General features: G+C 49.1%; 46 protein-coding genes and 2 pseudogenes. 42 read left to right on the top strand and 6 right to left on the bottom strand.

Going from position 1 to position 57,671, the window contains the following annotated elements; genetic code table 11:
* Positions 1–558 precede the first annotated feature (558 nt).
* Entirely contained in the window at positions 559–2,091 is a 1,533-nt protein-coding gene (locus tag ACTOY7_RS09960; protein ID WP_004082587.1) for a response regulator, read from the bottom strand.
* Positions 2,066–3,853 (bottom strand): sensor histidine kinase, encoded by a 1,788-nt coding sequence (locus ACTOY7_RS09965; protein ID WP_482671965.1) that lies wholly within the window; start codon positions 3,851–3,853, stop codon positions 2,066–2,068. Before ACTOY7_RS09965 ends, ACTOY7_RS09960 begins: the two co-directional genes overlap by 26 nt.
* Positions 3,854–4,394: 541 nt before the next feature.
* Here ACTOY7_RS09965 and ACTOY7_RS09970 point away from each other — a divergent pair.
* The 11 genes from ACTOY7_RS09970 (at position 4,395) to ACTOY7_RS10020 (ending at position 16,184) form a co-directional block, all read left to right on the top strand.
* Positions 4,395–5,750: an ABC transporter substrate-binding protein gene (locus tag ACTOY7_RS09970; RefSeq protein WP_300826508.1), complete on the top strand. Its 1,356-nt coding sequence runs from the start codon at positions 4,395–4,397 to the stop codon at positions 5,748–5,750.
* Between the two features lie 121 nt (positions 5,751–5,871).
* Positions 5,872–6,762, top strand: coding sequence for a carbohydrate ABC transporter permease (locus ACTOY7_RS09975; RefSeq protein WP_300826509.1), 891 nt, complete (start codon positions 5,872–5,874; stop codon positions 6,760–6,762).
* Positions 6,759–7,580 carry a carbohydrate ABC transporter permease gene (locus tag ACTOY7_RS09980; protein WP_004082580.1) on the top strand — a complete coding sequence of 274 codons (822 nt, stop codon included), beginning with the start codon at positions 6,759–6,761 and terminating at the stop codon, positions 7,578–7,580. Before ACTOY7_RS09975 ends, ACTOY7_RS09980 begins: the two co-directional genes overlap by 4 nt.
* Before the next feature lie 15 nt (positions 7,581–7,595).
* Complete coding sequence (locus ACTOY7_RS09985) at positions 7,596–9,947, top strand: glycoside hydrolase family 65 protein (RefSeq protein WP_482672162.1); 2,352 nt, start codon at positions 7,596–7,598, stop codon at positions 9,945–9,947.
* Positions 9,934–10,800: an HAD family hydrolase gene (locus ACTOY7_RS09990; RefSeq protein WP_482671790.1), complete on the top strand. Its 867-nt coding sequence runs from the start codon at positions 9,934–9,936 to the stop codon at positions 10,798–10,800. Before ACTOY7_RS09985 ends, ACTOY7_RS09990 begins: the two co-directional genes overlap by 14 nt.
* 423 nt (positions 10,801–11,223) lie before the next feature.
* Positions 11,224–11,607 (top strand): GntR family transcriptional regulator, encoded by a 384-nt coding sequence (locus ACTOY7_RS09995; protein WP_004082576.1) that lies wholly within the window; start codon positions 11,224–11,226, stop codon positions 11,605–11,607.
* Positions 11,604–12,461, top strand: a complete 858-nt coding sequence (locus ACTOY7_RS10000; protein WP_482671791.1) for an ABC transporter ATP-binding protein — start codon at positions 11,604–11,606, stop codon at positions 12,459–12,461. The genes ACTOY7_RS09995 and ACTOY7_RS10000 overlap by 4 nt, the downstream gene beginning before the upstream one ends.
* Before the next feature lies 1 nt (position 12,462).
* Entirely contained in the window at positions 12,463–13,068 is a 606-nt protein-coding gene (locus ACTOY7_RS10005; protein ID WP_482672157.1) for an ABC-2 transporter permease, read from the top strand.
* Positions 13,069–13,305: 237 nt separating this feature from the next.
* Positions 13,306–14,418 carry a Gfo/Idh/MocA family protein gene (locus ACTOY7_RS10010; protein ID WP_482672158.1) on the top strand — a complete coding sequence of 371 codons (1,113 nt, stop codon included), beginning with the start codon at positions 13,306–13,308 and terminating at the stop codon, positions 14,416–14,418.
* Between the two features lie 225 nt (positions 14,419–14,643).
* Positions 14,644–15,039, top strand: coding sequence for a C-glycoside deglycosidase beta subunit domain-containing protein (locus ACTOY7_RS10015; protein ID WP_004082572.1), 396 nt, complete (start codon positions 14,644–14,646; stop codon positions 15,037–15,039).
* An 89-nt stretch (positions 15,040–15,128) separates the two neighbouring features.
* Positions 15,129–16,184 (top strand): sugar phosphate isomerase/epimerase family protein, encoded by a 1,056-nt coding sequence (locus ACTOY7_RS10020; RefSeq protein WP_004082571.1) that lies wholly within the window; start codon positions 15,129–15,131, stop codon positions 16,182–16,184.
* 67 nt (positions 16,185–16,251) lie between these two features.
* On the opposite strand, the pseudogene ACTOY7_RS10025 reads toward ACTOY7_RS10020, so the two are convergent.
* Positions 16,252–16,374, bottom strand: a pseudogene (locus tag ACTOY7_RS10025) (DUF6194 family protein); the annotation flags it as partial.
* Between the two features lie 270 nt (positions 16,375–16,644).
* Between ACTOY7_RS10025 and ACTOY7_RS10030 the strand changes: the two are divergent.
* Both ACTOY7_RS10030 and ACTOY7_RS10035 read left to right on the top strand, forming a co-directional pair.
* Entirely contained in the window at positions 16,645–18,054 is a 1,410-nt protein-coding gene (locus ACTOY7_RS10030; RefSeq protein WP_482670793.1) for an RNA/DNA-binding domain-containing protein, read from the top strand.
* A gap of 603 nt (positions 18,055–18,657) precedes the next feature.
* The gene (locus ACTOY7_RS10035) at positions 18,658–19,572 is read left to right on the top strand and encodes an AEC family transporter (RefSeq protein ID WP_482670794.1); all 915 of its coding nucleotides are present in this window, start codon (positions 18,658–18,660) and stop codon (positions 19,570–19,572) included.
* Here ACTOY7_RS10035 and ACTOY7_RS10040 read toward each other — a convergent pair.
* Positions 19,560–20,474, bottom strand: coding sequence for a LysR family transcriptional regulator (locus ACTOY7_RS10040; RefSeq protein WP_482670795.1), 915 nt, complete (start codon positions 20,472–20,474; stop codon positions 19,560–19,562). The two genes, ACTOY7_RS10035 and ACTOY7_RS10040, sit on opposite strands and share 13 nt — an antisense overlap.
* Before the next feature lie 206 nt (positions 20,475–20,680).
* Between ACTOY7_RS10040 and ACTOY7_RS10045 the strand changes: the two genes are divergently transcribed.
* The 11 genes from ACTOY7_RS10045 to ACTOY7_RS10095 all read left to right on the top strand — a co-directional run bounded on the left by ACTOY7_RS10045 (position 20,681) and on the right by ACTOY7_RS10095 (position 34,134).
* Positions 20,681–21,352 (top strand): GDSL-type esterase/lipase family protein, encoded by a 672-nt coding sequence (locus tag ACTOY7_RS10045; protein ID WP_302135902.1) that lies wholly within the window; start codon positions 20,681–20,683, stop codon positions 21,350–21,352.
* 367 nt (positions 21,353–21,719) lie between these two features.
* On the top strand, positions 21,720–23,291 hold the full coding sequence (locus ACTOY7_RS10050; protein ID WP_305181770.1) for an ABC transporter substrate-binding protein: 1,572 nt from the start codon (positions 21,720–21,722) through the stop codon (positions 23,289–23,291).
* 11 nt (positions 23,292–23,302) lie between these two features.
* Complete coding sequence (locus ACTOY7_RS10055; RefSeq protein WP_305181771.1) at positions 23,303–24,181, top strand: alpha/beta hydrolase fold domain-containing protein; 879 nt, start codon at positions 23,303–23,305, stop codon at positions 24,179–24,181.
* A 128-nt stretch (positions 24,182–24,309) separates the two neighbouring features.
* Positions 24,310–25,152 (top strand): helix-turn-helix domain-containing protein, encoded by an 843-nt coding sequence (locus ACTOY7_RS10060; RefSeq protein ID WP_482670797.1) that lies wholly within the window; start codon positions 24,310–24,312, stop codon positions 25,150–25,152.
* A gap of 179 nt (positions 25,153–25,331) precedes the next feature.
* On the top strand, positions 25,332–26,759 hold the full coding sequence (locus ACTOY7_RS10065) for an alpha/beta hydrolase domain-containing protein (RefSeq protein WP_482670798.1): 1,428 nt from the start codon (positions 25,332–25,334) through the stop codon (positions 26,757–26,759).
* A 160-nt stretch (positions 26,760–26,919) separates the two neighbouring features.
* The gene (locus ACTOY7_RS10070; RefSeq protein ID WP_482670799.1) at positions 26,920–27,852 is read left to right on the top strand and encodes a nucleoside hydrolase; all 933 of its coding nucleotides are present in this window, start codon (positions 26,920–26,922) and stop codon (positions 27,850–27,852) included.
* Positions 27,849–28,772 carry a nucleoside hydrolase gene (locus ACTOY7_RS10075; RefSeq protein WP_482670800.1) on the top strand — a complete coding sequence of 308 codons (924 nt, stop codon included), beginning with the start codon at positions 27,849–27,851 and terminating at the stop codon, positions 28,770–28,772. Before ACTOY7_RS10070 ends, ACTOY7_RS10075 begins: the two co-directional genes overlap by 4 nt.
* A 93-nt stretch (positions 28,773–28,865) precedes the next feature.
* Positions 28,866–30,428, top strand: coding sequence for a response regulator transcription factor (locus ACTOY7_RS10080; RefSeq protein ID WP_482670801.1), 1,563 nt, complete (start codon positions 28,866–28,868; stop codon positions 30,426–30,428).
* A gap of 245 nt (positions 30,429–30,673) precedes the next feature.
* A complete protein-coding gene (locus ACTOY7_RS10085; protein WP_482670802.1) occupies positions 30,674–32,203 on the top strand; it encodes an ABC transporter substrate-binding protein in 1,530 nt (509 codons plus the stop codon).
* 82 nt (positions 32,204–32,285) lie between these two features.
* Entirely contained in the window at positions 32,286–33,230 is a 945-nt protein-coding gene (locus tag ACTOY7_RS10090; RefSeq protein ID WP_482670803.1) for an ABC transporter permease, read from the top strand.
* Positions 33,231–33,243: 13 nt separating this feature from the next.
* Positions 33,244–34,134 (top strand): carbohydrate ABC transporter permease, encoded by an 891-nt coding sequence (locus ACTOY7_RS10095; protein ID WP_482670804.1) that lies wholly within the window; start codon positions 33,244–33,246, stop codon positions 34,132–34,134.
* 31 nt (positions 34,135–34,165) lie between these two features.
* Here the strand turns inward: ACTOY7_RS10095 and ACTOY7_RS10100 are convergent, their stop codons facing one another.
* Positions 34,166–35,824 (bottom strand): sensor histidine kinase, encoded by a 1,659-nt coding sequence (locus ACTOY7_RS10100; RefSeq protein WP_125126294.1) that lies wholly within the window; start codon positions 35,822–35,824, stop codon positions 34,166–34,168.
* A gap of 323 nt (positions 35,825–36,147) precedes the next feature.
* Here ACTOY7_RS10100 and ACTOY7_RS10105 point away from each other — a divergent pair, with 323 nt between their 5' ends.
* The 7 genes from ACTOY7_RS10105 (at position 36,148) to ACTOY7_RS10135 (ending at position 43,049) form a co-directional block, all read left to right on the top strand.
* Positions 36,148–37,206: a Gfo/Idh/MocA family protein gene (locus ACTOY7_RS10105; RefSeq protein ID WP_482670805.1), complete on the top strand. Its 1,059-nt coding sequence runs from the start codon at positions 36,148–36,150 to the stop codon at positions 37,204–37,206.
* Positions 37,207–37,240: 34 nt separating this feature from the next.
* A complete protein-coding gene (locus tag ACTOY7_RS10110) occupies positions 37,241–38,359 on the top strand; it encodes a Gfo/Idh/MocA family protein (RefSeq protein ID WP_305181782.1) in 1,119 nt (372 codons plus the stop codon).
* Between the two features lie 66 nt (positions 38,360–38,425).
* The gene (locus tag ACTOY7_RS10115; RefSeq protein ID WP_305181783.1) at positions 38,426–39,340 is read left to right on the top strand and encodes a sugar phosphate isomerase/epimerase family protein; all 915 of its coding nucleotides are present in this window, start codon (positions 38,426–38,428) and stop codon (positions 39,338–39,340) included.
* A gap of 130 nt (positions 39,341–39,470) precedes the next feature.
* A complete protein-coding gene (locus tag ACTOY7_RS10120; protein WP_482670806.1) occupies positions 39,471–40,331 on the top strand; it encodes a sugar phosphate isomerase/epimerase family protein in 861 nt (286 codons plus the stop codon).
* The gene (locus ACTOY7_RS10125; protein ID WP_482670807.1) at positions 40,322–41,593 is read left to right on the top strand and encodes an MFS transporter; all 1,272 of its coding nucleotides are present in this window, start codon (positions 40,322–40,324) and stop codon (positions 41,591–41,593) included. The genes ACTOY7_RS10120 and ACTOY7_RS10125 overlap by 10 nt, the downstream gene beginning before the upstream one ends.
* A gap of 397 nt (positions 41,594–41,990) precedes the next feature.
* The gene (locus tag ACTOY7_RS10130; protein WP_482672159.1) at positions 41,991–42,452 is read left to right on the top strand and encodes a carbohydrate ABC transporter permease; all 462 of its coding nucleotides are present in this window, start codon (positions 41,991–41,993) and stop codon (positions 42,450–42,452) included.
* Positions 42,453–42,713: 261 nt separating this feature from the next.
* A complete protein-coding gene (locus tag ACTOY7_RS10135; RefSeq protein ID WP_300826503.1) occupies positions 42,714–43,049 on the top strand; it encodes a hypothetical protein in 336 nt (111 codons plus the stop codon).
* A gap of 98 nt (positions 43,050–43,147) precedes the next feature.
* On the opposite strand, the gene ACTOY7_RS10140 is transcribed toward ACTOY7_RS10135, so the two are convergent.
* Complete coding sequence (locus ACTOY7_RS10140; protein WP_482670809.1) at positions 43,148–43,966, bottom strand: helix-turn-helix transcriptional regulator; 819 nt, start codon at positions 43,964–43,966, stop codon at positions 43,148–43,150.
* A gap of 184 nt (positions 43,967–44,150) precedes the next feature.
* On the opposite strand from ACTOY7_RS10140, the gene ACTOY7_RS10145 reads away from it, so the two are divergent.
* The 11 genes and pseudogenes from ACTOY7_RS10145 to ACTOY7_RS10195 form a co-directional block, all read left to right on the top strand.
* A complete protein-coding gene (locus ACTOY7_RS10145) occupies positions 44,151–45,692 on the top strand; it encodes a DUF5597 domain-containing protein (protein WP_482670810.1) in 1,542 nt (513 codons plus the stop codon).
* A 293-nt stretch (positions 45,693–45,985) separates the two neighbouring features.
* Positions 45,986–47,431: an FAD-dependent oxidoreductase gene (locus tag ACTOY7_RS10150; protein ID WP_004082538.1), complete on the top strand. Its 1,446-nt coding sequence runs from the start codon at positions 45,986–45,988 to the stop codon at positions 47,429–47,431.
* 177 nt (positions 47,432–47,608) lie between these two features.
* Positions 47,609–48,136, top strand: a complete 528-nt coding sequence (locus ACTOY7_RS10155) for a nitroreductase (protein WP_004082536.1) — start codon at positions 47,609–47,611, stop codon at positions 48,134–48,136.
* 23 nt (positions 48,137–48,159) lie between these two features.
* The gene (locus tag ACTOY7_RS10160) at positions 48,160–48,504 is read left to right on the top strand and encodes a nuclear transport factor 2 family protein (protein ID WP_004082535.1); all 345 of its coding nucleotides are present in this window, start codon (positions 48,160–48,162) and stop codon (positions 48,502–48,504) included.
* Positions 48,505–48,613: 109 nt separating this feature from the next.
* Positions 48,614–49,780 carry an MFS transporter gene (locus ACTOY7_RS10165; RefSeq protein ID WP_482670811.1) on the top strand — a complete coding sequence of 389 codons (1,167 nt, stop codon included), beginning with the start codon at positions 48,614–48,616 and terminating at the stop codon, positions 49,778–49,780.
* A gap of 25 nt (positions 49,781–49,805) precedes the next feature.
* Positions 49,806–50,741: an ROK family glucokinase gene (locus ACTOY7_RS10170; RefSeq protein ID WP_394683732.1), complete on the top strand. Its 936-nt coding sequence runs from the start codon at positions 49,806–49,808 to the stop codon at positions 50,739–50,741.
* Positions 50,742–50,851: 110 nt separating this feature from the next.
* Positions 50,852–52,966, top strand: a complete 2,115-nt coding sequence (locus tag ACTOY7_RS10175; RefSeq protein WP_482670812.1) for an FAD-dependent oxidoreductase — start codon at positions 50,852–50,854, stop codon at positions 52,964–52,966.
* Between the two features lie 4 nt (positions 52,967–52,970).
* Positions 52,971–54,170: an NADH-ubiquinone oxidoreductase-F iron-sulfur binding region domain-containing protein gene (locus ACTOY7_RS10180; RefSeq protein WP_482670813.1), complete on the top strand. Its 1,200-nt coding sequence runs from the start codon at positions 52,971–52,973 to the stop codon at positions 54,168–54,170.
* An 88-nt stretch (positions 54,171–54,258) separates the two neighbouring features.
* Positions 54,259–54,450 (top strand): hypothetical protein, encoded by a 192-nt coding sequence (locus ACTOY7_RS10185; RefSeq protein ID WP_004082528.1) that lies wholly within the window; start codon positions 54,259–54,261, stop codon positions 54,448–54,450.
* Positions 54,451–54,525: 75 nt separating this feature from the next.
* On the top strand, positions 54,526–56,304 hold the full coding sequence (locus ACTOY7_RS10190; protein WP_482670814.1) for an AAA family ATPase: 1,779 nt from the start codon (positions 54,526–54,528) through the stop codon (positions 56,302–56,304).
* 285 nt (positions 56,305–56,589) lie between these two features.
* Positions 56,590–57,549 (top strand): annotated as a pseudogene (locus ACTOY7_RS10195) (alpha-galactosidase); the annotation flags it as partial.
* Positions 57,550–57,671: the final 122 nt, after the last annotated feature.

Raw genomic sequence — 57,671 nt, forward strand, 5'->3', positions numbered from 1 at the left:
TCTGGTTTGCTTGTGTTATACTTTTATTCATAGCATGAGCCTCCGGTTTTAATTGTTTTTTGACAACTCAATTATACCAAACCAGACGGTTTCATGCTATTTTATTGCCAGTTTTTATTGAATTTTCAAGCTGCATCTGTGCTTATTCAAATGCGAAGTTTGAGTTAATTATTTGGCTGTACATAGCGGATACCAGGGGACAAAGATTGCTGAAACAGGAGACGGGAAGATTTATCTGGGAGATATTCTTTTGAATGATTGTGAGAAAAGAATTTTGGAACTGAGAAAGCAAGTCGGAATTACTTTTGTTACGCTTTGTTCTACGGAGGAAGGATATCATTTATATAAAGTCAGAAACAGTTATGAAGATTTTGAAGAAGATATGAATACATTTGTGCAGGAAAGTGATCAGAAATGCTATAAGTTGTACAAATGTGTTGATGATATAATTGAGATATAGGGCATATGGAAAGAAGTTTGTTAAGAGGGCTTTGGCAGCCCACCGCGAGGGTCAAATCCCCCCGCAGCTTGCTGCGCTAGAATTTTGATGCCCCATCATTACTGCGGGGTATTTGACTTCAAAGCCCCCTGCCGATATTCCGTAGGGCTCACCCCCGTATATTTCTTAAAGATAGACGAAAAGTACGTGGCGTCATGGTATCCCACCAGATCCGCGACCTCATAGGCGAGGATATCCTGCCGGAGCAGATATTCCTTTGCTTTTTCAATCCGCACGTGATTGATGTATTCCGTCAGAGATTCCCCACATACCTTTTTAAACGTCCGGCTCAGGTGGGACGCGGAGATATGGAGATGGTCCGAGAGGACCTCCAGGGACAAGGGCTCTGAAAGATGGCTGTGGATGAATTTTACCGCATGGTCAAACAGCTTGTTCTGGGCGGCGGTCCCTACAAAATGATCCTTTGTATAAGCCATCAGTTCAAAGACCGTATGTTCCAGGGAAAAGATATCCGACGCCTGGGTGATCCTGGACAGGTATTCGCCGGGAGGGGCGGCATTTTCACGCTTGATGAGCACCCGGCAGCAGATGTAATACATCTGGGCGCAGATATTTTTGGCATCCGCGGAGTTGACAAAATTGGACTTAAACTTATTGAAGATCTTATGCAGAACCCCGCCGGCGTCCTCAAACAGCCAGTTGTGCAGGTGGTTCTCAAAATGGAACAGATCCAGGGAGTTTTCCGCGGTCAGGTCATAGTCCGCGTCCTCTGGCGCGTCGGAGAAGAGGGCAATATTTTTTTCATAATAAAAATGAAATGTCAGGGCGTGGATCGCCTCGGACACGGCATAGCCAAAGTCCGAAGCGCTGCTGTGGTACCGGCTGATTCCGACCGACACCTCCCGGGAATCCAGCGTCCGGGCGATCACGGTGATCTCCCGGCAATTCTCCAGAACCGCATCCGGTACAGATTCACAGCGGCCCTCCAAAAAATAGACCGCAATGATCAGGTTGTTGTAGCGGTAGCAGCAGGCGTCCTTTTTTCCGTCGAGGATAATGCTCTTTAAAAAGGCGGTGTCATTTTCCAGGGGGACCATCTGGAATGCCGCTACATAATAGTGGTCCAGACGGATTCCCAGATTCGAAAGCCGCTCCTCAAAGGAGGGGAGGAAGGCGGAGCCGGTCATTTCCAGCAATAGCTGGTCTTTCAGAAATGCCAGTTCTTCTTCGGCGATGGAGGTCTGTTTCCTGGAGGTGACGATCTGCTTCTGCGCGTCCTGGATGGCTTCCATCAGCTCTTTTTTATTGGTCGGTTTCAGGATAAAAGCGGATACGTTATATTTGATGGCTGTTTTGGCGTATTCAAAATCTGCGTATCCGGTCAGCAGGATGACTTTGATCTCTGGCTGATGCTCATAGATGAATTTTGCCACGGCCAGGCCGTCCGCCACAGGCATCTTGATATCGGTGATGACGATATCCACGGGACTGGCTTTGATAAATTCAATGGCTTCCATTCCATTTCCGGCCGTTCCGGCCACCTTACAGTCCAGAGAATCCCAGTCTATAAAATTGGCAATGCCTTTGCGCATGATGGCTTCATCGTCAACAACTAACAGTTTGAATGTCATGGTCTTCCTCCTTTGTGCGGATCGGAATCTGAAAGGAAATGGTGGTGCATTTTTCCGGGATGCTGTCGATGCGCAGGCGGGCATCCGGCCCGAAAAGCAGCTCCAGCCGTTTATCCAGGTTGCAAAGTCCTACATGGGTGTGGGCGTCCGCCCCGGAGGGCCGGATATTGCGTATATCCGGGATGGGGTCGAAGCCGATCCCGTTATCGATAATGGAAATCTCCATGAGCCGGCCGTCGGACGGGATGACCTGTACGATGAGCCGTCCCTTTCCGTCTTTTGGCTCCAGACCGTGTACGATCGCATTTTCCACCAGCGGCTGGATGCAGAACGTGGGAACCATACAGTCCATCAGCACGTCCGGAACCTGGAATACGCAGGAAATCTTGTCCTCAAAACGCATCTGCTGCAGGTAGACGTAAAACTTCACATACTCGATCTCCTGGGCAAGGCGCACATAGTCCGTTTCTTTGGACAGCGTATTTTTCTTGAGAAGCTCCCCCAGGGAAATGATCATCTGATAGATTTCCTCTTGATCGCTGATCTGTGCCTTCCATGCGATGGTGTTGAGCACGTTAAACAAAAAATGGGGGTTCATCTGCGACTGCAGCGCCCGGATTTCCGAACTTTTCAGCAGCAATTGTTTCTGAAAATTGTCGTTGTAGTAGATATCCAGCTGCTTCAGCATCTGGTTCAGGGCGTCCGCCCAGACCCGAAACTCCCGGTACATCTTCATGGGCGGCAGGCTGTCCTGCTCCCCCTTTGAGATCTGGTTGATGTGGTAGATCATCCGGTCAATGGGCCTGGTGACTGCCCGGCTGACGATCACGGCCAGGAGGAGCGCAGCCAATACCGTACATGCCAGCAGCAGGACGTAAGTCTTTAAAGTATCGTTGAGATCCTGGAACAGGATGCTTTTCGGCGCGGCCACGGCGGCGGTGAGCTGGATCTTGTCCAGCTTCTGCACGGCGGTAAAATATGCGTCGGAGCACAGCGTTAGCTCCTGGAAGGAGACAAAGGCCGTACTTCCCTGATCCAGCGCGGCCTGCAGCTCCAGGCTCTGGGGTTCCATGTCCCGGCTGGAACAGAGATTCATGTCCCGGTCATACAGGCAGATGAACCAGGAAGGAGCCAGTCCGTTTACACAGTAGGCAAGCCATTTTTCCAAGTCCACGGCGATGATGAAGGTTCCGCTGTAGCTTCCCGTATTGCCGCTGAAAAGATTTCGGATAAAATAAAGGTTTTTTCCGTCTGAGGGCAGCATCCGGCAGGTCAGCCGGTGTTCTTTTTGATCCAGATCCCGGAGGAGCTCATGGCTTCCGGAGAGGCTCCCGGCAGGGGAGGCGGAGGTGGATATGCGGAATACGTCCCCCTGCACGTTCAGGATGTAGATCCCGTTTGTAAAATTTTTTGCGGACAGGGGCGTGCTGTAATAGAGGTCCGTCATCTGTTTTTCTATATGGATCTTACGCTCCGAGCTCAGCGGCTTGTGGGCGGTATCCTCTAAAATCCCGGCAATGGAGGCGTTGGATACATAAAGGGGGATGACCGAGTCAATGGAATCCACCTGGTCGCTGATCTTCTGGTTGACCTGTCCAAACTGGCCGGTGACAGAGTGTTCATAACTGGTTGTAAGAATCCGGTCTGTCCTTATATAATAGAAGAAAAAGGAACAGAGCAGGATGAGGGTTACGATCAGGGAAACGGTAACGGTGATGAAGGAGCGCAGGGAGGGGATGTGTATCGTGTTGCTTCTGTTCATATCTGTTTTTTTCCATCCTTATCTGTATTCCATTTATTCCCGCGAAGCAACGAGCCAAGTAGCCATGCTTGCATGGATATTTGGCGACTGCCGCGAGGGTCAAATACCCCGCAGCTTGCTGCGCTAGAATTTTGATGCCCTGTCAGCTTGCTGCGGGGTCTTTGACTATCATTTGTCACCAATTTTCGCAAGAAAATTGATGACCTGCTTGCGCATCGGCGCAATTCTTATTACATATTATTATTACATAATCCGCCCCTGTCTTCAATCGGTTTTGGGGCGGAAGCAAAAAATTCCAAAGAAAGCAGCAAATAATTTAAAGCAATGCACAACGCCGGGAGGGCGGGGGCCGATGAGAGGGTGTTCCGGCTATGAAATTCAAAGAACACAGCATATCCCTTTATTCAAATCCGGGCAGCAGGCGTACTATAATAGAACCAGCTTAAGGAAAGCCGAGACGTATGGGAGATGATTCCATACAGGCAGGCGGAGGATCTGTCTGCCCTACAAACCGGCGGCAAAAAATGTAGGAGGAACGAGCATGAAAAAGAACTATTTGAAGAGGGTACTTGCATCTGCGCTTATGGGTACGATGGTATTGGGCCTGGCAGCCTGCGGAAACGGCGGGGGACAGGGGACGGAAAGCAAGACGGAATCCGGCGGAACATCGGAAGATACGGGAAAGACCGTATTGAATGTCATCAACTACCACGTAGGAACGGATTACGCGGCGGACTACTACGCCTACCTGTTCGAGGAATTTCAGAAAACCGAAGAAGGGAAGAACGTAGAGTTCAAATTTGAGGAGATTCCGACCACGGACGCTTACAACCAGAAGATCAAGCTGCTGATCTCCAGCGGGGATCTGCCGGATATCGTGTTCAACGGCGGGAACAACATCACCGAACTGGCGGCTAAGTCAGGGAAGGTGGCGGACCTGACCCAGTATTTTGAGGAAGATCCGGAGTGGAAAGCGCTGTTTGATGAAACCTCGCTGGACTTCAATACGGTAGACGGGAAGATCTATGGAGTACCGGTTTCCAAGGAAATTTCTTACATCTATTACAACAAAGAGCTTTTTGAGAAGGCGAAGGTGGAAGTGCCGGAGGTAGGGTATGAGACCTGGGACGACTTCTTTGCGGCCTGCGATCAGCTGAAAGAAGCGGGAATCACGCCGGTGGGCATGGACACCGCAGATATGGGGTGGCTTACCAATCTGTGGATGAGCGCCCTGATCGGCACAAGCGGGGAGGCCGGAAATGAATGGATGAATACCATGTATCCAGACGACTTTAATACGCCGGAGGTGGAAGCCGCGGCGGAGACGATCCAGAGGATGTTCCAGGAATACACCACAGACGATGCGGTGGGCGGGAAATACGACCCCATGGCGACCCACTTCTTCAACGGGGAGATCGCGATGATCCCCAACGGCCCCTGGATGATTCCGGATTTCTCCCAGACGGAAAAAGCGCCGGAAGGATTTTATGATAAGGTGGGTATTATGCTGATGCCGGGCCGGGGCATGGAAATGGTTCCCACACCCGGGGATATGGTAGGGGCATCGGATGAGGAGAAGATCAAAGCAGCTGTTGCGTTTTTGAAATTTGAGACCAGCCCGGAGAATCAGATCAAGGCGCTGGAAATGACAGGGCTGCAGCCGGTATCTAATGACCTGGATATCCCGGAGGACCTTACGGAGAGCGACCCGCTGATGGCGGAGGTACTGCAGATCCAGAACGAGGCCGAGGCCACCTATGGACAGAATCAGGCGTACTGGTATCAGAACACCATCGATACCTTCTCGACAGAGCTTCCGGAGCTGGCCTTCGGAAATATCACACCAGAAGAATTTTGCAGCAAACTGACGGAATCCGCGGCAAAGAATCAGGAGTAAGTCAGAGACAAACCGCAGGTCTGCAGGTAAGCAGTTCCAGTTTGCGGCCGATCAGGCCGTGAACTGCAACGGTGACGATACTTGCGGGCCTGCCCCTTTTTATACTGGGAGGATTTGTACAATGAGAATCAAAAATAAAGGCTTGTGGATCGTGCTGTTTACCATGCCCTGCATGCTGTTGTTCGCCCTGGTGTACGCGGCTCCGATCGTCACGGTGCTTTATACGTCGCTCTGTGATTATACGACCTTTTCCGGGCCGGTATTCGCGGGGGTGAAAAATTTCGTGAACATATTCGGGGACGGGGATTTTCTGGAATCCATAAAAAATACCCTGGTGTGGGTGCTTCTGCAGTCTACCTTCCATGTGTCCCTGGGGCTTGTGATGGCGCTGGTCCTCAGACGCAAGCCCAAAGGTTGGAAGGTGGTGCGCACGGCCTATATGATCCCCAATATTGTACCCACGGCCGCCACGGGGGTGATGTTTACGCTGCTTCTGAACCCCACCTTCGGGATCGTAAAGCCGTTTCTGGAAATGATCGGGGTGGAGGTGAGCCAGGTGCCGAACCTGTTCGGAAATTCCAGATACGCGTTCTGGACCGTTACCGCTACGTGGATTTTCTACGCCGGATTCAATACGATCATCTTTCTGGCAGAGATGGGGGCGGTTGACAAGGAGATCTACGAGGCCGCCACGGTGGACGGGGCCAGCCCCTGGCAGCTGGACCGGTATATCACCCTGCCCCTGATGAAAAATATCTTCGGGACCTGTGTGACCCTTGCTTCGGTGGCCATGGTATCCCAGTTCGACATCATTTACATGACCACAAAAGGGGGGCCGGGGAATACGACGTTGAATCTGCCTATCTATCTGTACAAGGCGGCAACCCTTGAGAACAACTACGGAAAGGCAAATGCGGTGGGAACCGTACAGATTGCCATCGGGCTGATCCTGGTGCTTCTGATTCAGAGGATGTTCCAGGAAAAGAGAGAACAGGGGGAGAAAAAGAGATGAAATCCATTGCGAAATTATGCAAATATGTGTTCATGGCGGTATTTACGGCCATCGCAGTCGGGCCGATCCTCTGGGCCTTTTTGAGTTCCTTCAAAACCTATGCGGAGATCAATTCCTCCGCGCTGTCCCTGCCGTCGTCCTTCAATCTGGACAATTATAAGGCGGCGTTTCAGTACGCGCCGATTGCGAAATATTTTTTCAACAGCATTGTGATCGTGGGCAGCAGCGTGCTTGTCACGGTGGCTCTGGTTGCCATGTGCGCCTACATTGTCTCCCGGTTTGATTTTAAGCTGAAAACGCTGGTGGTTCTTTTTATCTCCGCGTCTTTGATGCTTCCGGCCCAGGCGATCTCACAGCCGCTGTTTATGATTTTCCAGAAGCTGGGGATTTTTGATACCAAGCTGGGACTGGTCATCGTGTATTCCGCCATGGGGATTCCGATGTCGTTTTTCGTGATGGTCAGCTATTATAAAACCATTTCCACTGCATTGGAAGAATCCGCCTATATTGACGGCGCGTCGTTTCTGCAGACCTTTGTCCATATCATCCTGCCTCTTGCGAAGCCAGGGCTGGTGACGATCGCACTTCTGCAGTTTATCAATACTTGGAATGAGTTTTATTTTGCGCTGATGCTTACAAGCGGGGATACGGCGCGGACGGTTCCGATTGCGCTGAATTATTATATGGGAACCTTTGCCAACAATTATTCCGCATTGTTTGCGGCGGTGGTGATGACCGTGCTGCCGACGATCCTGGTGTTTATCGTCCTGCAGAGACAGGTGATGGAAAGCCTGACCGCAGGCGCAGTGAAAGGATGAGTGTGACCGGAAATGATGAATATGGAAATAAAGCCGATCTACCCTGTGGAGCCCTGGACCATTACGGAGACTTCCTTTGACCGGAAATATAATTATAGGAATGAGACGACGTTTTCCCTCTCCAACGGGTACATCGGAACCCGGGGGACGTTTGAGGAAGCCTATGATTTTGACATAGACACCGGGCTGGAAGGGAATTTTGTAAATGGATTCTATGAGAGTGAGCAGATCCGCTACGGGGAAGCGAATTTCGGATCGCCGCTGTTCAGCCAGTCCCTGCTGAACCTGCCGAATATGAAAGAGACAAGGGTGCTCCTGGAGGATGAATGGTTCACCATGGAGGAGGGGACGATAGAAAACTACTCCAGAATCCTGCATATGAAGGACGGGGTGCTGAAAAGGAGCCTGGTCTGGACTTCGCCCCGGGGAAGGAAGGCCGAGATCCGGTTCCAAAGGCTGGTGTCCTTTGAAATGAAAAATATCATGGCCATCCGCGTTCAGGTCACACCGCTGAATTTTTCCGGGAAGATCCAGTTCCGGTCAAGGCTGCAGGCGGATGTGGAAAACCATACGAGAAAGACGAATCCGATCGTGGATTACGGTCCCTTCGGCCGAAGGCTGGAACCTCTCAGGCTGGAGGGGGAAGGACACCGCCTGTATTATGAAGGGATTACGAAAAACAGCCGGCTCACCGCAGCCTGCGGGTGCAGCCACAGGGTATCCGGCAGCGGATGTGAGACGGGATGGGAGTTTTGTATAGAGGAACTGGAAGGGACGGCGGTTTTGACAGCAGAGGCGAAGGAGGGCTCCGCCGTGGTGTTGGAAAAAATGCTCTGCTATTCCACGGATCTGGATCTGCCGGCAGAGGATTTGAAGGGATATATTTTGGACCTCTTAGAAGAAGCGGAGGAGAAAACCTTCGGGGGACTGGAAAAGAGCCAGAAAGCCTATATGGGACGGTTCTGGGACACGGCGGATATCCGGATTCAGGGAAAGGACAGCGAGGCTTTGCAGCAGGGGCTTCGGTTCAACCTGTTTCATATCCTGCAGTCCGCGGGAAGGGACGGCAGGACCGGAATGGGGGCCAAGGGATTGTCGGGAGAGGGGTATGAGGGACACTATTTCTGGGATACGGAGATGTATGTGCTGCCGGTGTTTGTGTATACCGAGGCGGAGACGGCCAGGCGTCTTTTAGACTACCGGTACGGCACCCTGGAACAGGCCAGGGAAAGGGCCCGGATTCTGGGGCATGACAAAGGCGCTTTGTTCCCCTGGCGCACCATCAACGGGGAGGAGGCATCCACCTATTATCCGCTGGGAACCGCCCAATACCATATCAACGCAGATATTGCCTATGCACTGTCCCTGTACCTGCAGGTGACGGGGGATGTGGACTACCTGAAAGAAAAGGGAGCGGAAATCCTCATCGAGACCGCCAGGGTCTGGGCGGATGTGGGCAGCTTTGCGGAGTGCAAAGGGGGCAGATATTGTATCTGCAGCGTGACCGGGCCGGACGAATACAATGTGCTTGTGGACAATAATTTTTACACAAACCTGATGGCCAGGGAGAATCTCCGGGACGCGAAAGGAGCGGTGGAATATCTGGCCCGGCACGACAGGGAAGCACTTGCACGCCTGAAAAAGAAACTGGATTTTTCGGAGGAGGAATTGAAGCTCTGGCAGAAGATCATAGATCACATGTATTTTCCATATGACGAAGCCCGGCAGGTCTACCCCCTTGACGATGGATTCATGATGCGCAGGCCCTGGGACGAATCGAGGATACCTGAGGAGAAACGGGCCTGGCTGTATGAGAATTATCATCCGCTGTTTATTATGCGGCACCGGATGTCCAAGCAGGCCGACGCCATCCTGGGGATGTATCTGCACAGCCATCTTTTTACGAAGGAAGAGATCCGGCGGAACTACGACTTTTACCAGGAGGTGACTCTTCATCACTCCTCCCTGTCTACCTGTATTTTCGGGATTGTGGCATGTGACATCGGGTACTATGACGAGGCTTACCGGTATTTTTCACAGTCGGCCAGGATGGATCTGGATGATTACCATCATAATTTTTACGCGGGCATCCATGGGGCAAACATGGCGGGTACATGGCAGGCGGTTGTAAACGGGTTTGCCGGGCTGCGGTGCCAGGATTCGAGGCTTAAGTTTTCTCCGTCCCTTCCTTCGGAGTGGGAAAGCTATTCCTTTAAGCTCCGGTACAAAAGGTCTCTTTTGAGGATCGGGGTTTCCCGGGGACAGGCGGAGTTTACCCTGGAAGAGGGGGAGAAGATCACATTTTATATCGGCGGAAAGGAAATTTGCATTCAGGAGAACGGAGGGAGACACGTTGAAAAAATATAAGGCGGTCTTTTTTGACTGGGACGGTACCGCAGTGACATCCAGGACGGCGCCGGCAGAGGCGACAGTATCGGCAATGCGGCCGCTGCTGGAGAAGGGGGTGAAGCTGGCGGTGATCAGCGGGACCACCCTGGAAAATATCGCAGGCGGGCGTATAGAAGAGTATTTTACGAAAAAACAGCTTGAGAATCTATACCTGGGCCTGGGGCGGGGGGCTTATAATTATGAATTTCGGGATGGGACGCCCTATATCTTTGAAAACAAGATCCCGGATCAGAAAACGCTGCTGGATATCCACCGGATCTGTTTTGAGATCCATGTCCGGCTGAAAGAGCAGTACGGACTGGATACGGACATCGTTTTTTGCAGGCCCAACTACTGCAAGATTGACCTGATGGCGGACAATCTGAGGGGAGACCATTTGTTTATGCAGGAGGACGAACTCCATTTGCTTCGGAAAAAGCTGAAAAACCATAGGATTCGCAGAGGGCTCATGGAGCTGCTGGAGCTGGCTGTTTCCATCGGGAAGGATTATGGGATCAAGGTGGTTCCCACCTGTGACGCAAAGTATCTGGAGGTGGGGGTGTCCAGCAAAAGTGACAACGTAGACGCGATCCTCGGCCGCATATCCCGGGAAAGCGGCATCCAGGCCAGGGACTGTGCGTTTTGGGGAGATGAATATGTGGGGATAGAAGAAAACATTTTCGGCAGCGACAGCTTTATGCGTACCGGGCGGACTTCGGCGGGGGATTTTTTTGATGTGTCGGAGGTAAGCGGGCAGCGGCCGGAAGGGGTGAAAATGGTGGGGGGAGGCGTGGAAAGGTTTTTGGAGTTTCTAAAGGGGCAGGGGTGTTAGATACGAGTGCTGTTATGTTCGTAAGACCTTAGGAATACTTTTTTGTATCGATTATTTTGACATGTGGTATTACAGCTTATAAAATTCCGTCTTTCACAGTTTAAAAAAAGAAAAAACTGCTATATCCCTTATATTTACTGGGGTATAGCAGTTTTTTTGTTGTCACGGGCTATGGTAATTTATTCCCGTCCTTTCCTTTTTTTCTGAATTGTTTTCATCTTACTTTTTGCTATGAACTGATAATCTGTTCGAAAGCCACAGGCATCATGAAGGGCATAAGAAGGCTTTTCCAGAACAGGTTTTATGAGACCTGTAAGAACTTTTTCTATGATATGGCTGTCTGCCATATTGACAACTGTCTTTATATGTACTATACTGTATTTGCAGTAGTAATACAGTTAAAGAAGAAATGGTGGTGAGAATTTGGAAATAGTCGTAAGCAATAAAGCAAGCCGACCGCTGTATGAGCAAATTTCTTCACAGATTAAAGCGGCTATTATAAGTGGAGAACTGAAAGCTGGTGAAGCGATTCCGTCTGTGCGTTCATTGGCAAAATCGCTGCACATCAGTATTCTTACAGTACAAAAGGCTTATGCAACTTTGCAGGAAGATGGTTTTATTGAAACAACTGCTGGAAAAGGCTGCTATGTGTCGGCACAAAACCAAGACTTCTATCTTGAAGAACAACAAAAGAAGATAGAGGAAAAATTTACAGAGGCAATCGAAATTGCCCGCACAAGCGGAATATCTCTCAACAAGTTGACCGATTTGCTAACCCTTATGTATCAGGAGGATGATGGAGAATGAATGATGCTTTAATTATTTCAGGTCTAACTAAGACATATAAAGATTTTATGTTGAATGGAGTTTCATTTTCTGTTCCATGTGGTTCTATTGTAGGACTGATTGGTGAAAATGGAGCCGGAAAAAGTACAACTATCAATGCAGTGCTGGGACTTATTCAGAAAGAGGCAGGCAGCATCTGCGTTTTAGGTAAAGAGCAGCTAGATAACGAAATCAAGGAACAGATTGGTGTCGTATTTGACGGCAATAACTATCCTGAAATCTTTTCTACCCGAAAACTCAACCGGGTTATGAAAGACATTTATCATTCATGGGAAGAACACACATTCCTGAACCTTTTGAAAAAATTTTCTTTACCTGCTGATAAACCGATGAAGCAATTTTCAAAAGGAATGAAAATGAAATTGGCAATCGCAGTTGCCTTGTCCCATAATTCTAAGCTGCTGATTTTGGATGAGGCCACCAGCGGGCTTGATCCCGTCATACGAGATGATATATTAGACATCTTATTGGACTTTGCACAGGACGAAACGCATTCTATTTTGATTTCTTCGCACATCACTACTGACCTTGAAAAAATTGCTGACTACATTGTTTTTATTCACGAAGGGCAAGTAGTATTCTCAAAGCCGAAGGATGAGCTGATCGAGCAGTATGGTATCATTAAGTGTGGAGCCGCACAGTTCGAGGCATTGGATCAATCGGACATCATCGTATATCGCAAGATGGACTATGAATGGCAGGCACTGGTTGCTGATCGTGCTGCCATGAAGAAAAAATATCCCAAAGCACTGATTGATTCAGCTTCGATTGACGAAATTATGCTTCTCTATATAAAAGGGGAAAGGGGGAAATAAAATGAAAGGCTTATTACTGAAAGATTATTATTTAATCAAGTCTGTGCTATATATCATACTCGTAGTTTTTGCAGTGGTTGGAATAGGAATGTCTTTTTTGACTTCCACATGGGTTTTAACTGTAATTGCAACTGTTATGCTCGGAATGATCTCTGTAACGACGATAAATATGGACAGAAACTCTGGTTGGAAAAAAGTTTCGATTGTTTTACCTGTATCCAGAACGGCTGTTTTAGACTGTAAATATATCTTGTATTTACTACTTAGTGGGATCGGTTTGCTTTTAGGTGTCATTCTGGGTGTTGTGGTATCCATTATAAAAGGTCAAATTGACGATCAATCTATGATGCTGTTTGTTGGCATCAGCGTTGCTATGGCATTGCTTTCTGGAAGCATGACAATACCACTCACATTCCTGCTTAGTGAAGAAAAAAGTATGTTGGCTTTAATCATTGCGTACCCTTTTTCCTCTTTTGTATTTGTAGGAGCTGCGCTGCTAATTGATAACAAGCTGCTCGCTTGTGGTCTTGTGACTATTGTAGGTGTATTACTTTATGCGATTTCGTGGCTGATTTCGAGAAAACAAATTATAAATAAGGATATCTAAAGAGATAATTAGAAATCTATTAAATGATTCCTGAAAGAATGAACTGACAGGTAACTAAGGCACCTCTTTATTACAGCAGGACAAAAAAAGATATAGCTTTTTTGTCCTGTTTTTTTTATTGCCTGGAAAAAAGTCCAAATAAGGGGATAAATCTGGATAATTCAAAGAAAGTTTTCATTAGAGGGATTCGGTATAATATGAATCAAGGTAAGAGAAAAAGAAAAGGAGAACAAAACAATGAGCAAATTGAGAGTAGCAATCGTTGGATGCGGCGGTATCGCAAATCAGAAGCATATGCCTTCGATCAAGGCGAATGAGGACAAGGCTGTTATGGTAGCGTTCTGTGACATCATTCCGGAGCGGGCAGAGAAGGCATGTAAAGAATACGGCGCAGAGGGCGCGAAGGTTTACACCGATTACAAGGAAATGCTGGCGGATACGGGCATTGAGATTGATGTGGTTCACGTATGTACCCCCAACGTGGCGCACTGCCCGATCACGGTTGCTTCCTTTGAGGCAGGCAAGCATGTGATGTGCGAAAAGCCTATGGCGCACAATACCGAGGACGCACAGAAGATGCTGGACGCATGGAAGAAATCCGGCAAGAAATTTACCATCGGCTACCAGAACCGTCTCCGTGACGATACCCAGACACTGCATGCTTCCTGTGAAGCAGGGGAGCTTGGGGATATCTATTTTGCAAAGGCACATGCTCTGAGAAGAAGAGCGGTTCCGACATGGGGCGTATTCCCGAACAAGGCGCTGCAGGGCGGCGGTCCGCTGATCGACATCGGAACCCATGCGCTGGACATCACACTTTGGATGATGAACAACTACGAGCCGGCTTCCGTATCCGGGCAGGTATTCTACAAGCTGGGACGCCAGGCGGACGGCCCGGAAGGAAACGTATTCGGCCCATGGGATCCGGAGACCTTTGAGGTAGAGGATTCCGCATTTGGTCTTGTAAAGATGAAAAACGGAGCGACCATTTATCTGGAAGCATCCTGGGCGCTGAACGTACTGAAGTCCATGGAAGCATCCACCACACTGTGCGGAACCAAGGGCGGAGCCGAGATCCATCACGGCGGAAGCTATCCCCAGGACGAGCTGATCTATAACACGGTAGAGCACAACCAGTTGATGGAAAAGACCATCTCCCCGGCAGGCGTGGTAGACTTCTTCGAGGGCGGCGCGGCAGCAGAGGCAGTGAGGGAGCAGGAGCAGTGGCTGAACGCAATTATCAACGACGGCGAGCCCCTCGTAAAACCGGAGCAGGCATTTGTAGTGACCCAGATCCTGGAAGCAATCTACAAATCCGCAGAGACAGGAAAAGAAGTATACTTTGATTAAAAGTCAGGAACAGCAGCACTCTGTGAAAGCAGATCGTGGAAGCTTGCTTGCAAAGATCTGTTTTCACAGAGTGGTATTGGGCGGGACGCCCAATCAGTCTCGGACATAAGCTGCGAAGCAGTGAATAGTCTGCAAAGCAGACGTGTCTGAGACCTGCAGTTCCGGACGGATGAGAAGAACAGCGCATCGCATAAATTGGTTACAATAAATGCAGGAGGGAAGAAAATGGCGGGCAGACAGATTTATAATCCGGATGGATTTAAGAATGTAGAAGAAAATGGAAAGATTACGGGATATCAGTTTCAGTTTAAGGCGCAGTACTATCGTGGATTTACCTTATCCATCGTGCGTGACATCCAGGTCAATGTGGACGGAGAGGATGCGGCACGGGAGGATATCCGTTTTACCGTGAACGGGGAGACTTTCACGCTGGAAGAAATGCGCACCGTAGTAGATTCTGATTATCGCTGGGAATTTGGCGATTATGCGACAGTGACTGTGCAAAAGGAAGGCGGGCTTGCAAAGGGAGCGCATCATATCAAGGCTATGCAGATCATTGCCCCATCCTATATGCCGTTCCAGACAGAGGCATTGTGTGAAGCAGATTTTGAGATTGCCTGAGGCAATTGTCAGATCATGAACCCGGGGGCATCCGTGACGGCCATGGGGCCGTTTCATAAGACTTAGAAAAAAAGCAGGAGGAAAAAATTATGAGCTATGATATCAAAAGAAGCGTTTCCCTGTATAGTTATCAGGATGAATATTATGATGGAAAATTAGACCTGGAGGGCTGTCTGAGAGAGACTGCGAAGACAGGGGCAACCGGTGTGGAGCTTTTGGCGGAGCAGATGATCCGCAGGTTCCCGCTTCCGATCGAGACACAGGAGTTCAGAGACCAGTGGTTTGGATGGCTGAAAAAATACAACCTGGAGCCATCCTGCTATGATGCGTTTCTGGAAAATAAGATCTATGACAACCGGACCCTGTCGCTGGGCGAGCAGATCAATATGATGAAGCGTGACATCCGTCTGGCTTCCATGCTGGGATTTAAGAATCTGCGTACCCTGGTGTCCACTCCCATGGACGTGATTGAAGGAAGCCTGGACTATGCCGCGGAAATGGATGTAAAGATCGGGCTGGAGGTGCACGCGCCGTTTTCATTAAATTCCGGCTGGGCGGACGGATATATGGAAATGATCCACAAGACCGGAACGAAGCATTTCGGATTTATTCCGGATATGGGAATCTTCTGCAGGAACATTCCGGATGTGCTGCGGGATAAGGCGAGACGGCAGGGCGCATCCGAGGAATGCATCAAGATCGTAGACGATTCTTATGCACAGCGTCTTGAAAAAGGATTTGTAAAGATCAAATACGATCTGAACCTTGGCAAAGCCAACATGGAATACCGGATGGCCAACGGCATGAAGGAAATGATGGACGCTGTAGAAAAGGCAGGCGGCGGCCCGGCAGATAAGGCTTACGCCGGGGCATCCTTTACATATTCCTGGTCCGAGCCGCAGGATCTGATCGACAACATTGATTACATTTTCCATACCCATGCGAAGTTCTACAATGTGCATGAGGATTATGTGGAGACGGCAGTTGCCATCCCGGAGGTGGTAGAGGCATTTAAGAAAGCCGGATATAAGGGCTTCCTGAGTTCCGAGTATGAAGGCGGAGAGCATCTGCGCGACGTGGGCGTGGACAGCATCGAGCAGGTACGCCGTCATCAGGAAGCAATGCGCAGGGCGATCGAAGGATAGGAGTGACTGGTCACACTCAATGTTATTTACTCAAGGAAGGGGCATATCAGGAATGATAGCCCCTGATCTATTTTCTCTTCTCGAATTTTTCGGCTGAAAATTCATATGCTTCTTGAATAAGGGGTTTTAACTGTTCTAATGTCTGATTAGAGGGATTCAGGACGCTTACCCACCCCATCCAAGCATAAACCGGGTGGGAGAAGGGCTACGATCCCTCAAAGGATTTCACAGACCATCCCCTATGAAAAGCGGGAACCTGTAAGGATTTCTTTGAGGAGAGTGTTTGATTTCTAATTCAATAATCGAGTTAAAATTAGAAATTTAACTCGATTATTGAATTAAAATGAGTTATACCAAAATTGAATTAGAGATCAGGAGGGATTGAAATGCGTACATTCCCGAAAAGAAGACTTTGGATACTGAGTTCAAAAGTGATTTCAAATGTTACCCGGATCACGATTTGATAGAAGAAATTATAGGTATGTCTAATACGGCAGGAGGATTTCTGTTCCTTGGAGTTGAGGATGATGGCATGGTTACCGGAGTTCATAAAAAGCATAAGGATTCCATTGGTGTTATGGCATTGATTGCAAACAGCACGGTTCCGCCAATTTCTGTAAGAGCAGAAATTATTACGGAAGAGAATTTGGATGTCCTGAAAATTGAAGTGCCGAGAAGCCGAGGCGTTGTATCAACTGCATCTGGTAAAATTCTAAGAAGAAGGCTAAAATTTGACGGCAGTCCGGAAGTGATTCCCATGTATTCCTATGAAATCCCATCACGGCTGGCAGAGTTGGGAATGCTTGACTATTCAGCCCAGCCCCTTGCAGGGGCTACATTGGATGATCTTGATCCAAACCAACGGGTCAGACTGCGTAAAATTATTCAAAGCAGGCAGGGCGGAGAAAAGAACCTTCTTGCGCTTCCGGATGATGAATTAGATATTGCGCTGCGTCTTGTTACAGAGGCTGCCGGAAAGTATGTCCCGACAGTGACGGGTATGCTTTTGATTGGAAAAGAAGACCGGATCGCAGAATTGATACCCACAGCTAAAGCTGTATTTCAGGTTCTGGAAGGAACTGCGGTCCGAATGAATGAGGACAGCAATAAATCATTACTTGAGCTTTTTGAAAACTTTGAAATGTATGTGAAAGCATGGAATCCTGAAAGAGAGACGGAATATGGATTATTTAGGATTCCAATTCCGGAATTTGATTGGGCTGCTTTCCGTGAAGGCTTCGTAAATGCATTTTGCCATAGAGATTATACGATACTTGGCGCGGTAAGGGTGCTGATAGACGATGAAGGAATGTGTATCAGTAACCCAGGCGGTTTTATAGATGGAGTGAATCTGAAAAATCTCCTTACCGTAGAGCCGCATGGGCGGAATCCGGCACTTGCTGATGCAATGAAAAGAATCGGTCTGGCAGAAAAAACAGGCCGGGGGATCGACAGGATTTTTGAGGGGTCTATTGTATATGGAAGACCCTGGCCGGATTATTCAGAGTCTACAAGCAGAAATGTGAAATTATTTATTCAAAGAGCGAAAGCGGATATGCCATTTGCAAAGTTTGTCGCAGAGGAACAAAACAGGCGGGGAAAACCGTTGTCTATCTATACTTTAATGATTCGTTCAGTTTTGAACAATGAAAGAAGAAGTACTGTGGATCGAATAGTAGAATTGACAAATTTGAGCGGGAATAAGGTGAGATCTGCAATAGAAGCTATGATAGAGTTAGGATTGAAAGAAGCGTCCGGGAAAGGAAATAACCGTACGTATATTCTGAGGAAAAAATTTATCGGGAAAACAAGAAAGGCATTCAATATGTTCGTCAGACGGACATTGACAGTATCAGATATCCGGAATTAGTAATGAAACTTGCGGATACTCAAAATGGGATCATTACAAAGCAGGATGTTGCTGAACTGCTAAAAGTAACTCCTTCCCAGGCATATACGATAATCAAAAAATTGCAGGATGAAGGCCGCCTGGAATTATTGTGTGGCGGAAAGTATTCCAAGTATAGAGTAGTTTCATTCTAGTACAGCATTGCTCATCCATTTGCAGTGCTGTTTATCGCAATATATTGCTGAAAAGATGACACTGGAAGACAATACAGAGATTGTCCATTCAGAACGATTGGAAAATGGGGAGACAAAGGTGTATATTGAAACCCCGGATGCAAAGGACTGCTTTCATAGCAGTTACAGGTCACACCTTGACCAGGCGTGCCCTGTAACTCAGGCCGTCATTTTAAATTGCCTGCGGCAATGGACGGCCTGAATCCCAGCTTTTATGTGCATCCTCCTGACCAATCAGCGTAGTGATTGGTCAGTGTGTGACATGTAACTCATAGCATCCAGCCTATCAACAGATAGCATAATATGTATTTTATTCTGCCGGATGTCTGTGGTATAATTCCATCGAACAGCGAAAGAAAATATTCTATGAATAGAAAGCGGAGGTTGTCCGATGGAGATTGTAGTGCTGCTGCTCAGGCAGAATCTGGTGATGCTTGTATATATGATGATTGGGTATTTCCTGTATAAAAAGAAGCTGGTCAGCGCCGGAGGAAGCGCGGATATCGGCAGGATTCTGCTGCATATCATTATGCCGGCGGCAATCCTGAAATCCTATCTTGCGGATTTTTCGCGGGAGCGCTTAGAAGGGCTTTTTGTATCCTTCCTGGCCGCTCTGCTGTCGCTTCTGCTTTCGATTGCCGCGGCCCGGATCGCATTTTCAAAAGAACAGGGAATCGAACGGTTCGGAGCCGCGTTTTCCAACGCAGGGTTCATCGGGATTCCGCTGGTACAGATGACCCTGGGGGAAGAGGCGGTATTCTATGTCTCTTCCTATGTTGCGCTGCTGAACATCCTGCAGTGGACATACGGACTGGTCACGATCACGGGTGACCGGTCTTTGATTTCCGTGAAAAGGCTCAGAACCAATCCGATCCTCCTCAGCTTTCTGGCAGGCATCGCATTGTTCCTGCTTCCGGTATCCCTCCCGGAGACCGCAGAAAATGTGGTCGGTACGATCGCAGCCATGAACGGCCCGCTGGCCATGATCGTATTGGGAGTCTACCTGGGGCAGGTTCCGCTCCGGTCGTTGTTTTCCGGCCGTGTGGTTTACCGCTGTGCTCTGGTGCGGCTCATAGTGATCCCGGTTTTGACGATGGCGCTGTTGTTTGTGTTTCCAGAAAAATATCATATGCTGAAGCTGACGATCCTGATCGCCGCATCGGCTCCGGTGGGCTCCAACGTGTCAATCTTCGCCCAGCTGTACGGGCAGGATTATATGCAGTCCGTGAAAGAGGTGACGCTCAGTACGCTGCTGTGCATCATCACACTTCCGCTGATCCTTGGAATCGCGGATTATGTGTTGTGAAGCGGCTGAACGGACGTAACAGGATGCGCTTGAGTATATTCTTTGAAATAGCGGACGATCACATCCCGGCAGGTCCGGACCGCAGAGGTCTGGAAACTTTCCGGATTCCAGGACAGCATCAAAAATCGCTCCATGGGCATCCCGGAGACCGCTTTGAGAGACATGGAAGGGGTAAGAAAATCATGCCATGTATATTCCGGGATAAACGCGATCCCGGGTCCGAGCGGAAGGAGGTCCCGCATGACAGCCGGCGTATCCGCGACGGTTGTGACATTTGGCGAAAAACGATAGCGTTCACAGTAATGCCGTACAATGGAGGTCAGGTTGGTTCCGGAAACCAGCTCTGAGAAGGATTCCCCGCGGATCTCGTCCAGAGTCAGGGCAGAACGGTCCGCCAGCCTGTGGTTGGAGGGAAGGACCGCTTTGATGGGCTCCCGCAGAAGAAAGATCCGGCTGTTGCTGTCCGGCAGGAGGGTGTGCACGGAGGTCAGGGACAATGCCGGGAGCGGGTCATTCGGGGAGGGCGGCTGCTGTGTGATCTGCAGGCGGATGCCCGGATCCTTTTCCTGGATCCGCCGGACGATGGCAGGAAGGAGCATGGAGGCGGAGCCTACATAGAGGGAGACCGTCTGATCCACGCTGGATTTCAGCTCATCCAGTTCCAGCCGGGCATTGTCAAGGGCAGTAAAGACCTGTTCCACATAACGGAGGAAGATCGTGCCGGCGTGGTTCAGGCAGATTCCTTTTCCCTGGCGGTCGAACAGAGAACAGCCAAGCTCGGTTTCCAGACGTTTCAGGGTCTGGCTTAAGGAGGGCTGGGCGATGTGCAGCTTCTGCGCTGTTTTTGAAAGCTGCTGTGTACGGGCGAGTTCACGAAAATATTTTAACTGTAGTAAATCCATAGATACCTCACAGATGATTGAAAATGATATATGGCTGCGATACTATTATAGTAAAAGCGGCAGCGTGCGGCAAGACTTTCTGATACAACCGGTTCACGGAAAATGGTTATATGTAACGAAAAGCCACATGACGGCACCGTGAGCAGCGGATAGTCTGCACCTGCGTTCGGAACAGTTATAGATGAAAAAAAGAGAGGAGAAGACAAATGGAAACAATGGAAATCATTCAGGGATTTATGAAAAGGGAACAGCAGGAGAAGATCGAGAAGTACCGTGTTTTGAATGAGACGGTAAAAAAGGGAAAAATTTTGTTTACCGGTTCTTCATTGATGGAACAGTTTCCAATCCATGAGCTGATGATGAACGAGGGGTTGGGACTGACCATTTACAACCGCGGAGTCGGAGGCTTTACAACTTCGGATATGCTGGAAAATATGGAGGAACAGATTTTCGGTACGGAACCGTCCAAAATTTTTATCAATATCGGAACCAATGACATCAGCGATGCGTCACGGTCATTTGAGGCGGTTTTGGAATCCATGCTGGAGAACTATGAAAGAATTCTGATGCAGATCAAGGAGCGTCTGCCAGAAACAGAGGTCTATATGATGGCTTATTATCCGGTCAATGAGACGGATAAGGTTCCGGAGACGGAATGGGCGGGGGCGATGTTCGTCAACCGCAATAACCGGAACCTCCCGATCGCGAATGAGGCGGTGAAGAAGCTGGCGGAAAAGATGGGATATCATTATATTGACGTCAATGCCGGATTGTGCGACGAACGCGGAATGCTCAGGAGAGAATTTACGGTGGAAGGGGTCCATATGTACGCAAATGGATACCAGGTGGTTCTTAAGAATCTGAAGCCGTATCTGTAGGCAGAAATGCAGCCAAGAAGTCTGCTAAGGCCAAGAAAAAGGAACTGCTCGGTATATTCGGATAAAATGATATTGACTTTTTGAGAAAGGGGATTCGCCTGGTGTGAAGCATGAGGACAGATCCAGGAGAAATTTTATTATTTTTTTAGTGACGGTTTTCGGAGAGTTTACATTTTTATCCTAAAATATTAGAAAAAATGCTAATAAAAAGAAAATGTTTTGCGGCGTTTAAAACATTTTCTTTTTTTATGGGAAAAGAGTCGGGATCTTTTCTGATAAAGTCGGATTTCTTTGAAAAAAAGGTGTTTACTTTTGCTATACTGAATTATAAATAATTGTTGGAAAGGCAGAAAAAAGAAAGGGGATCATGATGAAGATTTTGAGGAACATGAAAAAGAAGGTATGGCTGTTTTTTTTGGTGGTCTGTTTAATGGGAAGCAGTATTGGTTGCGGCAGGGGGAAAGATTCTGGTGATGCAGAGGACAAAAATGTGCGGAATGAAGCATCAAATAAAGAGAGGCAGGGCGAAGATTCCGGCGAGATTAAGGAAATTACCTGGATGTACGCGCAGATGTCCGGGATGATACCGGAAGATCTGCAGAAGGTGCAGGAAGCGGTGAATAAGATCACGGAGGAAAAGATTGGTGTCAGGGTAAAACTGAATCCAATATCATTTGCGGATTATACGAATCAGATCAGTCTTGTGATGGCCAGTCAGGAGAAAGTAGATATTATTACAACGGCGGGAACAAATATATGGGCATCACTTTTGAACCAAAACCAACTGACTTCGCTGAACGAACTTCTGGAACAGCATGGCAGTGATATTAAGGAAATCCTGCCAGAGGCATTTATTGATGGAACAACCGTTGACGGAAACATTTATGCGCTGGTGAATAACAGTGCGGGAGTAGGGACATGGGGAATCCAGATGAGAAAAGACCTGATTGAAAAATATGGTCTTGAAGAGGAAGTTGAGAAACTTCAGATGGTAGATGACATTATGGATATGGATGAGAATATAGCAGTCTTGGAACATATTTTCCAGACGATTAAAGAAAATGAGCCTGAACTGGAAATTTTTTATCCATGGGGAGCACATCTTGCGGTCAGTTATGATGGATTGTCAGATAAACTTGGAGTGATGTTGAAACATGGCACGGAGATAGAAAATTTATATGCGACAGAGAATTTTGAGAAGCTGTGCAGCACTATGTATGGATGGACACAGGATGGATATATCATGAAGGATGCCGCTGTCACAACAGAGTCAGTTGGGTCTTTGATGCAGAGTGGACGGCTTTTTGCGTTTGGAATCAATACTGGAAGGAATAATTTTGTGGGTGAAGAAAATGGATATGAGGTGTATTCCGTAAATCTCAAACTGCCCACGATCGACAATGGAATCACGATATTCGCGAATTGTATTCCGGTCACTTCGACAGAACCAGAAGCGGCTATGAAGTTCTTGAATCTGCTTTATGGAAGCGAAGAACTGGTAAATCTGCTGGCATACGGAATCGAAGGAGAGCATTATGTGAAAATAGAGGATGGAAAAATCGCATATCCGGAAGGGGTGGATCCAAGTACAAGCAAATATCCGGGGGACCAGTCTTATATGTATGGAAACGCAATGCTTACATATTTTCATGAAACACATACGGTCCAGAGCCATGACGAAGAAATTGCTTTCCGTGATATAGCAGAGCCGATGAGCTGTCTTGGATTTAATTATAATCCGCAGAATGTAAAAAATGAAGCGGCAGCCTGTACGTCTGTTTTAAATGAATATGTAAATGGATTAACCCTGGGCGCACTTGATCCGTCAGTTGAGCTTCCGAATTTTTTGGAAAAACTGGAAAAAAGCGGGATTGATAGAGTAATTGCTGAAAAGCAGGAACAGTACGAAAACTGGAAAAAGGGAAAAGAGGCAGAATAGGAGGCGATCGAATGTCATGTGGAGATCTGCAAAAAGCCGGCGGTTCAGAACCGGCGGGTATGAAAGTCTTAAAGGCGGATTGTAATATTGACTATGTGAAGGTGGATTTAAATCAGGTTTATGCGGATAAGGATGAGGCCACGCTACATCTTCAAATCCTGACGCCGCAGACGGGGCGAGAGAGATATCCACTCGTGGTCTTTGTGCAGGGATCCGGATGGGGAAAACAGATCCTGGGGCTTCAGCTCCATGGACTGTGTGAATTTGCTGCAAGGGGATATATTGTAGCTATTGTGGAATACCGTCCCTCTTATATATCCCCATTCCCGGCCCAGATCAAAGATTTTAAAACAGCAGTAAGATTCTTGCAGGAACATGCCAGAGAGTATCAGATTGATACGGAACGTATCTATGCCTGGGGGGATTCATCAGGTGGGCATACCATTTTGATGTCGGCTCTTACGATGGAACAGATGTATAATGATGAAGACGGTGAATTAAATATCAAGGGATTTATAGATTTTTATGGTCCGACAGATTTGCTGTCAATCAGGAGACAGTCTGAGACACAGGACCATACTTCAGCGAAAAGTCCGGTGGGAATGCTTCTGGGCGGGTATCCTCTGGATGACAGGCTGGAGCTTGCCCAAACAGCCAGCCCTGTTCATTATATTGAGCAGGCAAAAGAAGTCAGACCAGTTTTGATCATGCATGGTGATAAGGATGAGATCGTGCCTTTTGAACAAAGCGTGCAATTTTATGAAAAGATGAGAGCCTATGGAAAGGATGTGCGATTTTATAAATTAGAAGGAGCCGGACATGGAGGAGATGCTTTTTTGAAACAGCCGGTATTAGATGTAATAGAAGGTTTTATTAATGAGATCAGATAAATAAGAAAATGTACATATAGAGATCTGGGCTTTTCCCCGCGGTTTTACGCGGGGAAGTTTATTTACAGGCATATTTGTGATATACTCATGAAAAACATTGGATGAACACAACCGGGAGGCGCGGCGTTATGATTTACGAAAATAGCATGAAGAATGCGGAGTATCCACTTAAATGTGCGGTGATGCGGGGGAATCTTCCGTTCATGAACCACTGCCATCAGGAACTGGAGATCCTGATGCTGCGGAAGGGGAGACTGCAGGTATTTTATGGGAATGAAGCGTATGAGCTGCGGCAAGGGGATGTCTGGATCGTTCCGCCTTTTGGCAGCCATGAGATCGGGAATGGAAAGCCGGACTGTGAGAGACTCTCGGTTTTGCTGGATCTGCGGCTGCTGGGAAGCAGGACGAAGGAGAACCAGGAGGAACTGTGGATCCGCAAAGAGCTGGAAAAGAGGGATATGTTCAGCAGACACTGGGAAGAAGCAGTCCAGGAGAAGGTGTCGAAGATCGTGGGAAAGCTGTACCAGGAATATAGTGAAAAGGGCTATGCGTGGAAACTGTCGGTGAAGGCTCTGATCAGTGAACTGATATTAGCGGCTCTGCGGGAGATGCCGGAGAGGGAAATCGGGGCGCGGGAAAAGGATGTGGTTCAGATCAGGCACATCCTGGAATATATCGCTCTGCATTATTACAAGGATATTACGCTGCAGTCCTGCGCGGATGAGGTGGGATTTAACAGTACCTATTTATCCAGATACTTCAGCAGCGCAATGGGCATCACATTTCAGGAATATATCAAACGACTGCGGATCGACAGGGCAAAGTGGCTGCTGATAACGACGGAAAAGCTTCTGGTGACGGAGGTATGCGTACAGTCCGGATTCCGGGATATCAAAACATTTAATAAGCTGTTCAAGAAGGAGTGCGGGATGAGCCCTACGGAATTCCGTAAAAGTATGTTGACGGAATAAAACAGACCGTCTGCGGCCTGCTGTCCGGAATCGCTACGGATTTTTAATAAAAGAGGTCGTTATAGTGTTAAGGGTCTCCGGGAATTTCAGATATAATGGTATTAAGGAACTGTGAGGAATCTGTCCTCCAAAGGACAGATCTGCCCGACCGATTTGAATATGAAATTTTCAGGAGGCGTATGATGATTCAAAGGATTTATAAAAAAGAGTACAGCGAGATTTCCCATCCGTTTCCAACGGCGGTTAGAAAGCCAGGCTTTATGGAAGCGGGATACGTGGAAGAGGAATATTTTTTTGAGGGAACGGCAAATGTATATGAAGAGACAGGGGAAAAGACCAGAAGAGTGATACATGAGAACCTGCCCTACTGCAACCGGTTTCTTGTGAGAAAGCCGGCGCGGGGAGAGCGGTTCAGTGGGAATATCGTGGTGGAGATCCTCAATGCCACGGCGGGGTTTGATATAGAACGGATGTGGGTAGTCGGAGCGAAAGAACTGATGCGCGGCGGGGATATTTATGTAGGGATCACCAGTAAGCCAGATGTGCTTGATAGTCTGAAAAAGGCAGATCCTGCCAGATATGCTCCGATCAGCTGGAAGATTGCTTATGAAAGACCGGAAAATCAATACAGCGGGGCGGACAAGGCGGCGCTTCCGCGTAAAGCGGATTGCGAGACCGGCTTATTCTGGGATATGCTTACGGAACTGGCGGGGATCCTGCGGACGGATACGGAGTTCATTCCGGAGGGAAAGAAACGGTATCTCTATCTTGCGGGATGGTCACAATCGGCGGTGTATATGTATACATATCTGAATTATTTTGCGTTTCCGGCGGCAGGGGTATCGGTATTTGACGGGTATCTGGCAGCAGGAGGGGTGCATTCCTTTGTGGTTCCTTTGAATCAGAATGATTATGGGAAGGAGCAGGATGTCAGAAAGAATATGATCACTTATATGCCGGTGCCGTTTATTTCCGTGCAGACGGAGAGTGAGAACGCATATTTTGACGGGATAAAGACAAGGCAGGAGGACAGTGACAGGGAAGATTTAAAATATCGGGTATATGAGATCGCTGGGGCAACGCATGATACAAAGTTTTCTATGATCGATTATTATGCAGGGGACCCGGATATGGAAAAGATTGGGATCGTGCCGGATTTTCCTTCGGTGGATGATCATCCCAATGATTATCCTTATGAATATTGTTTTTATGCAGTGTACCGGATGCTGTTTTCATGGGTAAGAGAAGGGAAATGTCCGCCGCATGGAGAGCGGATCGAAGTGGACGGGGACGGGCGGAATAAGACGGACGCGCTGGGAAACGCGGTCGGCGGAATGCGCACCCCGTTCCTGGATGTTCCGGCCGCAGTGTATTATCCGTACTGTGCGGTGAAGAGAGCAAACGGAGAGGTCGTAAAGCATGGCTTGTTCGGGCATATGGAGCCATTTTCAAAAAGGAAACTGGAAAAGCTGTATGGGAATCTGGAAAATTACAGGAAGCTTGTGGAAGGATCGGCACAAAAGCAGGTGGAAGCCGGTTTTCTTCTTCCGGAGGATGTGACAGACTGTGTGGAGGAAGCCATTCAAAGAGTAGAAAAGTTAATATAACTCGCACTTAGCACCTAAAAGACAGGTGCTAAGTGCTGATAACAAGGAAGTTACACCGCCACTAAGCTCGAAAGGACCTCGCTAAGTGGCCGGGTAACTATAACTCGCACGTAAGCACCTAAAAAACAGGTGCTAAGTGCTCATAATAGGGGGGATGAGAGTGAGACCGTGGAATTATGAATTTGAAGTGCCGGATGCGAAAAAGATCCGGATGATCGTGCATACGGATTGCAAAAACGAAGCGGATGACCAGTTTGCCCTTGCGCATCATGTGATGACACCGGGATTCCTTATGAAAGGAATCGTGGCCGGGCATTTTGACAGGGTGCCGCAGAGCTATCCGCAGGGGGAGACCGCCCAGGCAAGTCTGGAGGAAGTGCAAAAGGTCTTAAAGCTGATGGATATAGAGGGGATCTGTCCGGTGGAAAAAGGGGCAGAGCATCCACTTTCGGATGAAGATACACCGAATCCGTCAAAAGGGGCGGAGCTGATCATCCGGGAAGCAATGCGTGAGGATCCGCATCCATTGTATATTGCCTGCCAGGGGACGCTTACGGATCTGGCGGCGGCGATTTTGATGAAACCAGAAATATGCGGCAGGATGACTGCCGTCTGGATCGGCGGGGGAGCATATCCGAATGGCGGGAAAGAGTTTAATCTTTATCAGGACGCGGCAGCGGCAAATGTAGTGCTCAAGTCGGATATGCCTTTATGGCAGATTCCGGTTGATGTATATAAACAACTGGGAGTTTCGCTGGCAGAGGTACAACATTATGTAAAGCCTTGCGGAGAAATCGGGGAATATCTTTTCCGGCATATGGCAGAATATAATCTGAGCCGCCCCACAGGGATCTGGCCCCATGGCGAGGTCTGGGGGCTGGGAGATTCGGCGGCGATCTCTGTGCTGCTGGAAGAACGTGAGTGTACGGACAGCTACGATAGGATTCCGGCGCCTTGCATAAATCTGGAAGATCTGTCTTATATCACCAATGAAAAGAACAGGGAGATCCGGGTCTACCATCAGGTGAACGCAAGACTTACGATACAGGATTTTTATGCCAAGCTGGCGATCAATTACGGGGGGAAGAGATGAGGAAGATTAAGTACAAATTTGAAGTGCCGGACATGAAAAAGGTTCGGATGATCGTGCATACGGATTGCAAAAACGAAGCGGATGACCAATATGCCCTTGTACATCATCTGCTGACACCCAAATTTATCATGAAAGGAATCGTAGCCGGTCATTTTAACCGGACTTCCGGGAAATGGGGAGACGGGTGTACGGCCCGGGCAAGCCTGCTGGAAGTGAAGAAAATCCTGGAATTGATGGATATGGAAGGAATCTGCCCAGTGGCGAAGGGCGCGGAATATCCGTTGGACAATGAACAGGAGGCGGTCTGGTCACAAGGGGCGCAATTGATCATTGACGAGGCCATGCGTGAAGATACACATCCATTATTTGTGGCAGTCCAGGGGGCGCTTACGGATGTGGCCTGTGCTATTTTGCTGAAGCCAGAGATCTGTGAAAGGATGACTGTGATCTGGATCGGCGGCGGAGCGTATCCCGCGGGGGGATGGGAATTTAATGTATCTCAGGACATTGCGGCGGCAAATGTGGTGATGAAATCCCAGGTGCCTTTGTGGCAGATCCCGTCAGATGTGTATGAGCAGATGGAAGTCAGCTATGCGGAGCTGGAGGCAAGGGTACAGCCAAGAGGCGCTGTCGGAGAGTATCTGTTCCGTCAACTGGTGGAATTTGCGTCCGGCCATCCGGACAATCCATGGCCAAGCGGGGAAAGCTGGTGCCTGGGAGATTCCCCGTCCGTGTATGTGCTGCTGGAGCGGGAATCGAAGAGCAGCCTGTATCAGGAGATGGCCGCGCCGTGCATCCGGTATGAGAATATGATGTATTCTTATGAAGTGACAAACAGGAACATACGTGTATTCCGGAAACTAAATGTCAGAATGGCATTGGAAGATTTTTACGCAAAGCTGAAACTGAATTTTTCGTGACGGATCGGGAACGGTCCGTGCTTTATACCTGCTGCGTATACTTGGTTGAAGCAGACGCGTGGTTGAGGAAACGTTTGGAAAAGGGGTGGCGTGATGGAAATCTTACTGGTGGATGATGAGGTTTATACGATCCGGATCCTGCAGACGGCCATTGACTGGGAGGGCCATGGAGTGGGGCAGGTATGGTCGGCGCTCGGAGTGGCGAGGGCGAAGGAGATCGTGAAGGAGCATCCGGTGGATCTGATCATCTGTGATATTGAGATGCCCAAAGAGACCGGACTGGATTTTCTTACATGGATACGGGAGAACCGTTATGACACGGAAATGATTCTTCTGACCTGCCATACGGATTTTTCCTATGCAAAACAGGCTCTGGGGCTGGGGGCCTATGACTATTGCGTGAAGCCCATTATTGTGGAAGATATTGAGCGGGTCATTGCGGAGGCGCTGGCGCACATACAGGAAAAAAGGAAGATGCGGCAGGCGTGGGAAGAAAAGGATTATCTGGAAAGAAGGCGCAGGATCGTAGACCGGAATTTCTGGAGAAATACACTGGAAGGACGGAACGGGGATTCGCCGGGCGAACTGCTGACGCAGGCAAAGGAAAACAATATCAGGCTGGAGCTGGACGATACTTTTTGTATGGCGCTTTTTTCAGCCAAATTTGTGGATCTGGCGGGGGAAACAGAACCAACGGATTATCTGAAGATCACCCAGGAATATTTTGACCGGATAGATCCGGAGACAGTCCTGGTAGAGAACGCAAACCGTGATAAATGGACGGTCCTGATGAAGAACAGGGATCCTTTCGAATTCCGGAAGCTTTGTATGGATTATCTGGTCATGCAGCGTGAAAAGCGGGAACTCCGGCTGATCGGCTGTTATCAGACCGGGCTTTACTGTGAAGAACTGGTGCCGGCATACAAAAAGCTGCATGAAACAGAGATGATGATGACATTTTATCAGGAAAATTTGTGGGATGTGTGCCGTGTGGAGCGGGAAAAGCTGGTGGATGTGGAACTGACAGCCGACATGGAGCAGCTTTTGTACAGCGGAAGATTTGCGGAATTTGCGGATGATCTGGACAATTATCTGCAGAAAAAGCAATGGAAGCACCCTGTTTCCGTGGCGGCACTTTATACTCTGCGCGCGGATATCTGTCAGAGCCTGGATGTGTATCTGAAAGGCCGCGGGATATCGGCCCATTCGCTGTTTCTGGATGAGGAATTATGCAGGAGAATGAATGAGTCTACAGTGTCTGTGGAGCATATGATGCGTTTTGTACGCTGTCTGGCGCAGGTCGTACCCTACGAGAACGATGTGACAGACATTACCAATGCGGTAAAAAAGTATATTTTTCAGCATCTGTCTGAAGATATCGTAAGAGACAGTATCGCGGAAGCACTGTATATGAATGTAGACTATATCGCGCGGGTATTTAAGCGGGATACGGGAATGTCGATCTCCCAGTATATCAACCGTGAGCGGATCAACCAGGCAAAGCTTCTGATCGCCACCTCGGATATGCCGGTGGGAGATGTGGCGGAATCTGTAGGATATACGAATTTCTCTTATTTTTCTAAAATATTCAAGCAGTTTGAGAACTGCACTCCGAGAGAGTATAAGCTGCGTATGAAAGGAACTGCCATGAAGTAATGTAAAGTTATTTCATGGCAGTTTTTAGAAGTCGTTTTTGTGATAATTTTCAGGAAAAATGATAATTTAAATGGGAAAGAAATAGATTTTCAGGAGAGAAAGCTCAGGAGTGTATGATATAAGTCCGATTTGTTGCGGTCCGGGTCGCTTTAGAGAGAGAAACCAGAAAAGAAATCCGGTATAGTAAATGCATCAAAAAAACGCCGTGTCAAATACACGGAGGAAAGGAAGGGAGATTTATTATTATGAAATGGAAAAAGGGAATGGCTGTTTTGGCAGCCGCGGCATGTCTGGCAGGCTGCCTGGCGGGATGTTCAGGTTCGGGTTCGGACTCGGGGTCAAAGGAAAGCGGCAAAGAGGAAAGCACAGAGATCAAGGATATTACCTGGATGTACGCACAGATGTCCGGTATGATTCCGGAAGACCTGCAGAAGGTGGAGGATGCGCTCAATGAGATCACGGAGGAAAAGATCCAGGTACATGTAAAGCTGAATCCGGTATCGTTCGCGGATTATCAGAACCAGATCAGCCTGATCATGGCAAGCCAGGAGAAAATGGATATCATCACGACAGCAGGTTCCAATATCTGGTCCGCATTGTTAAGCCAGAGGCAGCTGACACCGTTGAATGACCTTCTGGATGAGTATGGCGCGGATATCAAAGATACGGTACCGGATGATTATTTCCGTGGGACCACGGTAAATGGGAACATCTATGCGGTTACGACAAATGGAACAAAATCAGATAATTACAATATTGTTCTCCGCAAGGACCTGGTAGATAAATATGACCTGCAGGATGAGGTGGAAAAGATCCAGGCCAGTGACAGTATTTTAGATATGGATGAGAATTTTGAGATCCTGGAAGGGATTTTCCAGGTGATCAAGGAAAATGAGCCGGAGATGGAGATCTTATTCCCCTGGGGCTCGAACATGGGGATCAATTATGACCAGCTCAGCGACAGACTGGGAGTGATGATGTACGATGGGGAGGATATTGAAAATCTGTTTGCCAGCGAAGAGTATAAGAAGCTTTGTGAGACCATCTATGGATGGGCGCGGGATGGCTATATCATGAAGGACGCGGCGACCACCACAGAGTCGGCAGGCTCCCTGATGAAGAGCGGACGTCTGTTCGCGTATACGTTAAGCTCCGGGCGCGGAAATTATATAGATCCTGGGGCGGCCAATGGCTATGAGGCGTATTGTGTAAACCTGCGGAAGCCATCTATCAGCAACAACAGTATTACCCTGTTCGCGAATTGTATCCCGACTACGACGACGGAGCCGGAAGCTGCCATGAAGTTTTTGAATCTCCTGTACAGCGACGCTGACGTAGTGAACCTGATGGCCTACGGGGTCAAGGGAGAGCATTATGTAGAAAAGGAAGACGGCTGGATCGCATATCCGGATGGTGTGGACGCAAGCAACAGCAAATATCCGGGAGACCAGACTTATATGTATGGAAATGCGTTCCTGCTTGCGGACCATGAGACCTATACCACCCAGAGCGCTGAAGAGGGAAAGGCGTATGACGCGGGAGCTTACATTACAAATTGTATGGGCTTTAATTATAGCTCCGATGAAATTAAGAATGAGGTCGCTGCCTGCTCCGCGGTATTGAATGAGTTCCGTACCGGGCTGGAGATGGGAGCCATGGATCCGGCAACAGAATTACCTGCTTTTCTGAAAAAACTGGAAAAGAGCGGGATCAATGTAATCATAGAGGAGAAGCAGAAACAGCTGGATGAATGGAAGGAAACACTGAAGGAATAGAAACAGGCATCCGTAATCTGATAAAACAGAAAAAAATGCTGCTGCAATACTGTGGCAGCATTTTTTGAGAATGAGGTAGAAGATGAAAAGTAAACAGGGAGAAATTATGGCCAACAAGAAAAAAGCAAACTGGAAGGCACAGCTTCCGCTGCTGCTTATGACAGTGCCGGGAATGCTGTATCTCTTTATAAATAACTATATTCCGATCTGCGGACTTTTTATAGCATTCAAGGACATTGATTATTCGAAGGGGATTTTTAAGTCGGACTGGAATGGATTTGAGAATTTTAAATATTTGTTCCGTACGGAGGACGCATTTATCATTACACGGAATACCATCCTTTATAATCTGACATTTATTATTCTGAATGTGGTGATCTGCGTGGCCGTTGCCGTCATGCTCAGTGAAGTGTCGAAGAAGTTTATGATGAAATTCTATCAGACGGCGCTGCTGCTTCCCCACCTGATCTCCATCATCATCATCGCGTACATAGCCTATGCGTTTTTGAACAGCGATACAGGATTTATCAACCACAGCATCCAGGAGGCCATGGGAAGGGATCCGATCAATTTTTACGCAGATCCAAAATACTGGCCGTTCATCCTGGTGATCGTACAGGTGTGGAAGACCATGGGGTATACGTCGATTATTTACTTTTCCGCGATCCTGGGTATAGACAGGAGCTTGTATGAGGCAGCCGTAGTGGACGGGGCGGGAAAGATGAAACAGATCTTCTACATTACACTGCCGCTTTTACGGCCGACGATCATCACGATGGTGCTGATGAATGTGGGGAGGATCTTCTATTCAGACTTCGGGTTGTTCCTGCAGGTGCCGATGAACCAGGGGGCGCTGTTTAATGTGACCAACACCATTGATACCTACGTGTACCGCGCGCTGCTTTTGAACAACGATATCGGAATGGCGAGCGCGGCAGGTCTGTATCAGTCGATCGTGGGATTCCTTCTGGTACTCGGAGCGAACCTGCTGGTACGGAAGATGGATCCGGAGAATGCATTGTTCTAGGGAGGAGTTTGTAATGAGAAAATTAAAAAGTGAAACTACATTTCAGATCGTGATCAATATCATCTTGATTTTTCTGACCTTGTGCAGCCTGCTGCCGTTTGTGCTGCTGATCATGTCTTCTGTGACGCAGGAAAGCGCGCTGATCGCTGACGGCTACCAGTTCTGGCCCAGGGTATTCAGCCTGGCTGCCTACCGTTACATCATCGCAAGGGCAGGAACGATTTTTAAAGCCTACGGGATCACCATGCTGGTGACACTTGTGGGGACGACGATTTCCCTGATCATTACGCCGCTGCTGGCGTACCCCCTTTCCCGCCAGGACTTTAAGCTGCACAACGTAATGTCTTTTCTGGTATTTTTTACCATGCTGTTTAACGGCGGGCTGGTGCCCACCTACATGATGTGGACGCAGATCTTCCACATCAAAAATACACTTCCGGCGCTGATCATCCCGGCATTGCTGCTCAATGCGTTTAATGTAATGCTGATGAAGAATTATTTCAAAATGAATATCCCCTACTCGCTGATCGAGGCGGCGAAGATCGACGGGGCGGGTGAGTTCTTTATCTTTTACCGGGTGGTGATGCCGCTGTCCAAGCCGATCATGGCAACGGTGGGATTATTCGTCGGGATCAATTACTGGAATGACTGGATGAACGGTCTGTATTATGTGACAGACGCAAACCTGTTCAGCCTGCAGAACTTCCTGAACCGTATGATGCAGAATATCAATTACCTGGCAACGGCGGAAGGCGCGGAAGTAGCGCAGGGGTCAATGATCATGCCCAGCTCTTCCATGCGGATGGCGCTGGCGGTGATCGGCGTGCTGCCGATCATGGTATTGTACCCGTTTTTCCAGAAATACTTTGTCAAGGGTATGACGGTTGGCTCGGTGAAAGGGTGAGAGCCGCGCTGCTGTGAGGAACCGGCAGGGTTCATCCGGGCAAGGGCAGCGTGATCGTAACGACAGCACCGGAGTCATTGGAAAGCAGCATGGAGGAATCCGGGCATTCCAGATCCAGACGCTGGCGGATATTTACAAGGCCGATGTGCTGCCCGTCTCCCGGAGTGGATGGGTGGGAGTTAAATTCATCCATCAGCTCCCGGGGGAATCCGCATCCATTGTCGTGTACGGCCAGGACCATCCGGTTCTGCCGTATGCAGGTCCGGATTTCAATGACCAGAGGCTCATAGGGCTCTAAGGCATGCTTGAAGATATTTTCTACCAGGGTCTGGATAGTCAGGATCGGGATCTCAAAATCATTCAGGTCAGGATCCAGACGATAGTTGACGGTGATCTGGTCCGGATAGCGAATCCGCTGCAGGGTAAGATAATTTTCCAGATGCTCCAGTTCGTGGCGCAGCGTGGCGGTCCGGATGGTCAGGTTCATAGTATTGCGCATGTACTGCGACAGACATTTGACCACTTCTGTAATCTTTTTGTTTTCCTTCATCTGTACCATCACACCGATTGTGTTCAATATATTGATAATGAAATGGGGTTTGATCTGGTGCTGCAGGTACTGCAGCTGGATGTCTTTTAGGCGGAGCTGCTTTTCGTAGACATCAATCTTCAGCATCTGGATTTCGTGGGACATACTGCTCAGGGCCTGGTTGATGTGGAGGACTTCCTGGGGCATGCCCTCATTGGAAGGCGTATAGTCCAGATTGCCGGATTCGTACTGGGTGATCACAGCCAGAACCTGGTTCAAGGGATCCTTAATGATCCGCCTTAAGGCAGTGTTGGCAACGGCGATGGTCAGCAAAGCAAATATGCTGACTCCGATCAGGAACCGCAGGCTGACACTCATGGTCGCCAGATAATGTGATTCGGGCGTGCTGACAGAGAGCACCAGGGGAGCGGCGGAGGATGCCTGGCTTGTAGTGATGTAAGTATGTGTGGATAATGCCTCGGCAGGATCTGCGCCCGGGCTGGAGGACAGATATTCTCCCTGCTCATCTGTCAGGAAAAGAAATGCGTCAGGATAGGGAGACAGACCGGAGACTTCGGGCAGCAGGGAATCCGTGCTGACCCAGGAGCCGTAGCAGAAACCGTTCATCCATTGCAGATACAGCAGGTACCGGCGCCCGTCCAGCTCTTTGAGATGCCAGCCGGAAAAGGCGCTCAGGCCGGTCTCTTCCATGATGGAAGAGACCGTGTCCTTGATCTTGAGCCGGGTATTGTAGGTCTGGGGCGAGTTGGGGGAATTGTTGAAGACATAGCCGTATTCGTCATTTTCCGCGTCATAAAGAAACAGGCCCTCACAGTGGTTTAAAAACAGGATATTGGAAGAAAAATCAGAAATAATATCTGATTTTCTTCGATAGATATCTCCAGAGCCGAGGGCGGAAAAGTCTGGAGCGCCTTCCTGTATCCGGTACATGTGCAGGGAAGAGGAGATCCTGGAGAGGCACTGGTCCAGTTCATTCATATATAAATTCAGCGCCTGCTGCTGCGCGGCGGTGAACTGGCTTTTTACCATATGCAGGCTGTAAAGACTGAACACAAAAACAATGGTAAGAAGAAACAGAGTGATGGATGTATAAATAGTCCGGAGCAGCTTTACCATGCTGTAAGATTTATGGCGTATCATGAGGTTCCTCCTCCTAATGAATGTAGCGCCCCCTCCCTTTGGCCGAGGACATGTCGCCGGAAGGCATTTGGAAAAATGCTCCTTGGAGCATCCAACCGCACAGCTGGCAATTTAGTTGTAACACAGAATAGGAAAAAAGGCAATGGGATGTAAAGATATGCGGTGTTTTGCAAAAGAAATGCCATAGAAAGAAATGGTCTGGAAATTGTATAATGCAGACATAATGAAGCACAAGGAACGGTCAATATACATGCATCAGTGTTATTACCGCAGTCCGGAAGGCTTCATACGGAATACAAAAAATAGTAGAAAGAAGGGGCATTATGAAAAAATTGAAATTAGGAATCATCGGCTATGGTTTTATGGGGCAATGGCACAATAACCATGCGGGAACCCTGGAGGAAGTGGAGGTTGTGGCAATCTGCGACACCGATCCTGCCCAGCTGAACAAGGCGCCGGATACCGCCAGCCGCTACAGCGATCATAAGGAGCTTCTCAAAGATGAAAGGGTAGAATGGGTGGTGATCTGTGTGCCCAATCATCTCCATTGCCAGATCGCCATTGATGCGGCAAACGCCAAGAAGCATCTGATCGTGGAGAAACCCTGTGCGTTGAATGTGGAGGAATTTGACCGGATGTATGCGGCGGCAAAGGAAAACGGCGTGATGTTCACCGTGGATCAGAACCGCCGTTGGGACCGGGATTATTCCATGGTGAAAAAGGCATGGGAGGAAAAACGGCTTGGGAATATTTTTATGGTGAAATCCAGCCTGTACGGTGTGTTCGGGAAAATGCATGACTGGCACGAGTACAAGGAATACGGCGGCGGAATGCTTTATGACTGGGGCGTGCATCTGATCGACCAGATGCTGGATCTGATTCCGGAGAAGATCCTGCAGGTCTGTGCGGATATGAAATGTGCGGTGAATAAAGAGGTGGATGATTATTTCCGGATCCTGCTGTATTTCGAAAGCGGCCTCACTGCAGAGATTGAGCTGGGAACCTTCCTGCTTGGAAAGATGCCGAGATTTTATGTGGCAGGCGACCAGGGGACGATGGTAGTGGAAGAAATCAAGGCGGAGAACGGCGCCATTTACCGGGCAGGGGAATTCCGGGAGGCTTTGCCGGAAACAGTGAAGAATCTGGACGCAGGCCCTACAAGAACATTTTCCACGAAGGCGGAGGATGTGGTGTATATGGAGGAACTGCCGGTAATACAGCGCAGACACAATGATTGGAATGATTATTTCCGAAATATCGTGGGAGTGATCAACGGAAAGGAAGAACTGATCGTGAAGCCGGAGCAGGCGCGGCGGGTGCTGCAGGTCATGGAAGCGGCGCGGGAGTCGGCGGCGATCCGCAGATCGGTGAGCTTTGAGTAAAAAAGGGAATTCAAGAAATGGAGGAAAGAAAAAAATGAAGAATGGTAAATTACAGATGGCTTTTATCGGGTGCGGCGGGATTGCGTTTAACAAGCATTTTCCATCTCTGGCAGAACTGCCGGAGCTTTGTGAAATGGTGGCTTTTTGTGATATCGTCAAGGAACGCGCGGTGAACGCCGCAAAAGAATACGGTACGGAAGACGCAAAGGTTTATACGGATTATAACGAGATGCTCAAAGATGACGCGATCGATGTGGTACATGTGCTTACACCGAACGTGGCGCACTGCCCGGCTACGGTCGCGGCATTTGAGGCGGGCAAGCATGTACTCTGTGAAAAGCCGATGGCACATACTACGGAGGCGGCGCGGAAGATGCTGGATGCATGGAAAAAATCAGGGAAGAAATTCACGATTGGTTATCAGAACCGTTTTCGTCCGGAGGTGCAGGAGCTGCATAAAGCATGCCGGGAAGGAGAACTGGGCGAAATCTATTTTGCGAAGGCACATGCTATCCGCAGGCGCGCGGTTCCTACATGGGGCGTATTTCCGGATAAATCTCAGCAGGGCGGCGGTCCGCTGATCGATATAGGAACCCATGCGCTGGATATGACATTGTGGATGATGGATAATTATAAGCCGAAGTCTGCGTCCGGTTCGGTATTTTATAAGCTGGGGCATCTGCAGGAAGCGGCAGACAGCAATATCTTCGGGCCCTGGGATCCAAAGACCTATGAGGTAGAGGATTCCGCGTTTGGATTTATTAAAATGGAAAATGGAGCCACCATTTATCTGGAAACCTCCTGGGCACTGAATATGCTGGGGGCGAAGGAAGCGGCTACGACATTGTGCGGAACGAAGGCGGGGGCTGAGATCAATTCCGGTATGAGTGTGAAGGATAAGGAAGATAAGCTGGTATTTAACAGGGGACATCACGGAAAGCTGACAGAGGAACATTATTCTCCGGGCAAGGCGGTGGCTTATTTCAGCGGTAAGGAAATGACGGACGGAGTGTGCGAGGCGAAGCAGTGGCTGGAAGCGATCCTAAATGATACGGAGCCTTTGGTAAAGCCGGAGCAGGCATATGTGGTGACCCAGATCCTGGAAGGAATCTATAAGGCGGCAGAGACAGGGAAAGAAGTGTTCTTTGACTAAAAGTAGTATAAAAGATATGCCAAAGGATCTAAGCGGATCTGGTGTTCAAAAAAGGAGTGTGAAGAGATGAAGTTAGGTCTGGTCAGCGCAATCCTGGATGGGTTGAGCTTTGAAGAAATGATCGATTGTGCGGCGGAGAATGGCCTGGAATGTGTGGAAGTGGCATGCTGGCCGAAGGGGAAGGCAGAACGCAGGTACGCGGGAGTGAGCCATATTGACGCGGCGGCGCTGGATGAAGAGAAGTGTGCGTATATCCGGGAATATTGTGAAAAGAAGAAGGTGGAGATTTCTTCCCTGGCATACTATCCCAATACTATGGATCCGGATGTGGAGAAGAGGGATGTGTACATAAAGCATCTGCACACATTGATCGACGCGTCCGCAAGGCTGGGCGTAAATATGGTCACCACATTTATCGGGAGGGACCCGAAAAAGACTGTGAGTGAAAATCTGGAGCTGGTGAAGGAAATCTGGCCGCCGATTTTGGACCATGCGAAGGAGAAGGGCGTGAAGATTGCGATCGAGAACTGCCCCATGCTGTTTACGGAGGACGAGTGGCCCGGCGGGCAGAATCTGATGACTACGCCGGCAATCTGGAGAAAGGTATTTGAAATCCTGGATTATGAGAATCTGGGGATCAATTATGACCCGTCCCATTTTGTATGGCAGCAGATCGATTATATCCGTCCGATCTATGAATTTAGAGATAAGATCTTCCATGTGCATTATAAGGACATCAAGGTCTATCCAGATCGGCTTGCGGATGTGGGAGTGATGGCAGTTCCGCTGCAGTATATGTCACCGAAGCTGCCCGGACTGGGAGATGTGGACTGGGGAAAATATGTCTCTGCGCTGACGGATATCGGTTATGACGGGTATACCTGTATCGAGGTGGAGGATAAGGCTTATGAGGCGTCCATAGAGGACGCAAAAAGGGCTGTGAAACAGAGCGCGGGATATCTGCGGAATTTTGTGGGATAAAAATGCTGCTAAAAGGAAGTTACACTGCCACTAAGCTCGAAAAGACCTCGCTAAGTGGGCAGGTAACTATAACTCGCACGTAAGCACCTGAAGGACAGGTGCTAAGTGCTCATAATAGGAGGGAAGAAGAATGGCATTGAAAGTAGGGATACAATTATATTCGGTCAGGGATTTGATGGACAAGAATCCGCTGGGGACGATCGGGCAGGTGGCGGATGCGGGATACCGATATCTGGAAACTGCCAACCACAGGGCTTTGGAAGATGACGGAGTGGGATTTGGAGTCAGTCCGGAGGAATTGAACGAGGTGCTGGCAAGATCCGGGAGTAAGATCATCAGCGCGCACATTTTCCCGTTTCGTGAGGAAAATTATAAGAAGGTGGTAGAGTATAACCAAAAGATCGGAAACCATACGGTCGTTTTCCCGATGGAAGTTTTCCGGGATTATGATGATACGATGCGGAAGATCGAAACCTATGAAAAGATGGGGAAGATGGCGGCGGAGGAAGGGATGCGGTTTTTGTATCATAACCATTACCAGGAGCTGCAGGAATTTCATGGGCATAAGGTGCTGGACCTGATCGTGGAAAATACGGATCCTGCCCATGTGAACCTGGAACTGGATACTTTCTGGGTGCTTCGGGGCGGTGTGGATCCGGTGGAGCTGATGAAGCGTTATGGTACACGGATCAAAATGCTGCATCAGAAGGATTTTGCGAAGGATACGAAGACACCGGTGAATATGTTCGATGTTGTGGGAAAGGATACCTATATTACGAGAGAGGTATTTAACCAGTACAAATGTAATGATGATTTTGTGGAGATCGGATATGGGCAGATGGATATCCAGAAGATCATTGATACAGCGCTGGAGATCGGCAGTATTGAGTATATCGTGCTGGAGCAGGATGCCACGAAACTGGATCATCTGGAAAGTGTAAAACGCAGTATGGAGGGATTCCGGAAGTTTGAAGGGATCGTATGGGAGTGACGGCGAGGCAGAACAGCTTATGGAATCCAGCCTATCTTTTGCTGGCAATTTCCAATTTTTTTAGCTGGCTGAGCTATAATATGGTGGCTCCGGTCATTACCGGGTATCTGCAGAACTTGGGGGCAAGTGTCTTTGTGTGTGGGATCGCCGGCGGATTGTTTGCGTTTACCTCCTGCCTGTCCCGCCCCTTCAGCGGCATGATGTCAGACCGGATGAACCGGAAAATGCTGATGAGCGGGTTTACGATGCTGATGGCGGTATCACTGCTTTTGTACTCTTTGGTCCCGAATATTTTTGTGATCTTGTTTTTCCGGGGGATTCATGGGATCGCGTTTGGGATTTCCAGTACGGCAAGCCTTGTGCTGGTCAGCGAAAGTGTGCCGGAGGCCCGGCTGGGCGAGGCGGTCAGCTACTACGGCGTGATGTCGGTGGCATCCATGGCTGTGGGACCGGGGATCGGGATCTGGCTGAGTGAAACACTGGGATATCTGTATTGCCTGCTGATCAGTGCGGCGGTTCTGTTTCTGGCAGGGATCGCGACGGTGCTGTTTCCTTATGAATATACACAAGGGGGATCCTGTAATCTACATCCCGGGAGTACAGGCGGAACGCATCCGGCAATGGCCCCAAGGGTATCCCGTGCAGAAACACCGGACAGAGGGAAGCGGGAAACACGGTGGCTGTCTTTCGGGCAGTTCGTAGAGCCGAAGCTGCTCGGGCTGGCAGGAGTGAATGCGGCATTTACCATGATGAACGGGGTAGTCAGCGCATTCCTTGTTGTATTTGCAATGCAGCAGGGGATTGAGGGAGTAAGCTGGCATTTTACGCTGAATGCGGCGGTACTGATTTTTTCACGGATTATCCTGGCACGGAATATGAACAGGTGGACGTTAAAACAGAATCTGTATCCGGCGTTTGTATGCGGGATTTTTGCGCTGGTTTTGATCGGCGGGGCAGATACATTGCAGATGCTGTTGGCGGCTGCCGTAGTCAAAGCATTTGCCCAGGGCATGTCCCAGCCTGCGATCCAGACCGAAGGGCTTCGGATGGTGAGACCAGAACGCAGGGGAGTGGCGTCCAGTACCATTTATATCGGTGGAGATCTGGGACAGGCTGTGGGGCCGATGCTGGGCGGGGCGGTGGCACAGAGCGTCGGATATGGGATCATGTACTGGATCTGCGCGGTTCCGATAGCGGCGGCATGGGCGTATTTTTTCATGAGGGAAAAAAGGGCCGGGAATAGCGGGGACAGGATGGATTGAGTTCAAATTGGGAAAATTCAGACTTATGTTTCTGACAATAAATAAAATATTCTATATTTCCGATAAAAACCGGATATACAAAACGTACCTACACGTTGCTGTAACTATAAAAGGGGCTGCCTGCTTTGGCAACCCCTTTTTGCGCATGGCATTACCGCGTGAAAGAATTATTTCTGTGAATTACCTTATTAACCCAATTAGATAAAAAAATGAATCATTTTTATAAAATTTTACAGTTTTTTCTCTGCTGTAAAGGTATATAATTCAGAAAAAGCCTTGGAGGAAAAATGTATGAACAGCCTGTTTCATTATGATGGATACCTTAACCGGATATTTTGAAAACATTTTTTAAAGCGTTTCGGGAGAATCTAAAAAATGCTCTTGTATCTGGGCGGCAATGTTGGCTGCTGCAGGTACATTGGCAGTCAATTATTATGCTCTGTACCATATGGACGGGGGATGGACAGAAGCATTGCGTGTGTTTTTCAATTTGATTTTTCAGAAATTTTTCCGGACAATCCCGGCGGCATTGGAAGAATCTGCCAGGCTGGACGGATGCAGTGACTTACGGTTGTTCTTTAAGATTATTCTGCCGATCACAAAGCCGGTTATATTTACTATGGCATTGATCACTGCAATTGGGCAGTGGAATGACTTTTACATGCCGATGGTGCTTTTAGGAAATAAAAATGTAACGACGCTCACACTGGCTATTTATCGCTATGTAGGACAGTTTACCAAATACATGAGTGAATCCATGGCAGCCGTTGTTATTACCCTGATACCAATCATTATTATTTATTTTGTATTCTCATCCCAGATTGTAGAAGGGCTGACTGGTGGGGCAGTGAAAGGCTAGAAGGTGATTTTCGGTTTTTTGATTTATGTTGTTTACTATAGATGATTCGTCTGTCAAAATTTTGAGCCGCTATTTCAGCATTGAAAATGGATTTTTGGTAATCAAAGTATTCATTGCGGGTGTGATGCTGCTCACGTTTACAATTCCTGCATAAAATGGGAACATAACCATGGATCTACTATTGCAATTCCCTATGTTCTATATTACACTGAATATTGAGTAGTCTTTTTACCCACCGTACCGTTTTGGAAAGGAGTAAGTATGGATCAAAAAGAAATGAATGAACAGGTAGGGAAGTTGCTTTCAGACAATCCGGCGAAGTATATCAAGATCAGAGGTATCCTCGATGAAATGTTTGAAGGCCGCACCCTTGAAGGCTCCAAGGATATCAGCGATCGTGAGTTCGAAAGACTTCGTTACAGATTCCGGGACATTGACGTACCGCTCAGCTTCTGTGTAGACAAGGAAGCTGCCTATCAGCTGCAGAAGGCGGTCAAATATCACCGCGGCCAGTCCAGAAGCAGATATGACGACCGTCCGGCAGCCAAAAAGTCTGCTAAGGCCAAGAAAAAGGGCCTGTTCGGTATATTCGGATAAAATGATATTGACTTTTGAGAATGGGGATTCGCCTGGTGTGACGCGGCACCGAGCGAATCCCCTGTTTTCGTTTTACGCATGGCTGAGAAATATAAAATTTATCCAAGCCTCTTCCGAAAAGCATCCGGAGTCATCCCGGTCTCCTGTTTGAATTTTTTCCCAAAATAGCTGGGGCTTTCAAAACCGCACAGCTTCGCGATCTCCTGCACCTTTTTCTCAGGAAACCGGATCAAAAGTGTACGGGCCTGGCTGATGCGGATGGTCAGGAGATATTGCATGACCGTCTGTTTCATGGTCTTTTTGAACAGGGTACATAGATATTCTTTGGACAATCCAACCACTCCTGCAAGCTCCTCTAATGAAATATCTCTGCCATAATGCTGCTCCATATAGAATATAACCGCTGTGATCAGATCATCCGTATCCACATAAGAAGAGGGATTGATCCGTGTGATGCATGAGGACAGATCCAGGAGAAACGCATAGCACGCCTTGGAATATTCCCGTGTCTTTCCGGAGCACTTTTTTTGATGGAGCTCATGGAGCCGCCGGATATGGTCAATAAAAACCTCCGGCCGGGAAAAATGGTATACTCCGGTTTCGTGCATCTGCAGAACCGTCAGGACTTCCTGGCACAAAGAACCGCCAAAACCGAAGAAATGCACGGTCCAGTCAGGGGTCAGGGCCTGATAGATATGGGAAACCTGGGGATAGATCAGAAGCCCCTGGCCTTCGGAGATGATGGATCGCTGGTTATTTACGATAAATTCTCCCCGGCCATTGACGCAGTAGAACCACTGGTAACAGAGCATCCCATGAGGGCGGCGGATCGGTTCCTGTTGATGGTTGATGCCGAACAGGTGAAGGGCCAGGGGGAGGGTGTACTGGTCTGGGGAATTGTGGATCTGGTAAATCATAGGGGCACCTCGTGATACTTGGAATGCAGTGTGGATTCTGTATACAATGACAATGTTTTAGGAGCAGTGGACTAATATTAAAATTGTTATACAAATATTATGATATTAAGATTGAGATCATATGTCAAGCAGAGATATAATAAGGGCAGAAAAAATAGAAATCAAATATCAGGAGGACAAAACAATGAACCACATCCCGCAGATTAGAAATGACAATGGAATCCCTACATTATATGTAAAAGGGGAACCGTTCTTTGTGCTTGGCGGAGAGATCCACAATTCCAGCGCCAGCAGCCTGGAATACATGGAGCGGCATGTATGGAGCAATCTGGAAGGACTGAACATGAATTCTCTGATCGTACCTTTATACTGGGAAACCATCGAACCGGAGGAAGGCAGATATCAGTTCGGACTTCTGGACGGGCTGATCGGACAGGCGAGAAAACGGAATATACATCTGATCTTTTTATGGTTCGGACTGTGGAAAAACAGTGAATCCATGTATGTGCCTGCATGGATGAAGCAGGATACCGAGGCTTATTTCCGGGCGGAAAAGGTAAGCGGGGAAAAGCTGAATACGATCTCACCGCTCTGCGAAGCCGCAGTGGAAAAGGACGCGCGGGCGTTTTCAAAGATCATGGCGCATATCCGGGAGATTGACGAGGAGGAGTCTACGGTTATGATCATGCAGGTGGAAAATGAGATCGGCCTGCTGGGAACAGCCTGTGATTACAGCCCGGCGGCAAGAGAGGCATTTGCCCGGGAAATTCCGGCAGAGCTGGCGGGGGAGTACGGTGTTTCGGGAGATTGGAAGGCGGCTTTTGGAGCGGATGCGGAAGAATATTTTATGGCATATCATTTTGCAAAGGCAGTTGAGAAGATCACACGGGCCGGACAGAAGGAATATCCGCTTCCCTGCTATACCAACGCATGGCTGAAACAGTACCCCTGGTACGCAGGCTCTTATCCATCCGGCGGCCCCATTCGGGAGGTACACCGGATCTGGAAGCTGGCGGCGCCCTCATTGTTCACCCTGGCGCCGGATATCTATGTGCCCTATGTTGCGGATGTGATGGATGCATATAGTTATGAGGGAAATCCGCTGTTTGTCCCGGAGGTCAGGAAAGACGCAGTGACATCGTCTTACTGCATGTATGCGTTTGGGAAACACAACGCGATCGGTTATTCTCCGTTTGGGGCGGAAGAACTGGGGCTGCCGCCGGAGGCGGTGGACAGGCCGCCCATGGAGGTAATGGCCGCTTTGAATATAGATCCCTCCGCATTTGAGATTGAGGGGAGCAAGGAATATCTGAGCAGGACGTATGGCCTGATGGAACAGATGAAGCCGCTGTACCTGAAGCACCGGGGGACAAAACATCTGCAAAGCTGGTGCAGGAAGTCGGAGACAGATTATGGAGCGTTTTTCCGGTTTGAGAAGTACGACCTTGCCGTGGCGTATGCGCCCCGCATGACGGCAAAGCCGCTGGGGGCGGGGATGGTGTATGAGCTGGCAGAGAATCAGTTTTTGATCGTGGGAATGATGAGTACGCTTACGTTCCAGGCGAAAGCCGGGGAAAATGTGAAGGTCAATTTCCTGCGGCTGGAAGAAGGGGAGATTGAAAACGGCCGGTGGAAGCCGGGGCGGATACTGAATGGAGATGAGCAGATGGCGCTGAAGCTGGGAGATATGCCGGAATGTCTGTATGTGGAATTGTATAAATATTGATTGAAAAGTGCTATTTATATTGGCAGGGGCAGGATAAATAAAATATGGAGCCAGCTTAAAAAGCTGCCGCATTGGAGATACAGTGTTCAACCTCCGGTGCGGCAGCTTTTTTAAGCCGCAGAACAAAAATAATATATGCTTTTTTGTCACCTGAATATAAAAACAGGGAGTTCAGGACAAAAAAAACCGCGTTTTTGGTTTAAATCATAGTATTGGATGGACAAAAAAAACGATAAAATAGTATCAAGTTAAAGATATAGAACAAAAAACGAGGAAAAGTGAGGTAAAAACTTATGGCAAATTATGAAGCACAGGTTTGTGTAATCGCAGCAGGACCATCCGGATTGTCAGCGGCAGTGCAGGCAGCGGAGGACGGAGCAGAAGTGATCGTTCTGGAGAAGGCGGCGGCAGTCGGCGGAGCGGCGAACATGGGGATGGGACCGCTGGGAATCGGAACCAGATATCAGAAGCAGAACATGCAGGACGTTTCGGTAGAAAAGGCGTTCGACATGTTTATGGAATATACACATTATAATGTAGACGCAAGACTGGTAAAACGGTATTTTGAGCAGTCGGCGGAGACCATTGAGTGGCTGGAGGACATGGGTGTGGAATTTGAAGGCGCGTTCCGCTATTTCCCGAAGTCAGAGCCTACCTGGCATATCGTAAAGACTGACACCGGCATCGGACCGAGAGCCGCTTCCTTTATGAACAAGGCATTGTACGCAAGGGCCCAGGAGCTGGGTGTGAAGGTGCTTCTGGAAACTCCGGCGAAGAAGATCATCATGGAGGACGGAAAGGTAGCAGGTGTCCTGGCGACAGACAAGGACGGAAATGAAGTCCATGTTGCATGTAAAGCTGCCATCATCTGCACCGGCGGAGCGGGCTGCAATCCGGATTTTATCAAGGAGGAAACAGGTTATATCCACGGAAAAGACATGTTTAACTTCGCAATCCCGGGCATCATGGGCGACGGACTTAAGATGGCATGGGAGGCAGGCGCTGACAAGCTTCCGGTGCGGATCGAGCAGGCCGCAAGCGTGGTAGGCGTGGAAGACCTTCCGGGAAGTGTTTCCAATATCTTCTCACAGCCCAACCTTCTGGTCAATAAATTCGGCAAGCGTTTTATGAACGAGGACCATATGCAGAATACAACCTACCTGTCCAACGCGGTTTCCCATCAGAAGGAGCGCAGTGGGTTTAGCATCGTGGATTCTTCCATTGTAAGATATTACATGAAGAACGGCGTAGACAATGTAAGCCTTGTCCGTCCGGACCCGGATGTATCCGACTTTATTGAAGGCGTAAAGATGGCCCGGGAAAACGGAAATACCGGCCTTGTTGTGGCAGATACCATCGAAGAACTGGCAGAGCTGGCGGGGATCGATGTGGACAATCTGGTGGATACAGTGGACGAATACAACGATTACTGCGACAGCGTGGATGAGGAATTTTTCAAGCCGAAGAAATATCTGCGGCCATTGGTGAAGGCTCCTTACTACTGTGCGAAGATCTGCCCGGGCGGATACGGAACCGTAGGCGGCATCCGCATCAATGAAAACTGTGAAGCATGCGACAAGGATTTTGAGCCGGTTCCGGGACTTTACGCGGCAGGCGCGGATTCCTGCAACATTTACGACGACAGCTATATGTTCCTGCTTCCGGGAAATTCCATGGGATATGCGGTAAATACCGGACGTATCGCGGGAATGAGCGCGGCGGAATATGTGGAAGAATAATCAGAACAGCAGCAATATGAAAAAGCAGACTGTGCAAGTTTACTTGCAAAAGGCTGATTTTTCATATTGTTATTGGGCGGATAGCCCAACAACCTCAAACAGGAGCTGCAAATGCAGCGGATAGTCTGCGAGCAGACGGGTTTGAGGTCTGCTGTTCGAGAGGAAAAAGGAGGATATATGAGAGAGACCGTATCAGATATTCAGAACCGCAGAAGCGTAAAAGAGTATAAAGCGGAACAGATTACAGATGAGGAACTGACAGCCGTGCTGGAAGCGGGAATGAACGCCCCTTCCGGCGGCAACAGGCAGTCCCCGGTATTTATCGCGGTGCAGAATAAAGAATGGATTCAGAAGCTTTGCAGGCTCAATGCGGAAATCGCCGGGGCTCCGGAGGGATTTGACGTGTTCTACGGAGCGCCGACCATCATACTGGTGCTGGCGGACAAGAACGCGCCCGACGCAGTACAGGACGGAAGCCTGTGCCTGGGAAATATGTTCAACGCGGCATACGCGCTTGGCCTGGGTTCCCGTTGGATCAACCGGATTCGGGAAACATTTGAAACGGAGCTGGGAAAGGAGCTTTTGAAGGAAGCCGGATACGAAGGAGAATACATCGGAGTCGGCTCCTGTATCCTTGGATATCCTGCCAACGGTTTCCCGGAGCCCATCAAACGGAAACCGGATTATTATAAGATCATCCGATAATTTGGCCATGGAGGGATGACACAATGGAAGAAAAAAATAAAGAAGTGATCCGTAATTTTTACCAGGAATTTTTCAATGACCATATTGTAGAATCCGCAGACAAATATGTGAGGGAGGATTACATCCAGCACAATCCGGGCGTGGATCAGGGCCGGGAAGCTTTAAAGCGTGCATTCGGTGAAAAATTTGCGGAGCATCCGGAGTTTCGGCTGAATATCCAGATGATGATTGCGGAGAAGGACAAGATTGCGGTCTATCTGAAAAATGTAGATCCCCAGGGAAATACAAAATGCCGTGTGGTAGACATATATCGGCTGGAGGATGGAATGCTGGCGGAGCACTGGGATGTGCTGCAGCCCTGCGGGTGATGCGCCCCATATACATCATGGTTCAGCATGGCAGAAGTATGAAAAAACAGACTGTGCAGGTTTTCTGTATGACTGTAATTTTAAGTACAAAAAAGGAGGGGAGCAGAGGATGGAACGGAGCAGAAAAATCAGAACAGCGGTCAGCATATTTTTGATCGCGTTTGCATTTGGACTGAATATCACAGGCATTTCTCCGATACTTGGAGTCTTAAACGAGAAGTATCACCAGTATGGAACCAGTATGGTGCAGCTTCTGCAGACGCTGCCGTATCTGCTGCTGATGCTCGGCTCCCTTTTGATCGGCTGGTGGACGACGAAGGCCAGCAAGAAAAAGATCGTGCTGCTGGGGCTTTTGATCATCGGCTTCTGCGGCATTGTGCCGTTTTTCTCGGAACAGTTCTGGGTGCTGTTTTTATCCAGGCTTTTGATCGGATTCGGATTTGGAATCATGGGGCCGATGAATACGGCAATCATTTCAGAGTTATTTGAGGAGCAGGAGAGAGCGGGCTACATGGGACTGCATGTAGTCGGCATGGGAGTCGGTACCATGGCGGGCAATTTGCTGGGAGGCATGCTTTCCGGAATCAGCTTCCGTTACTTTTATCTGGCATATCTCATTGCGTTTATTTCCTGGGGCGCCGTACAGTTTCTTCTGGAAGAAACGCCACCTGTGAAAATAGAAAAGGCTTCCGAGATGAAGCTGAACGCAAAAGTGTATGCGCTTTCCTTTTCCTCTTTTGCCCATACGTTGTTTATCAATGCGTACAGTATGAACGTGGGTATTTATATTCTGCAGAATATCACAGAAGATACCACGGTTACCGGGGCCGTGACTACGATCAATGCCGTTTTCGCGTTAATGTGCGGCGCATTTTTTGCGAAGATTTCCGGACTGCTGAAACAGTATACGGTGGCAGGCTCGATCCTCAGCGCGGCGGCAGGGTACGGAGCGCTGCTGGTACTGCCGGGAATGGCGGGAGTTTATATCGCAAGCGCTCTCTGCGGGGTTTCCCTGAGCTGCTTTATGGCGGGGGCGTCTATGCAGATCTCGGTTTCCGTAGAACCCAACGCAGTCGCAAAGGCAAGCAGTGTGTTTTCAATCATCGGCGGTATCGGCGGGCTGATTGCTCCGGCAGTCCTGGGAAATACGGCATCCATCCTGCTGGGTGAAAATTCTGCGGTGAATCAGTTCCGGGTCGCATGTTTCGGTATGCTGCTGCTTGGGATTCTGACTCTGATAGCTGCAATACGTTCCCGCGTAAAGCGCGGACAGTGACACAAACAAAGGAGTACATAAAAATATGAAACAATATGGATTTGGTGTGGATATCGGAGGAACCACCTGCAAGATTGGTTTTTTCGACATGAGCGGAACCGTTCTGGAAAAATGGGAAATCAAAACGAATACGGAAAACGGAGGCGCTTCGATTTTAGATGACGTGGCTGCGGAGGTTCTGGGAAAGCTCCAGGAAAAAGGGATCAAAAAAGAGGACGTCCAGGGGATCGGACTTGGGGTTCCAGGCCCGGTGGGAAGCGACGGGACGGTTTATAAATGCGTCAACCTGGGCTGGGATATTTTCAATGTGGAGACAGAGCTGTATAAGAAAACCGGCCTTCTGGTAAAGGCGGGCAACGACGCCAATGTGGCGGCCCTGGGCGAGATGTGGCAGGGCGGCGGAAAAGGCCATGAGGATGTGGTGATGATCACCCTGGGAACCGGCGTGGGCGGCGGCATCATCATAGGCGGCAGGATCGTGGCAGGCCATCACGGGGCCGGCGGAGAGATCGGACACATCCTCATGCGGGAGGATGAAACGCAAACCTGCGGATGCGGAAAGAAAGGGCATCTGGAGCAGTACGCTTCCGCCACCGGAATCGTGCGGATGGCGCAGGAAAAGCTCTCCGGCGAGACGAGGGAGACAAAGCTGAGTGACATCCGGCCGCTGACCGCAAAGGATATTTTTGACGCGGCGAAAGAGGGAGACACCGTGGCTTTAGAACTGACAGATCAGCTCTGCGGCATACTTGCGACGGCGATGTCAAGTATTTCCTGTGTGGCTGACCCGGAGATCTTTGTTGTGGGCGGCGGTGTGTCGAAGGCAGGCGCTTTTTTAATAGAAGGAATCAAAAAACATTTTGTGGAGAAGGCGTTCCATGCCAGCGAAGGGACGGAGATCGCCCTGGCAACCCTGGGAAATGACGCAGGGATGTATGGATGTGTGCGGCTTTTGTTTTGAGCCCGCCGAATCGGAAAGGGAAAGGCTGCCGGCGGCAGACTTTTAGGTTAGATGAAGCCAATCAGGAGAAAGAGAAGGGAATTACTGGAAATAAAGAGGAGGAGATTGACATGGCAGTCATAACAATTGACGGGATCCGCCTGGAAGTACCGGACAACAAGAATGTATTGGACGCGGCCCTGGAAAACGGCATCTATATCCCCCACTTATGCCATCACAAGGACTTGAACCCGCTGGGTTCCTGCCGGATGTGCATCGTGGAGGTGGAAGGCCAGGAGGGCGTGGTGACGTCCTGTACACTGAAAGCAAAGGATGGAATGATCATCCGGACAAAGACACCGGAGATCGAGCGTCTCCGTATGCTGGCGCTGGAGCTTCTGCTGGCAGGGCATCCGGAGGACTGCTCCACCTGTCCGAAGTACGGCAACTGCGAGCTGCAGATGCTGATCCAGTATATCGGCCCCAAGACCGGAAGACTGAAACTGCGCACCAAAGGATTCAAGGCGGAGGAAGGCAACCCGCTGATCCTCCATGATATGAACCGCTGCGTGCTCTGCGGCCGCTGTGTGCGTGCCTGCAACGAGCTGCGTGGAGTCAAGGTTCTGCAGTACCAGAAGAAGGAATTGGAGACCTATGTAGGGACGCTGCATAATAAGCTTTTAAAGGATGCGGACTGCCGGTTCTGCGGCGCATGCGCGGAAGTCTGTCCCACAGGAACCATCCGCGACAAGGTGATCAATTCGGAAGTGAAGAAAGAGGATGCGGTAGTTCCGTGCCGTCACGCATGTCCGGCCCATACCGACATCCCACGCTATATCCGCCATGTGAAAAACGGGGAATACGACGAGGCGGCTGCGGTTATCCGTGAGAAGGTGCCGTTCCCCCGTGCTTTGGGATACATCTGTACCCATGTATGTGAGCTGGAATGCAAGAGAAAAGAAGTCAGCGAAGCGATGTCCATCCGGGATATCAAGCGGTATGCGGCAGACCATGACACCGGCTCATGCTGGAAGGGAAAAGGCAAGCAGCTTGCGGATACCGGAAAGAAGGTCTGTGTGGTGGGCGGCGGCCCGGCCGGACTGACAGCGGCATATTACCTGCGCAAGCAGGGCCATACGGTGACCTTAAAGGAAGCGCTCCCCACGGTCGGCGGCATGATGTCTTACGGAATCCCGTCCTACCGTCTGCCCAGGGAGATCATTGCGGAGGAAGCGGCAGTGATCGAAGCGGCAGGCGTAAAGATCGAAGTGAATACAAAGGTGGAAAAGCCGGTTGACCTGCTCAAGGAATACGACGCGGTGCTGATGACCATCGGCGGACACAAAGGGGTTCGGCTTCCCATGGAAGGAAATGACCTGGAGGGCGTGGTGCTGAACGCGGATTTCCTGCGCAATGCAAGCATGGGAAAGGAAACCGGCATCGGAAAGCGGATCATCGTACTGGGCGGCGGAAACGTGGCATTTGACTGTGCGAGGACGGCGAAACGTCTGGGCGCAGAGGAGATCCATCTGGCCTGCCTGGAGGCAAGGGACGTGATGACAGCCGATGATGAAGAAATTGAGCAGGCCCAGGAGGAAGGCATCTTCGTACATCCGGCGCAGACCTTTGAGCGGATCACAGGGACGGACCATGTGACCGGCGTAGATTTTATGAACGTGGAATCCTTTACCTTTGACGAGAACCGCCGTGCCATCATCCAGAAGGAAGAGGGCAGCGAGCATCATATCGAAGGCGATACGGTTATTTTCGCGGTGGGCCAGAGGCCGGACATCACGGAAGAAGCCGGGCTGGAGCTGGGAAGAGCCAATTCCATTGCGGTAAAGGATATGGAAACCAATAAAGCTACCTCGGTGGAAGGCATTTTTGCGGCAGGCGATGCCATTTACGGTACAAAATCCGTGATCATGGCGATTCAGTCCGGACGGGAGGCGGCCAGTGAGGTAGACAGGTACTTAGGCGGCGACGGAGACATTTCCGAGGTGCTTGCTCCGGTACAGGAGGCAGATCCCTTCATCGGACAGTGCCCGGGCTTCGGATACCTGGAGAAAAAGCATACACAGGTGGACGGACCGGAGAAGAGAAGCGACAATTTCAATTTGTTTGACCATGGGATCTGCGACGGGGATATCTGTGCGGAGGCGGGGCGCTGCCTGCAGTGCGACCTGCGCCTGAAGATTTCCAAACCGAGCCTGTGGGGCGATTTTTCAGAGAGTAAGGAGGCGTAGAGTGATGGGTGCTTTGGAACATGCAAAAACAATGAGCAGGGAAGATGTGCTGAAAAAGATCGCAGCGCTTGAGATCCAGGAATCCGGAATCCATGCCGGCCCTCTTACCGCCCATTTCGACGCGGCCCTTGCGGAAAACGTGGAGGAGGGAACGGATCTTGCGGCTGTCGCTGCGCTGAACAACGCAGACACAGACCAGGTGCTGCTGGAAGTACTGAAAAATGACCCGGAGAAGATTTTTGAAGGGCTGGCAATCGCAGCCTATGCGCTGGGGACAGAGAAGATGGTATTGTACGTGCCGGAGGCGGAGACTGCACTGGCAGAATCCCTGGCGGATACGGCGGCAAAATACCAGGCCGAAGTGAAGGCGGAATTTTTGAATATCCGTGAAAATAAAGGAAATGCGCTGCTCCACATCGTGACCTGCGCAGACCTGGCGGATGCATTTTCGGATGCTTATACGCCCGGCGTGTATGTGTCGGTCAACGGCGTGGAAGTGAAGAAGGTGGCTGCGGATACGAAGATAGCGGATCTGGCGGACACGGAAGGGGCGAAAGCGCTACTTCTGGGATATCGGCTCCACCAGCCGGAGGATGCGCAATTGACTGTGGCAGAGGCCGGGATCGCAAACGGCGTGATTCGGGTGCTGACAGAGAAGGATTGTATCGTGGCAGAGACGGAGAAGAAGCTGACCGCCTCCAGGAAGCAGAGCTGCGGAAAATGCGTGTTCTGCCGGGAAGGGCTGATCCAGCTGCAGTATATGCAGAAGGAGACTGCGGAGGGCAGAGGGAAGATGGAATTTCTGGATCTGACCAAAGAGATCGGGGAGGCCATGTGCTGCTCCACGCCCTGCAGCATGGGGCAGGTATCCGCAGAGATCGCGCTGACGACCACAGAACTGTTCGGCAAGGAATATGAGGCGCATATCAAGAAGAAAAACTGCCCGGCAGGCGTGTGTGCTTCGTTTGTCAATATTTACATTGATCCCAAGCTGTGCAGCGGGTGTGAGGAATGTGTGGATGTATGTCCGAAGGATTGTATCGAAGGAAAGGCAAAATATATCCATATGATTGATGACTTTGACTGTACCAAGTGCGGGAAATGTATGGAAGTATGTCCGGAGGACGCAATTGTGCAGACTACCGGCAAGGTACCGAAGCTGCCGAACAGGCTGACGAAGGTTGGGAAGTTTAGGAAGCATTAAAGCGTTTAAGACTTTACACGCAAATTGCCTTTTGATATAATGAGGATATCACAAGACGGTATTTTCATTATGGAAGGGAGGCGGTTCTATGCCAAATTCTGTTGAGATTGCTAAAGACGCGGTTGAACAGTTTCAAAAAGTTCAACGGCATATGTTAATAGCGAAAGAAGAAAATGCTGAGAAAACATATGCAAGTTTAAAAAAAGATTATTTATCTTTAAAAGCTATTTTGCAGGTAGCGGGTGTCAATCTGACAGACATTGATGAAATAAAAGAGTAACGATAAATCAGGGTGCCCCGCAGCTTGCTGCGGGGCATTTGGCTTAGGAACTGTGGAAAAACGGGAGGTGCATTTATGTCCAGGACAGTTGGGATCGGTCACCAGGATTTTGAAAAATTGATCAGAAAGAATAATTTTTATGTGGACAAAACAAAGTTTATTAAAGAATGGTGGGAAAACGATGATGATGTCACCTTGATCACCCGCCCCAGACGTTTCGGGAAAACGCTGAACCTGAGTATGGTGGAGCATTTCTTCTCTGTAGAATATACCCAGAGATCCTTGCTTGCGTCACACCCCGGCGGGGCGGACGGGACGGCCATCCGGATGGATTCCGACTCCGAGGCAGATCTGCCCCATACCGATAGAAACAGTTTGTTCCAGGGGCTTGCGATCTGGGAAGAGGAAACGTACCGGAGGCTGCAGGGAACCTGGCCGGTGATCTTCTTAAGTTTTGCAAAGGTGAAAGAAACATCCTTTCAGAATGCAAGGAAGAAGATCTGCCAGCTTATTACTAATCTATATAATCGATATGATTTTCTGCTGGAAAGCGGATTATTAAATGAGAAGGAAAAAAGCATTTACCATGAAGTAAATGCTGACATGGAAGATTATCTCGCATCCGAAGCGCTGTCCAATCTTTCCGATTATCTGATGCGCTATTACGGAAAAAAGGTCATCATTCTTTTGGATGAATACGACACGCCCATGCAGGAAGCCTATGTGGGCGGATATTGGGATGAGCTGATTTCTTTTATGAGAAATCTGTTCCATTCTACATTTAAGTCTAACCCTTATCTGGAACGGGCGTTGATGACGGGGATCACGCGGGTCAGCAAGGAATCTGTTTTTTCTGATCTGAACAATTTAGAGGTAGTGACTACGACCTCCGAAAAATACGAGGATTCCTTCGGTTTCACGCAGGAGGAGGTATGGGAAGCCCTGAAAGAATACGGTCTGTATGAGCAGAGGGAACAGGTGCGGCACTGGTATGACGGCTTTACCTTTGGTAACAAGTCAGACATCTACAATCCCTGGTCTATCATCAATTATCTGGACAAACGCCGTTTCTCTCCATACTGGGCAAACACCAGCAGCAACAGCCTGGTGGGGAAGCTGATCCGGGAAGGGAGCCCGGATTTAAAGATCGCCATGGAGGATCTGCTTTCCGGCAGGCTGCTTCATGCACAGATTGATGAGCAGGTCGTATTCAGTATGCTGGATGCCGATGAAAATGCGGTTTGGAGCCTGCTGCTGGCAAGCGGCTATCTGCGGGTAGAGGAGTTTGAGTTTTCTGACAGCGGATACCCGGAATGCGAATTAAAGCTGACCAATTGGGAAGTAACTGCGATGTTCAGGCGGATGGTGGCCGAATGGTTCAGGCAGCCCGCTTCTGCCTCCGCATATAACACGTTTATCAAAGCGCTTCTGCTGGGGGATGTGGATGCCATGAATACCTATATCAATCGGGTGGTTTCCGCAACGTTCAGTTATTTCGATACCGGGAAAAATCCTTCCGGGGAGGCAGAACCGGAACGTTTTTATCACGGTTTTGTGCTGGGACTGCTCGTGGAGCTGTCAGACAAATACCGGATCACCTCCAACCGGGAGAGCGGCTTCGGAAGATATGATGTGATGCTGGAGCCTCTTGGACCTTCGGAAGATGCGGTGATCATCGAATTCAAGGTCTGCAGCGCAAGAAAGAAGCAGACTCTGGAGGACGCCGCGGCAGAAGCATTGGATCAGATCGACCGGATGCGCTATGCTGCGGATCTGGAAGCAAAGGGGATTCCGCCGGAGCGGATCCGAAGATATGGGTTCGCGTTCGACGGGAAAAAAGTTTTGATCGGATGATCCTTGGATCCTCTAACCGCACAGCTGGATTTTTTTCCCGTAAGGAGACTTTACCTCAAGAACTTTGTAAATAAAAACAGAAAAGGGGCTGGTTTATCACAGCCTCTCAGGGCCAAGGCCAGCTTTACGCCTTATTTTTCCATATCAGGATTCATTTTTCTATGTTCAAAATACCATAATTTGTTCCCATTATTTCATTCCGAAAGCAAATCTAAATCTTTATAATAATACTGGAAATGCAATCTTATAAATACAAAAAGGAGGAGTTAAGCTATGAGAAAAAAGATCGAGAACCTTGGTATGAAGTTCGGACTGTGGTTTGAGCCGGAAATGGTCAATAAGGATTCCGGACTTTATCGGGAGCATCCGGACTGGATCCTCCATGTTCCGGGCAGAAGCAGTTCCCACGGACGGTATCAGTATGTACTGGACTATTCCCGTCCGGAGGTGGTAAGCCGAATTTATGAGATGATGTCTGAAATATTGCGGGAATCCCGGATTTCATATATAAAATGGGATATGAACCGGAGCATTACCGAGTGTTATTCACCCGCCCTTCCGGCAGACAGGCAGGGGGAGGTGTTCCACCGTTATATACTGGGGGTCTATGATCTGTATGATCGGCTGACCCGGGAATTTCCCCAGATCTTGTTTGAATCCTGCGCCAGCGGGGGAGGGCGCTTTGATCCCGGCATGCTCTATTACGCGCCGCAGGCATGGGCCAGTGACAACACAGACGCGGCGGAGCGCCTCAAGATACAATACGGCACCACATACTGCTATCCGGTCAGCAGCATCGGAAGCCATGTATCTGTTGTCCCAAATCACCAGGTAAACCGGAGCACGCCCCTTTATACACGCGCAAACGTCGCTTTTTTTGGAACATTTGGATATGAATTGGACTTGAACAGGCTGACAGGGGAAGAACAGGAAGAAGTGAAAAAGCAGATCCGTTTTATGAAGGAGTACCGCCTGCTCCTGCAGTTCGGCACATTTTACCGTCTGAGCAGTCCCTTTGAGCATAATATGACCGCCTGGATGACGGTAAGTGAAGATCAGAAGGTAGCGCTGGTAGGCTGGTACCGTATGATGAACCGGGTGAACGCGCCTTATGCCCGCATACGGCTGAAAGGGCTTGCGCCGGAGCTGTATTATGAGGATGCGTCGGCGGGAAGGGGCTATTATGGAGATGAACTGATGAACCTAGTACATCATTGCACTAATTCTGAAGTAAATAGCGTCTGATGTTTACAGTAGCGCAAGACGGAGGAGGGAGGCGATGCTGGTAGCATCGTTGACTGACTCCAACGCAGCGATGGTGTGAACAGCGGGCACTATTTACTCAGTTATTAATGCAATGATGTACT

The organism is Schaedlerella sp. (assembly GCF_056796775.1).

Coding starts and splice junctions, on each gene's coding strand:
- ACTOY7_RS10065 (WP_482670798.1), top strand. CDS start 25,332: ATGATGATTCAAAGGATTTATAAAAAAGAGTACAGCGAGATTTCCCAT.
- ACTOY7_RS10155 (WP_004082536.1), top strand. CDS start 47,609: ATGAGAGAGACCGTATCAGATATTCAGAACCGCAGAAGCGTAAAAGAG.
- ACTOY7_RS10090 (WP_482670803.1), top strand. CDS start 32,286: ATGAAAAGTAAACAGGGAGAAATTATGGCCAACAAGAAAAAAGCAAAC.
- ACTOY7_RS10035 (WP_482670794.1), top strand. CDS start 18,658: ATGGAGATTGTAGTGCTGCTGCTCAGGCAGAATCTGGTGATGCTTGTA.
- ACTOY7_RS09975 (WP_300826509.1), top strand. CDS start 5,872: ATGAGAATCAAAAATAAAGGCTTGTGGATCGTGCTGTTTACCATGCCC.
- ACTOY7_RS10150 (WP_004082538.1), top strand. CDS start 45,986: ATGGCAAATTATGAAGCACAGGTTTGTGTAATCGCAGCAGGACCATCC.
- ACTOY7_RS10095 (WP_482670804.1), top strand. CDS start 33,244: ATGAGAAAATTAAAAAGTGAAACTACATTTCAGATCGTGATCAATATC.
- ACTOY7_RS10110 (WP_305181782.1), top strand. CDS start 37,241: ATGAAGAATGGTAAATTACAGATGGCTTTTATCGGGTGCGGCGGGATT.
- ACTOY7_RS09970 (WP_300826508.1), top strand. CDS start 4,395: ATGAAAAAGAACTATTTGAAGAGGGTACTTGCATCTGCGCTTATGGGT.
- ACTOY7_RS10180 (WP_482670813.1), top strand. CDS start 52,971: ATGGGTGCTTTGGAACATGCAAAAACAATGAGCAGGGAAGATGTGCTG.
- ACTOY7_RS10140 (WP_482670809.1), bottom strand. CDS start 43,966: ATGATTTACCAGATCCACAATTCCCCAGACCAGTACACCCTCCCCCTG.
- ACTOY7_RS10115 (WP_305181783.1), top strand. CDS start 38,426: ATGAAGTTAGGTCTGGTCAGCGCAATCCTGGATGGGTTGAGCTTTGAA.
- ACTOY7_RS10050 (WP_305181770.1), top strand. CDS start 21,720: ATGATGAAGATTTTGAGGAACATGAAAAAGAAGGTATGGCTGTTTTTT.
- ACTOY7_RS10160 (WP_004082535.1), top strand. CDS start 48,160: ATGGAAGAAAAAAATAAAGAAGTGATCCGTAATTTTTACCAGGAATTT.
- ACTOY7_RS10020 (WP_004082571.1), top strand. CDS start 15,129: ATGAGCTATGATATCAAAAGAAGCGTTTCCCTGTATAGTTATCAGGAT.
- ACTOY7_RS10005 (WP_482672157.1), top strand. CDS start 12,463: ATGAAAGGCTTATTACTGAAAGATTATTATTTAATCAAGTCTGTGCTA.
- ACTOY7_RS10125 (WP_482670807.1), top strand. CDS start 40,322: ATGGGAGTGACGGCGAGGCAGAACAGCTTATGGAATCCAGCCTATCTT.
- ACTOY7_RS10045 (WP_302135902.1), top strand. CDS start 20,681: ATGGAAACAATGGAAATCATTCAGGGATTTATGAAAAGGGAACAGCAG.
- ACTOY7_RS09960 (WP_004082587.1), bottom strand. CDS start 2,091: ATGACATTCAAACTGTTAGTTGTTGACGATGAAGCCATCATGCGCAAA.
- ACTOY7_RS10135 (WP_300826503.1), top strand. CDS start 42,714: ATGGATCAAAAAGAAATGAATGAACAGGTAGGGAAGTTGCTTTCAGAC.
- ACTOY7_RS10055 (WP_305181771.1), top strand. CDS start 23,303: ATGTCATGTGGAGATCTGCAAAAAGCCGGCGGTTCAGAACCGGCGGGT.
- ACTOY7_RS10010 (WP_482672158.1), top strand. CDS start 13,306: ATGAGCAAATTGAGAGTAGCAATCGTTGGATGCGGCGGTATCGCAAAT.
- ACTOY7_RS10175 (WP_482670812.1), top strand. CDS start 50,852: ATGGCAGTCATAACAATTGACGGGATCCGCCTGGAAGTACCGGACAAC.
- ACTOY7_RS10075 (WP_482670800.1), top strand. CDS start 27,849: ATGAGGAAGATTAAGTACAAATTTGAAGTGCCGGACATGAAAAAGGTT.
- ACTOY7_RS10190 (WP_482670814.1), top strand. CDS start 54,526: ATGTCCAGGACAGTTGGGATCGGTCACCAGGATTTTGAAAAATTGATC.
- ACTOY7_RS10040 (WP_482670795.1), bottom strand. CDS start 20,474: ATGGATTTACTACAGTTAAAATATTTTCGTGAACTCGCCCGTACACAG.
- ACTOY7_RS10100 (WP_125126294.1), bottom strand. CDS start 35,824: ATGATACGCCATAAATCTTACAGCATGGTAAAGCTGCTCCGGACTATT.
- ACTOY7_RS10060 (WP_482670797.1), top strand. CDS start 24,310: ATGATTTACGAAAATAGCATGAAGAATGCGGAGTATCCACTTAAATGT.
- ACTOY7_RS10015 (WP_004082572.1), top strand. CDS start 14,644: ATGGCGGGCAGACAGATTTATAATCCGGATGGATTTAAGAATGTAGAA.
- ACTOY7_RS09980 (WP_004082580.1), top strand. CDS start 6,759: ATGAAATCCATTGCGAAATTATGCAAATATGTGTTCATGGCGGTATTT.
- ACTOY7_RS10105 (WP_482670805.1), top strand. CDS start 36,148: ATGAAAAAATTGAAATTAGGAATCATCGGCTATGGTTTTATGGGGCAA.
- ACTOY7_RS10000 (WP_482671791.1), top strand. CDS start 11,604: ATGAATGATGCTTTAATTATTTCAGGTCTAACTAAGACATATAAAGAT.
- ACTOY7_RS10145 (WP_482670810.1), top strand. CDS start 44,151: ATGAACCACATCCCGCAGATTAGAAATGACAATGGAATCCCTACATTA.
- ACTOY7_RS10130 (WP_482672159.1), top strand. CDS start 41,991: ATGTTGGCTGCTGCAGGTACATTGGCAGTCAATTATTATGCTCTGTAC.
- ACTOY7_RS09965 (WP_482671965.1), bottom strand. CDS start 3,853: ATGAACAGAAGCAACACGATACACATCCCCTCCCTGCGCTCCTTCATC.
- ACTOY7_RS10120 (WP_482670806.1), top strand. CDS start 39,471: ATGGCATTGAAAGTAGGGATACAATTATATTCGGTCAGGGATTTGATG.
- ACTOY7_RS10185 (WP_004082528.1), top strand. CDS start 54,259: ATGCCAAATTCTGTTGAGATTGCTAAAGACGCGGTTGAACAGTTTCAA.
- ACTOY7_RS10080 (WP_482670801.1), top strand. CDS start 28,866: ATGGAAATCTTACTGGTGGATGATGAGGTTTATACGATCCGGATCCTG.
- ACTOY7_RS10085 (WP_482670802.1), top strand. CDS start 30,674: ATGAAATGGAAAAAGGGAATGGCTGTTTTGGCAGCCGCGGCATGTCTG.
- ACTOY7_RS09985 (WP_482672162.1), top strand. CDS start 7,596: ATGAATATGGAAATAAAGCCGATCTACCCTGTGGAGCCCTGGACCATT.
- ACTOY7_RS10165 (WP_482670811.1), top strand. CDS start 48,614: ATGGAACGGAGCAGAAAAATCAGAACAGCGGTCAGCATATTTTTGATC.
- ACTOY7_RS10170 (WP_394683732.1), top strand. CDS start 49,806: ATGAAACAATATGGATTTGGTGTGGATATCGGAGGAACCACCTGCAAG.